This is a genomic window from Pseudomonas sp. TNT2022 ID1044 (genome assembly GCF_028656895.1).
GTDB classification, from domain to species: Bacteria; Pseudomonadota; Gammaproteobacteria; order Pseudomonadales; family Pseudomonadaceae; genus Aquipseudomonas; species Aquipseudomonas reinekei.
Genome location: NZ_JAMDHB010000004.1, coordinates 1 through 55950 on the forward strand (window position 1 = coordinate 1; position 55950 = coordinate 55950).

53 protein-coding genes, 1 tRNA gene, 2 rRNA genes and 1 pseudogene (1 of these 57 only partly in view) are annotated in these 55950 nt (G+C 59.4%); 41 read left to right on the top strand and 16 right to left on the bottom strand.

Annotated features, from left to right (window positions below; translation table 11 throughout):
- Positions 1-55: 55 nt before the first annotated feature.
- Together rrf (M5G20_RS06240) and rrf (M5G20_RS06245) are read left to right on the top strand one after the other, a co-directional pair.
- Positions 56-171, top strand: a 5S ribosomal RNA gene (rrf, locus tag M5G20_RS06240).
- 108 nt (positions 172-279) lie between these two features.
- A 5S ribosomal RNA gene (rrf, locus tag M5G20_RS06245) occupies positions 280-395 on the top strand.
- 129 nt (positions 396-524) lie between these two features.
- Here the strand turns inward: rrf (M5G20_RS06245) and M5G20_RS06250 are convergent.
- From M5G20_RS06250 to M5G20_RS06285, 8 genes are all read right to left on the bottom strand, one after another.
- Positions 525-3026 carry a TonB-dependent siderophore receptor gene (locus M5G20_RS06250; RefSeq protein WP_273918404.1) on the bottom strand — a complete coding sequence of 834 codons (2502 nt, stop codon included), beginning with the start codon at positions 3024-3026 and terminating at the stop codon, positions 525-527.
- 89 nt (positions 3027-3115) lie between these two features.
- Complete coding sequence (locus M5G20_RS06255) at positions 3116-4132, bottom strand: FecR domain-containing protein (RefSeq protein WP_273918405.1); 1017 nt, start codon at positions 4130-4132, stop codon at positions 3116-3118.
- The gene (locus M5G20_RS06260; protein WP_273918406.1) at positions 4129-4629 is read right to left on the bottom strand and encodes a sigma-70 family RNA polymerase sigma factor; all 501 of its coding nucleotides are present in this window, start codon (positions 4627-4629) and stop codon (positions 4129-4131) included. The genes M5G20_RS06255 and M5G20_RS06260 overlap by 4 nt, the downstream gene beginning before the upstream one ends.
- Positions 4630-4810: 181 nt before the next feature.
- A complete protein-coding gene (locus M5G20_RS06265; RefSeq protein WP_273918407.1) occupies positions 4811-5272 on the bottom strand; it encodes an SRPBCC family protein in 462 nt (153 codons plus the stop codon).
- A gap of 29 nt (positions 5273-5301) precedes the next feature.
- Positions 5302-8718: a non-ribosomal peptide synthetase gene (locus tag M5G20_RS06270; protein ID WP_273918408.1), complete on the bottom strand. Its 3417-nt coding sequence runs from the start codon at positions 8716-8718 to the stop codon at positions 5302-5304.
- A 13-nt stretch (positions 8719-8731) separates the two neighbouring features.
- Complete coding sequence (locus M5G20_RS06275; protein ID WP_273918409.1) at positions 8732-9661, bottom strand: diiron oxygenase; 930 nt, start codon at positions 9659-9661, stop codon at positions 8732-8734.
- Positions 9658-10434, bottom strand: a complete 777-nt coding sequence (locus tag M5G20_RS06280) for a DUF3050 domain-containing protein (RefSeq protein ID WP_273918410.1) — start codon at positions 10432-10434, stop codon at positions 9658-9660. The genes M5G20_RS06275 and M5G20_RS06280 overlap by 4 nt, the downstream gene beginning before the upstream one ends.
- A 655-nt stretch (positions 10435-11089) precedes the next feature.
- Positions 11090-11800, bottom strand: coding sequence for a GntR family transcriptional regulator (locus M5G20_RS06285; RefSeq protein WP_273918411.1), 711 nt, complete (start codon positions 11798-11800; stop codon positions 11090-11092).
- Between the two features lie 197 nt (positions 11801-11997).
- On the opposite strand from M5G20_RS06285, the gene lapG reads away from it, so the two are divergent.
- Together lapG and lapD are read left to right on the top strand one after the other, a co-directional pair.
- On the top strand, positions 11998-12690 hold the full coding sequence (gene lapG, locus M5G20_RS06290) for a cysteine protease LapG (protein WP_273918412.1): 693 nt from the start codon (positions 11998-12000) through the stop codon (positions 12688-12690).
- A 13-nt stretch (positions 12691-12703) separates the two neighbouring features.
- On the top strand, positions 12704-14650 hold the full coding sequence (gene lapD / locus M5G20_RS06295; RefSeq protein ID WP_273918413.1) for a cyclic di-GMP receptor LapD: 1947 nt from the start codon (positions 12704-12706) through the stop codon (positions 14648-14650).
- A gap of 153 nt (positions 14651-14803) precedes the next feature.
- Here the strand turns inward: lapD and M5G20_RS06300 are convergent, their stop codons facing one another.
- Complete coding sequence (locus M5G20_RS06300; protein WP_273918668.1) at positions 14804-15169, bottom strand: tryptophan synthase subunit beta; 366 nt, start codon at positions 15167-15169, stop codon at positions 14804-14806.
- 227 nt (positions 15170-15396) lie between these two features.
- On the opposite strand from M5G20_RS06300, the gene M5G20_RS06305 reads away from it, so the two are divergent.
- From M5G20_RS06305 to M5G20_RS06320, 4 genes are read left to right on the top strand one after another with little or no spacing between them, the layout of a single operon-like run.
- Positions 15397-16284, top strand: coding sequence for a TauD/TfdA dioxygenase family protein (locus tag M5G20_RS06305; RefSeq protein ID WP_273918414.1), 888 nt, complete (start codon positions 15397-15399; stop codon positions 16282-16284).
- Between the two features lie 17 nt (positions 16285-16301).
- The gene (locus M5G20_RS06310; RefSeq protein WP_273918415.1) at positions 16302-17327 is read left to right on the top strand and encodes an ABC transporter substrate-binding protein; all 1026 of its coding nucleotides are present in this window, start codon (positions 16302-16304) and stop codon (positions 17325-17327) included.
- A gap of 5 nt (positions 17328-17332) precedes the next feature.
- On the top strand, positions 17333-18193 hold the full coding sequence (locus M5G20_RS06315; protein ID WP_273918416.1) for an ABC transporter ATP-binding protein: 861 nt from the start codon (positions 17333-17335) through the stop codon (positions 18191-18193).
- A 22-nt stretch (positions 18194-18215) separates the two neighbouring features.
- Positions 18216-19082 carry an ABC transporter permease gene (locus M5G20_RS06320; RefSeq protein WP_273918417.1) on the top strand — a complete coding sequence of 289 codons (867 nt, stop codon included), beginning with the start codon at positions 18216-18218 and terminating at the stop codon, positions 19080-19082.
- Between the two features lie 33 nt (positions 19083-19115).
- Here M5G20_RS06320 and M5G20_RS06325 read toward each other — a convergent pair whose 3' ends face one another.
- Complete coding sequence (locus M5G20_RS06325) at positions 19116-20111, bottom strand: RHS repeat-associated core domain-containing protein (protein ID WP_273918418.1); 996 nt, start codon at positions 20109-20111, stop codon at positions 19116-19118.
- Between the two features lie 172 nt (positions 20112-20283).
- Between M5G20_RS06325 and M5G20_RS06330 the strand changes: the two genes are divergently transcribed.
- The 4 genes from M5G20_RS06330 to M5G20_RS06345 all read left to right on the top strand — a co-directional run bounded on the left by M5G20_RS06330 (position 20284) and on the right by M5G20_RS06345 (position 25591).
- Positions 20284-21201, top strand: a complete 918-nt coding sequence (locus tag M5G20_RS06330; protein ID WP_273918419.1) for a LysR family transcriptional regulator — start codon at positions 20284-20286, stop codon at positions 21199-21201.
- Positions 21202-21420: 219 nt separating this feature from the next.
- Complete coding sequence (locus M5G20_RS06335) at positions 21421-22953, top strand: MFS transporter (RefSeq protein WP_273918420.1); 1533 nt, start codon at positions 21421-21423, stop codon at positions 22951-22953.
- A 26-nt stretch (positions 22954-22979) separates the two neighbouring features.
- Complete coding sequence (locus M5G20_RS06340) at positions 22980-24044, top strand: HlyD family secretion protein (RefSeq protein ID WP_273918421.1); 1065 nt, start codon at positions 22980-22982, stop codon at positions 24042-24044.
- Positions 24041-25591: an efflux transporter outer membrane subunit gene (locus M5G20_RS06345; RefSeq protein WP_273918422.1), complete on the top strand. Its 1551-nt coding sequence runs from the start codon at positions 24041-24043 to the stop codon at positions 25589-25591. The genes M5G20_RS06340 and M5G20_RS06345 overlap by 4 nt, the downstream gene beginning before the upstream one ends.
- 7 nt (positions 25592-25598) lie before the next feature.
- Here M5G20_RS06345 and M5G20_RS06350 read toward each other — a convergent pair whose 3' ends face one another.
- Both M5G20_RS06350 and M5G20_RS06355 read right to left on the bottom strand, forming a co-directional pair.
- Entirely contained in the window at positions 25599-26357 is a 759-nt protein-coding gene (locus M5G20_RS06350; RefSeq protein ID WP_273918423.1) for a slipin family protein, read from the bottom strand.
- A gap of 2 nt (positions 26358-26359) precedes the next feature.
- On the bottom strand, positions 26360-26890 hold the full coding sequence (locus tag M5G20_RS06355; protein WP_273918424.1) for an NfeD family protein: 531 nt from the start codon (positions 26888-26890) through the stop codon (positions 26360-26362).
- Positions 26891-27084: 194 nt separating this feature from the next.
- On the opposite strand from M5G20_RS06355, the gene M5G20_RS06360 reads away from it, so the two are divergent.
- The 19 genes and pseudogenes from M5G20_RS06360 to M5G20_RS06445 all read left to right on the top strand — a co-directional run bounded on the left by M5G20_RS06360 (position 27085) and on the right by M5G20_RS06445 (position 41520).
- A complete protein-coding gene (locus M5G20_RS06360; protein WP_273918425.1) occupies positions 27085-27546 on the top strand; it encodes an aminoacyl-tRNA deacylase in 462 nt (153 codons plus the stop codon).
- 113 nt (positions 27547-27659) lie between these two features.
- Entirely contained in the window at positions 27660-27905 is a 246-nt protein-coding gene (locus tag M5G20_RS06365; RefSeq protein ID WP_273918426.1) for a DUF2789 domain-containing protein, read from the top strand.
- Positions 27906-27986: 81 nt separating this feature from the next.
- Positions 27987-28232, top strand: a complete 246-nt coding sequence (locus tag M5G20_RS06370; RefSeq protein ID WP_273918427.1) for a type II toxin-antitoxin system Phd/YefM family antitoxin — start codon at positions 27987-27989, stop codon at positions 28230-28232.
- Positions 28222-28296, top strand: a pseudogene (locus tag M5G20_RS30215) (type II toxin-antitoxin system RelE family toxin); the annotation flags it as partial. The gene M5G20_RS06370 and the pseudogene M5G20_RS30215, both read left to right, overlap by 11 nt.
- A 148-nt stretch (positions 28297-28444) precedes the next feature.
- Positions 28445-28873: a MarR family winged helix-turn-helix transcriptional regulator gene (locus M5G20_RS06375; RefSeq protein WP_273918428.1), complete on the top strand. Its 429-nt coding sequence runs from the start codon at positions 28445-28447 to the stop codon at positions 28871-28873.
- Positions 28870-30942: an FUSC family protein gene (locus tag M5G20_RS06380; protein WP_273918429.1), complete on the top strand. Its 2073-nt coding sequence runs from the start codon at positions 28870-28872 to the stop codon at positions 30940-30942. The genes M5G20_RS06375 and M5G20_RS06380 overlap by 4 nt, the downstream gene beginning before the upstream one ends.
- Complete coding sequence (locus M5G20_RS06385; RefSeq protein WP_008059581.1) at positions 30939-31148, top strand: DUF1656 domain-containing protein; 210 nt, start codon at positions 30939-30941, stop codon at positions 31146-31148. The genes M5G20_RS06380 and M5G20_RS06385 overlap by 4 nt, the downstream gene beginning before the upstream one ends.
- Positions 31145-32032, top strand: coding sequence for an efflux RND transporter periplasmic adaptor subunit (locus M5G20_RS06390; RefSeq protein ID WP_273918430.1), 888 nt, complete (start codon positions 31145-31147; stop codon positions 32030-32032). The genes M5G20_RS06385 and M5G20_RS06390 overlap by 4 nt, the downstream gene beginning before the upstream one ends.
- Complete coding sequence (locus tag M5G20_RS06395; RefSeq protein ID WP_273918431.1) at positions 32029-33477, top strand: efflux transporter outer membrane subunit; 1449 nt, start codon at positions 32029-32031, stop codon at positions 33475-33477. The genes M5G20_RS06390 and M5G20_RS06395 overlap by 4 nt, the downstream gene beginning before the upstream one ends.
- 93 nt (positions 33478-33570) lie before the next feature.
- Complete coding sequence (locus M5G20_RS06400) at positions 33571-34206, top strand: NADH:ubiquinone oxidoreductase subunit N (RefSeq protein WP_075948552.1); 636 nt, start codon at positions 33571-33573, stop codon at positions 34204-34206.
- A gap of 282 nt (positions 34207-34488) precedes the next feature.
- A complete protein-coding gene (locus tag M5G20_RS06405; RefSeq protein WP_273918432.1) occupies positions 34489-35994 on the top strand; it encodes a YdgA family protein in 1506 nt (501 codons plus the stop codon).
- A 195-nt stretch (positions 35995-36189) separates the two neighbouring features.
- A complete protein-coding gene (locus M5G20_RS06410; protein ID WP_273918433.1) occupies positions 36190-36753 on the top strand; it encodes a YbhB/YbcL family Raf kinase inhibitor-like protein in 564 nt (187 codons plus the stop codon).
- A gap of 87 nt (positions 36754-36840) precedes the next feature.
- A complete protein-coding gene (locus tag M5G20_RS06415) occupies positions 36841-38553 on the top strand; it encodes a vWA domain-containing protein (protein ID WP_273918434.1) in 1713 nt (570 codons plus the stop codon).
- 1 nt (position 38554) lies between these two features.
- Complete coding sequence (locus M5G20_RS06420; RefSeq protein ID WP_150735981.1) at positions 38555-39121, top strand: RNA polymerase sigma factor; 567 nt, start codon at positions 38555-38557, stop codon at positions 39119-39121.
- Entirely contained in the window at positions 39118-39717 is a 600-nt protein-coding gene (locus M5G20_RS06425; RefSeq protein ID WP_273918435.1) for a hypothetical protein, read from the top strand. Before M5G20_RS06420 ends, M5G20_RS06425 begins: the two co-directional genes overlap by 4 nt.
- 20 nt (positions 39718-39737) lie before the next feature.
- Positions 39738-40004: a hypothetical protein gene (locus tag M5G20_RS06430; protein WP_273918436.1), complete on the top strand. Its 267-nt coding sequence runs from the start codon at positions 39738-39740 to the stop codon at positions 40002-40004.
- Between the two features lie 406 nt (positions 40005-40410).
- Positions 40411-40725: a DUF6124 family protein gene (locus M5G20_RS06435; protein WP_337994291.1), complete on the top strand. Its 315-nt coding sequence runs from the start codon at positions 40411-40413 to the stop codon at positions 40723-40725.
- Positions 40726-40915: 190 nt separating this feature from the next.
- Positions 40916-41215, top strand: a complete 300-nt coding sequence (locus M5G20_RS06440; RefSeq protein WP_212626066.1) for a type II toxin-antitoxin system prevent-host-death family antitoxin — start codon at positions 40916-40918, stop codon at positions 41213-41215.
- Entirely contained in the window at positions 41212-41520 is a 309-nt protein-coding gene (locus M5G20_RS06445) for a type II toxin-antitoxin system RelE/ParE family toxin (protein ID WP_273918437.1), read from the top strand. Before M5G20_RS06440 ends, M5G20_RS06445 begins: the two co-directional genes overlap by 4 nt.
- A gap of 67 nt (positions 41521-41587) precedes the next feature.
- Here M5G20_RS06445 and M5G20_RS06450 read toward each other — a convergent pair.
- A tRNA-Arg gene (locus tag M5G20_RS06450) sits at positions 41588-41664 on the bottom strand.
- Between the two features lie 351 nt (positions 41665-42015).
- Between M5G20_RS06450 and gabD the strand changes: the two genes are divergently transcribed.
- The 3 genes from gabD to M5G20_RS06465 all read left to right on the top strand — a co-directional run bounded on the left by gabD (position 42016) and on the right by M5G20_RS06465 (position 46307).
- Positions 42016-43458 carry an NADP-dependent succinate-semialdehyde dehydrogenase gene (gene gabD, locus M5G20_RS06455; RefSeq protein ID WP_273918438.1) on the top strand — a complete coding sequence of 481 codons (1443 nt, stop codon included), beginning with the start codon at positions 42016-42018 and terminating at the stop codon, positions 43456-43458.
- 199 nt (positions 43459-43657) lie between these two features.
- Positions 43658-44935 carry a 4-aminobutyrate--2-oxoglutarate transaminase gene (gene gabT, locus M5G20_RS06460; protein WP_273918439.1) on the top strand — a complete coding sequence of 426 codons (1278 nt, stop codon included), beginning with the start codon at positions 43658-43660 and terminating at the stop codon, positions 44933-44935.
- 136 nt (positions 44936-45071) lie between these two features.
- Positions 45072-46307, top strand: a complete 1236-nt coding sequence (locus tag M5G20_RS06465; RefSeq protein ID WP_273918440.1) for a response regulator — start codon at positions 45072-45074, stop codon at positions 46305-46307.
- A gap of 40 nt (positions 46308-46347) precedes the next feature.
- Here the strand turns inward: M5G20_RS06465 and M5G20_RS06470 are convergent, their stop codons facing one another.
- On the bottom strand, positions 46348-47337 hold the full coding sequence (locus M5G20_RS06470) for a GGDEF domain-containing protein (RefSeq protein WP_273918441.1): 990 nt from the start codon (positions 47335-47337) through the stop codon (positions 46348-46350).
- A 191-nt stretch (positions 47338-47528) separates the two neighbouring features.
- On the bottom strand, positions 47529-48710 hold the full coding sequence (desA, locus tag M5G20_RS06475) for a delta-9 fatty acid desaturase DesA (RefSeq protein WP_273918442.1): 1182 nt from the start codon (positions 48708-48710) through the stop codon (positions 47529-47531).
- Between the two features lie 147 nt (positions 48711-48857).
- Between desA and dibA the strand changes: the two genes are divergently transcribed.
- From dibA to M5G20_RS06505, 6 genes are all read left to right on the top strand, one after another.
- Complete coding sequence (gene dibA / locus M5G20_RS06480; protein ID WP_273918443.1) at positions 48858-50777, top strand: phosphodiesterase DibA; 1920 nt, start codon at positions 48858-48860, stop codon at positions 50775-50777.
- Between the two features lie 225 nt (positions 50778-51002).
- Positions 51003-51185, top strand: coding sequence for a sulfur starvation response protein OscA (gene oscA, locus M5G20_RS06485; protein ID WP_273918444.1), 183 nt, complete (start codon positions 51003-51005; stop codon positions 51183-51185).
- An 82-nt stretch (positions 51186-51267) separates the two neighbouring features.
- Positions 51268-52281 carry a sulfate ABC transporter substrate-binding protein gene (locus M5G20_RS06490; protein WP_273918445.1) on the top strand — a complete coding sequence of 338 codons (1014 nt, stop codon included), beginning with the start codon at positions 51268-51270 and terminating at the stop codon, positions 52279-52281.
- A 70-nt stretch (positions 52282-52351) separates the two neighbouring features.
- Positions 52352-53170 carry a sulfate ABC transporter permease subunit CysT gene (gene cysT / locus M5G20_RS06495; RefSeq protein ID WP_075948581.1) on the top strand — a complete coding sequence of 273 codons (819 nt, stop codon included), beginning with the start codon at positions 52352-52354 and terminating at the stop codon, positions 53168-53170.
- 12 nt (positions 53171-53182) lie between these two features.
- Positions 53183-54055 carry a sulfate ABC transporter permease subunit CysW gene (gene cysW / locus M5G20_RS06500; RefSeq protein WP_027922271.1) on the top strand — a complete coding sequence of 291 codons (873 nt, stop codon included), beginning with the start codon at positions 53183-53185 and terminating at the stop codon, positions 54053-54055.
- A gap of 3 nt (positions 54056-54058) precedes the next feature.
- Positions 54059-55048 carry a sulfate/molybdate ABC transporter ATP-binding protein gene (locus tag M5G20_RS06505; RefSeq protein WP_150735971.1) on the top strand — a complete coding sequence of 330 codons (990 nt, stop codon included), beginning with the start codon at positions 54059-54061 and terminating at the stop codon, positions 55046-55048.
- Positions 55049-55149: 101 nt separating this feature from the next.
- Here the strand turns inward: M5G20_RS06505 and M5G20_RS06510 are convergent, their stop codons facing one another.
- On the bottom strand, positions 55150-55668 hold the full coding sequence (locus M5G20_RS06510; RefSeq protein ID WP_273918446.1) for an Mpo1 family 2-hydroxy fatty acid dioxygenase: 519 nt from the start codon (positions 55666-55668) through the stop codon (positions 55150-55152).
- Between the two features lie 83 nt (positions 55669-55751).
- On the opposite strand from M5G20_RS06510, the gene M5G20_RS06515 reads away from it, so the two are divergent.
- Positions 55752-55950: the 5' end (the start) of a Crp/Fnr family transcriptional regulator gene (locus M5G20_RS06515; protein WP_273918447.1), read on the top strand. Its footprint extends 488 nt past the window's final position; only the first 199 of its 687 coding nucleotides appear in the window; its start codon is at positions 55752-55754; its stop codon lies off the right edge, out of view.

Below are 55950 nucleotides of genomic sequence, written 5' to 3' on the forward strand. Positions count from 1 at the left end.
CTGTCACATACCCAATTTGCTGAAGCGTCGAAAGACGAGTCGGCACACCGAATTTCTTGACGACCATAGAGCATTGGAACCACCTGATCCCATCCCGAACTCAGCAGTGAAACGATGCATCGCCGATGGTAGTGTGGGGTTTCCCCATGTGAGAGTAGGTCATCGTCAAGATTAAATTCCGAAACCCCAATTGCGAAAGCAGTTGGGGTTTTGTCTTTATAGTAGAAGCATCAAGAATTCGCTGATACGTCCCTGGAGACGGGCCAGCACACCGAATTTCTTGACGACCATAGAGCATTGGAACCACCTGATCCCATCCCGAACTCAGCAGTGAAACGATGCATCGCCGATGGTAGTGTGGGGTTTCCCCATGTGAGAGTAGGTCATCGTCAAGATTAAATCCCAAGACCCCTGTCTGCTAACGCAGACAGGGGTTTTGTCGTTCTGGGCCTGTTAAAAGTCGCAGACGTTAAAAAGCCAGCCCCTGGATTCAGGGGCTGGCTTTTTCATGCTCGCTAGGATGATTAGAACTGGTAGCTCACCGTCGCAGAGACATTGCGTTCTTCGCCCAGGTAGCAGAAGTTCAGGCTGGCACAGGACGCTACATAAGATTCATTGGTCAAGTTGTTCGCATTCAAACGCACATCCACACCCTTCAAGCCCACCTTGCCCAGGTCATAACCGACAGAGGCATCAAACAACGTATACGACGGCACCTTCATGGTGTTTTCTGCATCGGCCCAGCTGTACCCCACATACCGCACCCCGCCACCCAGCCGCAGGCCATCAAGAGTGCCATGGTCGAATGCATAATCAGCCCATATCGAAGCCATATGCCGTGGTGCCTGGGTAGGTGAGTTTCCTTTGTTTTCAATGAGGTCGGTATCCGTACTCAAGGTGCTGACCATGGACTTCGAGTATTCAATGTCGGTGAAGGTGTAGCTGCCGAGTACTTTGAGGTTATTGGTCAGTTGCATGTGCGCTTCCAGTTCCAGACCTTGAGAGCGGACAGCACCCACCGCTCGATAGAAGTTCTCCTGCGGCAGTTTGGTGGCCAGGTTTTCCTGATCGATGCGGAACAGCGATGCAGTGAACAGATTGTCTGTACCCGGTGGCTGATACTTCAAACCGACTTCCCACTGCGTACCATCGGTGGGCGCCAATGGATTGCCCGCGCTGTCCGAGTAGGAGTTCGGGTTGAATGACTCGGAATAGCTGATGTACGGAGCGATGCCGTTATCGAACAGGTACAGGGCCCCGGCGCGTCCCGTCAGTTTGGTACGTTTGTCGTTGATCTCGGTGCCTTCAGGACGACCGCTTTCCGCCATTTGGTTCTCGTCCGATGTCTCAACCCAATCCTGGCGAAGACCGAGGGAAAAGCGCCATTTGTCCATCTCGATCAAGTCTTGCAGATACACGCCGGTTTGCTCCAGGCGTCGCAAGTAACGGGTGTCACCGTACATCTCGATCGCCGGGTTTCCGTACACCGGATCGAATGCGTTGATCGGCGCCAGACCGCCACTGGTCCAGTCCACGACAGTCTTGCGTCGCTGGTAGTCCGCCCCCATCAGCACAGTGTGTTTGGATGCGCCGGTGAAAAATTCCGCCTGCAACATGTTGTCCACGATGAATGCATGCAGCTTCTCGTCGCCACCGCTGTAGTAGCGATTCAGTTCGTTGCTGGTGGGAGTTGTCCAGCCATAGGCGTAGACCTGATCCATGTTCACTTTGGAGTCGAGATAACGGAAGTTCTGTCGGGCGGTGAAGGTGTCGTTGAAGCGATGCTCAAACTGATAACCGAAAGACTGCTGATCACGCGAGTAGCCATCGATACTCGGCTCACCTTCGAAGAAATGCGCAGTGATCCGGTTGCCGTTGCGCAGGCGAAGAGTCCCATCGGCAGGAACGCCACCGTGATAGCCGCCATCGGGGTCATGCTGAAGGTACGCTTGCAAGGTCAGCGAGGTGTCTTCGGTGAAATCGATGCTCACCGTCGGTGCAAGGGCAAAGCGTTTTTCCTCGTTGTGATCGAATTGCGTGTCGGACTGATCCGCCAGACCTGTCAGGCGATAGGCAACACGCTTGTCGTCATCCACAGGGCCGCTGAAGTCAAAACCCATGCCGCGTTGGCCTTGGTTGCCTATCGTGGCCTGGATCTGATGATAGGGCTCATACAGCGGTTTCTTGCTGGTCAACGCCACCAGGCCGCCGGGTGAACTGCGACCGTAAAGCACCGATGACGGACCTTTGAGAATGTCGATGCGCTCAAGGAAGTACGGGTCGACCTGCATGGTGCTGTAGGTGCCGCTGTCGCCCATGGACTTGAGTCCATCGAGATAGATGTTATCCACCGAGCCGTCGTTGAAGCCGCGCATGGCCACGTAGTCGTAGCGATGGGTCGCGCCATAAGGATTGGTCAGCACGCCGGGGGTATAGCGCATGGCTTGCGATACCGTTTGCGACCCCTGGTCGTCCATTTGCTCGCGGGTGACGACTGATACGCTTTGCGAGGTTTCCAGCAACGCGGTACTGGTCTTGGTGGCGATCTGGCTGTGGGTCGCGTTGTAGCCTTCCATGCTGCCCAAGGCATTGCCGAGTGCGAAGCCTCGGATATCGGTGGCCGGCAGCGCCAGCGCTTCGTTGTCGGCGGCGGGGCGCAATACATAGCTGCTGCCATCGGGGCTGACGGCCATGAGACGCGAGCCACTAAGTAGACGGCTCAGGCCCTGATCCGTTGAGTATTCGCCCTGCAAACCCGGTGACTCATGCCCGCGGGTTTGCTCCGGCGTCATCGACAATGTGATACCGGCCTGACGCGCAAACTGGTTGAGTACATCGCTCAAAGAGCCGGCGGCGATGTTGAAGCGCTGGTGGCTGGCTTCACTGCCTTCCTGGGCATGACCCATGACGGGCACGAGGCCAACGCCTAATGCAGTCGAGAAAAGAGCAGCACGAATGGCGTGACGCAATACGCCGGATTTCGCCGTGAAACGAAGAGCATTCTTACTGATGGAGCGGCCAGTCATTGTAGGTTTCCGTAGGAAGTCGCTAAGGCTGAGTTGAAGTGCTTACTGACTAAGCCGGACCTGATCGGAAAACCCGCCAAAAAAATTGTTCAGACTCGCCGTTCCAGCGTCACCCACCAACGCGTGCGGTAGCGCAATTGCACCGGCAGGGTTTGCGGCAGGATGGCCAGCAACTTGTCGGTGTCCTCCAGGCGGAACACCCCGGACAGTCGAATGTCGGCAATGTCGGCCGCACACTTCAGGTAACCGTGGCGATAGCGTCCGACCTCCTGGAGGAAATCCCCCAGCCGCATGTTGCGGGTCACGATCACCCCGTCCGCCCAGGCGCCAAGATCCATGTCCAGCGGTGGGGCCAACCGCGCCTGCTGATGATCGATCAGGTAACTGAGCCCCGCCTTGACTTGAGTTGGCTGGCCATCGGCAGCCAGTGGCGAATGAATCAGCACATGGCCGTTGGTGACACTGAGCCGCGTGCACTCGGCCTCATGGCGCAGGATGAAGCGCGCGCCCACGCCTTCGTACAGGCCGTGCCGGCTTTGAACGCGCAAGGGCCGATCGAATGCAGCGCCTTCATCGGCCCCGCCGCAGGTGACGATGATTTCGCCTCGGGTCAGTTTGATCAGGCGTTGTTGCGGTGTGTAATCCAGGTCCACAGCGCTATCGGTGTTGAGCTCAAGCCGCGTGCCATCCGGCAATTGGAAGGCGCGGCGCTCACCGGTGGCGGTGGCGAAATCGGCGCGCCATTGCTGCCAGCCGATAACGTCCTTGCCCAGCCACGCGGCCGAACCCATCAGCAAGACACCCGACAGCAACTTCATCGCCTGGCGCCGTCCCAATTGCTGGGCACTGTTCTCCAGCGTGTTGAAGGCCACTTGTGCGCCGGGCACGGCCCGCAGATTGTTGCTCAACTCCGAGTGCAGTGACTGCACGCGCTGCCAGGCCAGTTCGTGCTCATGGTGTGCTGCGCGCCAGAGATCGCATTGCTGGCGAAGCTTCGAATTGGAGGCATTGTTGCGCAAACGCAGCAGCCAGTTGATGGCTTGTTTGACCGCTTGTTGATGCGGTTCGCCACGGCGGTTCAACGACCAATTATCCAAAGGCGTCATGCTTGATAACGCAGCGTGTAGCAGTGGAAAAGCGCATCGGCGACATAGCGCTCCACCGAACGCAGGGACAGCCCCATGTGTTCGGCGATCTGTTTGTGGGTGAGGCCCTCGCACTGCGCCAAGAGAAACGCCTGACGTACTTTCGGCTTCAATCCTTCAAGCATGCGGGCGATGCTTTCGAGCAATTCGAGCACCAACGCACGGGATTCGGCGCTTGGCGTTTCGGCCTCGGGAAGATGAGCGATGGTTTCCAGATACGCGCGTTCGATTTCCTCGCGGCGCCAGTGATCGATCACCAGGCCTCGGGCAATGGTTCGCAGAAAGGCGCGAGGGGCTTTGAGCTCCAGGCGTTCGGTTCGTTGCAGCAACCGCACAAAAGTATCCTGGGCCAGGTCTGCGGCATCGGCGGCATTGCCCAATCGGGCACGGAGCCACCCGTTGAGCCATCCGTGATGGCTGCTGTAAAGCGCCTGTACTGCAAACTCGGGAGAGGACATGAACGCGACTGCTCGGACGTCACAAATGATAATTAGTCGCATTGTCATCAAGGGGTGGGGATTTTGCAACTGCTGTGAAACTCAAGTCGCGCAGACCGCGTTTTTGTTCATCGCGAGCAAGACTCACTCCCACAGAACTGCAGGTGTGAGCCTGCGCATCAATCACCGCTAAACGAAAGCCTTATCCAAACAGCTTCAACACATTGTTCATCGCATCATCGGCAAAACCCTGGACGAACGCCTGGAATCCCGGCGCGTCACCACCCTGCGCCGGTTCGGCGATGATGGTCCAGGTGGCGATGGATGTGCCTGAGCCCAAAGACTCTACCTGCATCGCCGCCCACAGATTCGCCACCCCCAGGGTGTTGTAGATCGTGGTCCAGGTCATGTTCCGTGCCTGATCGTCGCGGGAGTTGAGTTGCTCGACGACGAGGTTGCCGTCCTTGAAGAATTTCTTGCGCAGCGAAGACACACCCTCACCGGTCATTTCGATGTGCGACAGCGCCGGAATGAATCGGTCGAAACCGGCAAAGTTACCGACAACGGCCCAGACCTGTGTAGCCTCGGCCGGGACTTCCACCGCGGACACGACGTGGCAGCCTTGTGGGTTTTTGATCAGGGTATCGGGTTGCAGAGTGCTCATGGTTTTGCTCCGTGCTGGTTTGGATGGAATTAGATGAAATTGATTTCTTTGAGGTAGTCGCACCCGCGTCGCAGCAACGCCGGGGATTTTTCCGGATAGCGCGCGCCCATCTGCCGCACACCGGCCTGGGCGTTGGCGTGACCAATCATTGAGATGTCGCCGATGTCTTCTTCGAAGCCGTTGAGGTAGAAGCCCAGCACGCCGAACAGCGCGTTATCGCTGTCGACCCGGCCCAGTTGCTGCTGCCAGTCGGCGACGCTGACCAATGAAAATTCCTGCCCGGCGTCACGAAACGACGCCACATAGCGGTCCCAGCTCAGGGGCTCGGGATTGTGCAGGTTGAACACCGCTTTTTCCGGCTGATAGCGGCTGGCATGGAAGGCGATGAAACGGGCGAGGAAGTCCACCGGCATCAGGTCGAAATTCAGCGCGAACTCCGGTACCTGGCCGAGCTGGATCGAGCCCTTGAGCATCAACATCAAACGATTCTTGTGTGGCTGACACACGCCGGTCAGGCTGTTGAAACTGATGTTTCCGGGGCGATAGAGATTGACCTGCACACCGCGTTCGCGCGCGCGTTCGAGGATCCGCTCGCCGACCCATTTGGACAGGTTGTAGCCGTTCTTGATGTAGATGGGCGGGGTTTGCGCTGCGGGTAGCTCGAGTACCTGGCCATCGGCGGAAACCGTGCTGGACGCCGAGAGTGTCGAGACGAAGTTGAAGATCTTTTTGCTCTGCCCTTCGCACAATCGCAGGCATTCGAAAATCGGCTCGACGTTGTCCCGCGCCAGTGACGCGTAGTCGAGTACGTGATTGACGTTGGCAGCGTTGTGCACCAATGCGCCGAACTCTCGATCAAGGCGCTGGTAGGCCTCATCGGCCAGCCCCAGCCAAGGCCGGGTGATGTCCGCCGCGTAGACCCGCACCCGACTCAGGTCCAGATGCTCCAGTCGATTCTCGCGCAATGCCTGAGCGAACCGCTCGACGGCCGATTGCCCGTTTCCATCGCGGACCAGGCAGGCGACTTCGCTGGCGCCCCACGCCAGCAAGGCTTCGACGATGTGCACGCCGACAAAACTGTTGGCACCGGTGACGATGACCTTGTGTACATCGCCCAGACGGCTGATGGGTAACGGTTGCACATGCAGTTCGCGTGAGGCGTCGGCCAAGGCTTGCTCGCTCAATACTTCGTCACTGCCTGAACCTCGCACCAGTGTCGCAAGCTTGGCGATGGTGGGCAGTTCGATGAAGCGGTTGATCGAAATGCTGCGACCGAATTCTTCGCGCAAACGCAGGAGCATGCGCGACAACAGGATCGAATGACCGCCCAGATTGAAGAAGCTTTCATCGGTGGAAATATCGCCGGTCGGCAACTCCAGCAACTCGGCCCAGATTTCCAGCAATAGCGCTTCATCGGTGTTGGCCGGCAGCCGTAGCGAGGTGTTTTCGCTGACACAGACCGGCAGCTCCAGCAACGCCTTGCGATCGACCTTGCCGTTGCTGGCGTACGGCATGCTCATCAGTTCGGTCCACGCTACGGGCTGCATGTAGTCCGGCAGAAACTCCAGGGCATGAACCTTCAGCGCATCGCGAGCTGCACCGGCCCGGTGTTCCTGAGGCTGTGCAAGGAAGGCCAGGATTCGCCGATGGCGGTCGATCACCACCGCCACCTGACGGTACAGCTGGCTGTCGCGCAGGCAGCGTTCGATCTCCTCCGGCTCGACTCGAAAGCCGCGAATCTTTACCTGGTTGTCGCGCCGCCCGCACAGCTCGATTCCCTCGCTCGTCCACTTCCCCATGTCGCCGGTGCGATAGACGCGCAAGGCCTGGCCATCAGGCCGCGTCAGGGTCAGATAGCGTTCGGCAGTCTGCTGCGGGTTGTTCACATACCCAAGACACACGCCGGGACCGGCGATGTACAACTCACCGACGGTCTGCTCAGTCACCGGCTGCAAGTCCTCATCGAGAATCAGCACCTGACTGTTGGCGATCGGGTCGCCGAGGGTTCGGTTGTTGTCGTCCGCCTGCAACTGCCGTGCGGTAATCAGCACCGTGGCTTCGGTCGGGCCGTAGAGGTTGTAGAGCTTGCCTTGGCGGGTCAGTTGCTGGATGACCCACGGCTCGCAGACATCACCGCCGGTCATCACGTGTTCGAGATTGCGCAGTTGCTCCAGCGGCAGAATGCTCAGCAGTGCCGGTGGCAAAAAGGCGTGGCTCAGTTGCTGATGACGGATCAGCTCCACCAGTTGCAGCGGATCGCGACGCTGGTCATCGCCGGGCACGACCAGTTCGGCGCCTTGCAGCAGGGTCGGGAAAATATCGATCAGCGACGAGTCGAAACTCAGTGAAGAAAACTGCAGCACCCGGCTCTTTTCGGTCAGTTGCACATAGTCGGCGTACCACGCGGTGAAGTGTGCGAGGTTGGCCTGGCTGAGCAAAACGCCTTTGGGGTGGCCGGTGGTGCCCGATGTGTAAAGCGCCATGCACGGTGCATCGGGAGTGAGGCGCCGACGCATCAGCGGTTGCGCGAGATTCACTGCAGTGGCGTCGATAGCCGTGATATCGAATCCCGGCATTTCAGTTGCAAGCGGATGCTGCCCGTCATGCAGGAATATCGCCGCGCCGGCGTTCGACAGAATGTACTGCTGGCGTTGCAGCGGATGGCTTGGCTCCAGTGGCAAGTACACCGCGCCGCTGCCCAGAATCGCCAGAATCCCGGCGTATAACGCGCTGCATTTCGGCAGGCAGATCCCCACGACCACCGGGCCTTCATGCACAGATAGCAAGGGCTGCAATCGTTGTTCGATCGCACGGCTCAGGTCATGCAGTTGGCGATAGTCCAGGGTGATGCCGGCAACGTTCAACGCAGGCCTTTCGGCGCTCTGAATGAAGCGCTGTTCAAGTCGCTCGATCAGCGGCTGTTCAGCCAGTTTCAGCAGTCGCGGATGAGCCGTGGCATTGCGGCGATGGAGGTACGCGAGGCTATCGAGAAACAGCAGGTTTTCGCGCTTCGCGACGTGAACGTCGGTGGCCGCTTCGGTGTGCAGGAAATACTCGGCATCCCGGGAGTAGCGACTGACCAGCAGCGCCACGTGGTCGAACAGTTCCGCCATCGCGCGCAAACGCAGCGCCTGGCCGTTGCCCGTGGTTTCATCGGCGATCGGCAGGCGAGTGAGCAACGTCGAGTCGACGGTGAATAACAGATCCAGCGCCGGTAGCCCCGAAGCGGCCGACAGGTCGATACCCAGTTGCAGCGTCAGGCGCGGCGCAACACCGGGAATCCGAATGTTCAGGCTGGCATCATCGATCACCAGATCAAGGTGCTCCGGCACCGGTGCGTCGAATGACGTTATCCGCGTCAGTGCATGACCGTGTTGTTCGAGCTCCAGCGCAAGCTCGGTCAGGGCCTGGCTGTGTCCAGCGAGCAGAATGTCGAGACGTCTCATGACGGGGTCCTCGTCAAAGCAAATAGTCGCTCAAGGCGCTTTGCACGCACGGCGAATCGAGCAGCGAACTGCTGCGGAAAAACCGCACGATGTTGGCGACCAGCGGATGGTGGCGATTGATCGGGAAGGCCAGGCCGGACATCTCGTTCTTGAGGGACTGGCGTGTGGCGTCTTTGATCTGCAAAGCGTCGATCAGGTGGACGTCGAAGGCTTTCTGAATGTCGTTGGTCAGGTAGTGGCCGATGAATACCGGCAGGATTTGCGCGATGCGCTGACGGTCGTCTTCGCTCGCGGTATGCCAGTAGATGCGCACCATCCGCGACCAGAATCCGGAGTGCCTGCCTTCGTCGAGCAAGTGGTCGGCCATCAGGCCCTTGATCGACTGCTTGACCGTACCGTCCTTGGCAAACGCCGCGACATCGCCGGTCACGGTGTTCTCGGCGATCGCCACGCATATCAGCTCCACAGCGCTGCGCAGGTGTTCCGGCGCGAGGGCGATGGCGGCCGGGATCGCGCGGCTCAGCTCGATTTCGTCGGGCAACTCGATGGGCGTGATGCCGGTCATGGCGACGGTCTGCTGCATGAAATCCATGGCCACCAGCGCGTGGTAATCCTCGTCGACGACCACGGTCATGGCGTCATAGCGACAGGCGAAAGGGAACGCCATGGCGAAGCGATTCTTGGCGATGCTGCGGGCGGTCTTGTCGACGATCTCGGTTTCGAAGATCACCACGTCGTTAATGAATTTGTAGAGCGTCTGCACCAGGGCGAAATCGCGCTGCTCCGGGCATTCGCGCAGGAACGTCTCGCTGAGTACCAGCGGTTGCCGACTCAGCGGATAGATCAGCTTGTCGTCGTTCTCCAGCAGGCGCCGCGGGCGGGTGCGGATGGTGGCGCGGCTCTCCCAGGCGTCGGCGAACGATAGATAGTCGGCGGCGTTCATGGATTCACCTTCGCCAAAGGTTCGCTCATGCTCAGGCGCAAGCCATCCCACAGGGCGATGCGGCTTTCCACGGCGGCGATGGCGCTGGCGTACGCGTCTGCCTGGCGTTGCGGATCGCTGTCGACCAGTCGGGCAAGGAGTCGTTCTGCGGCAGGGCCGTGGTCTTCAGAGTCGACTTCAATGTGCCGTTCGAGGTAGTAACGGAAGGTCGGGGCCTGTTCGATGCCGATCCCCCAGTCGTCAAGAATGCGCTGGAACATCTGCGCAATCACACTCTCGCGACCATGCAGAAATGCCGCCGCGACACTGTGGCCCGGGGCGTGCAACGCGGTGTGCAACGTATGGCGCACGAACCGCGCAGCCGCCGGGTCGACCTCGACACTTCGCAACGCTACGTCATAGCTCACGCCTTCCTGCTGCAGCGACACGAAGCGTTCGATGGCGGCTGTGCTCGCGCCGACTTCGCGCATGGCATCCAGGTACAACTCGAAATGGCTGTAGTGTCCCTGGGCCGGGCGGTCATCGGATTCCTCGCCGAGCACAATCTCGTTGATCAATCGTGCCGCCTGCGGGTCTCGTGGGGGGAGCCAGGGTAATTGCGTACACGTCAGTTCTTGCTGTAATCGCTTGGTCAGCGACATGAAGTCCCAAACTGCGAATACATGGCTTTCCATAAAACGCTGTAGAACCGAGAGTGAATGTATTTCGGAGAAAATCGGGTGCGCACTCAGTTCGGCTTTCTTTTGCTCAAGATGCTCTCTAGTGGATCTCATTGGCGAACCTTTAAGTTGTCAGATGGGAAGGCGTAATCAAGTGTTGGTTGCGGGTTTTAAGTTTCTCCAGGCGAGCAGTTGCCTCAATTGAATTGATCTTTTTCAGTTGCTTTGGGGGCCATAGGTTGCGGCTTCTCAGCCAGTGCCCAATGTCGGCGTAGAAAAACTAGTACACAAATAAAGTGCTGGGCAAGTTATTTTTTTCAGTGTTTTTAAGTTTAACTTTCTCTCGCGCGACAAGTTCCAATAAGACTATTTGTATAAGTTTTATTTGGGCGTGGTTGCTCCTTCCGTCTTATATAAGTCAGAATTTTTATAAAGAGTGAATGCCTCACTCGAAGCAACTTTCTTGATGAAACCGTTGAAGTGATCTGAGGGGTGGAAGTTCGCCGGGGATGACGTCGACGCTTCCGTTCCCGTGGCAAGGCTCCTTCCGTAGGTTCTTGGTGCGGGGGACTGCTCCATTACTGCAGTGCGTCGCCCCGTTCATAGGTGGTCGGCACCCCAAGAGTGAGCGTAATTCAATGCAGCCGCTATCACCGAGGCCTGGGGGCGGTGAGGGCTATGAAGGCGGGAGATTTGTAAGCGGATCGTTCGATTTCAAGCGGACTGTCGGCTGTACAGCCGAGAGGGAGCGGGCTCCCTCATCACTGCTTTACTTCGGGTTGTTTCTGCTCTGGGCTTCAGGGCTGTTGAGGTATTGGGTGATGACCTCAACCCCACGATTGAGGTGATGGGTGAGCAACTTCACTGAACCTTCGACATCCCGCTCTTCGGCGGCACGCAACATGGCCCGGTGGTCTTCCTGGGACAGTTTGCCCAGGCCCATGGCTTCCAGATTGAAGCGCAGGAAGCGTTCTTCCTCGTTCAAACCGTCTTCCACCAGTTTCAGCAGCCGTTTATTGGGCGCCTTGCCGTAAAGCGCCATGTGGAACAGGCGGTTGAGTCGGCCGATTTCGGTGTAATCGTGTTCGGTTTCCAACTTATCGATATACCGCGCGGCCTGTTCGAGGTCCGCAGGCTCAAGCAGTGGCACCGACAGGCGCAGTGCTTCGGACTCCAACAGTATCCGCAGGGCGTAGGTTTCCGCGGCGTCACCCTGGACCAGCGGGGCGACTACGGCACCTTTGTGAGCGACCACGTTAAGCAGCGACTGAGCTTCGAGCTGGCGCAGGGCTTCTCGCACCGGCATGCGGCTGACACCAAAGAGGTCGGCCAGGTCTTGCTGGCGCAGGGCGATACCGCAAGGCAGGCGACCATCAAGAATGGCCGAGCGCAGGGTTTCCTCGATGACTGAGCGTGCCAAGTGAGCGGGAATCGGCCCGTTGACCTTGATACTGCTAAGCGGGTTGGGCTTTTGTGTCACTACTACGCACCCTGAATGGCTGATTTATTTTTGGATCCAACTGACACTAGTAACTGCCTGACGGCTTGTCAAACGCGCAACAGAGCGCCTTTCCATGAGTTTAGCGCGCCCTCGGTGATCTCACCGTGCCATTGTTTTTTTGCAAGCTAACCTACACCATCAACCGAATTCCACCTGCCTGACCTGGATGCCTCGCATTGGCAGTACGTTTCCCGATCTCACGGACATTGTGCTCGCTGTGCGGCGCGTTACTGCTGGCCGGCGTGATGCTGGGCGATGCGCTGGGCGATTGGGACTTTTCCTCCATCAGCCGCCGGGCGCAGGCATTGTACGGACCTTTGGGCGAAGGTCAGCAGCGCATCGATGATTGGCAGCATCTGTTGGCCATCCAGAAGCAGGCCGGCGAGCTGGAGCAGCTCAAGCAGGTCAACCAGTTCTTCAACCAGCGCATACGCTACGTCGAGGATGTCGATCTGTGGCATCAGGCCGATTACTGGGAGACCCCGATCGAAGCCCTATGGAAAGGCGCCGGCGATTGCGAAGACTACGCTATCGCCAAGTATTTCAGCCTGCGTCACTTGGGCGTTGCCAGTGACAAGCTGCGCATTACCTACGTGAAGGCGTTGCGCCTCAATCGCGCGCACATGGTGTTGACCTATTACTCGAGCCCGCAGGCCGTGCCGCTGGTGCTCGACAGCCTGATCGATGAAATCCGGCCCGCCAGCCAACGAACGGATCTGCTGCCGGTCTACTCTTTCAATGCAGAAGGGGTGTGGTTGCCCGGTGCCAAGGGCAGTCAGAGGGTCGGTGATACCAAGCGCCTGTCTCGTTGGCAGGACGTGCTGAAAAAAATGCAGGCCGAAGGATTCCCGGTCGAGTCGATTAACTAGGAGCAAGCCACAGATGTCATTGTTCAAACAACTGTTGATCGCAATCTGTCTGTTCCTGGTCATCGCCTTCACCGGCAGTTTCATGGTCAGCCTGGAGAGTTCACGAACCCAGTACGTCAATCAGCTGCGCTCCCACGCCCAGGACGCGGCAACGGCGCTGGCGCTGTCCCTGACACCGAACATCGATGACCCGGCGATGACCGAGTTACTGGTCAGTTCGATTTTCGACAGCGGCTATTACGCCAGCATCCGTGTGGTTGATCTGTCCAGCGACAAGACACTGGTAGAACGCAGCGGTATCCCGGCGGATACCAACGTCCCGGCCTGGTTCGTCAAACTGATCGGCCTGGAGCCTGCCGGTGGTGATGCGATCGTCAGCCGTGGTTGGGAGCAGGCTGCGCGGGTCGAGGTGATCAGCCACCCGATGTTCGCCCTGGCCAAACTGTGGCAGAGCGCGTTGGGCAGTCTGGCGTGGTTGCTGATCTGTGGGGTGGTCAGCGCGATACTGGGGGCGCTGCTGCTGCGTCGACAATTGAAACCGCTTGATTACATGGTCCAGCAGTCCCATGCCATCGCCCGTCGCGAGTTTCTCAGCTTGCCCGACCTGCCTCGCACGCCTGAACTGCGGCGCGTGGTGCAAGCCATGAACCAGATGGTCGAAAAGCTCAAGGCGCTGTTTCAGGAACAGGCCGAGCGCAGTGAAAAACTGCGGGCCGAGTCTTATCAGGACAACCTGACCGGGTTGGCCAACCGGCGTTATTTCGAGATGCAATTGCACGCGCGGGTGAGCAATCCCGAGCAGGCCAGTTCTGGCTATTTGCTGTTGCTGCGGGTTCAGGATCTGGCGGGGCTCAACCAGCGTTTGGGCGGTCAGCGTACAGACGAATTTTTAAAGGCTGTCGGCGAGCAACTGTCCCGAGAGTGCGCGCGATACCCGGAAACCCTGAACCTGGTTACACGGATTCGGGGCGGCGAGTTTGCCGTGCTGGCGCCAGGGCTGGTGCGCGAAGAAGCGTTGCAGTTGGCGCAGCACCTCGACAGCGCCATGGCCAGCCTGCATGCGACCGGTGCGACGGACGTGGCTATGGTGGCCGCGATCGGGCTGGCGCCATTTGTCTATGGCGACGCGCCGCAAGCCGTGCTCGGTCTGGCGGATCAGGCGCTGGCGCAGGCGGAGGGCCAGAGTGATTCGAACTGGGTCTGCCTGGATCACAGCGCGTTGGCCAGTGTTGGCGATGATCATCATGCCTGGCACGGTTTGCTGGATCAGGCGCTGAATCAGCGGCGGTTCACTTTGTTTTTCCAGCCGGTAGTGGCCAGCCAGGACACGCAGCTGGTGCTGCATTACAAGGTCCTTTCACGGTTGATCGACGATCAGGGCCAGAGCATTCCGGCCGGGCGCTTCCTGCCGTGGCTGGAACGCTTCGACTGGACCGCGCGACTGGACCGGCTGATGCTGGAGTTGGTGCTGGAACAGATGGCCAATCACGAATCGTCCCTGGCGCTGAACCTGTCTCCGGCAACCCTCGAAGACCCGCAGGCACTGAATGGCCTCTTCGAACTGCTGCGTTCGCATTCCAATCTGGGATCGCGCCTGACCCTGGAAATCGGCGAAGAACAATTGCCGGACCAAGCCGTACTTGAAGACCTGACGCGGCGTTTGCGCGAGCTCGGGTTCTCGTTGAGCCTGCAGCATTTTGGCGGGCGATTCAGCATGATCGGCAACCTGGCGCGGCTCGGATTGGCGTACTTGAAGATCGATGGCAGCTACATCCGCGCGATCGATCAGGAGAGCGACAAGCGCCTGTTCATCGAAGCGGTTCAGCGAGCGGCCCACAGCATTGATCTGCCGCTGATTGCCGAACGGGTCGAGACTGAGGGCGAACTGGCGGTGATTCGTGAGCTGGGGGTTTATGGGGTTCAGGGGCGGTTGGTGGGTGAGCCGAAGCCTTGGGGGTAGGGCTCTGGATTTTCAGTTGTCTGTGAGGGCGCCATCGCGGGCAAGCCCGCTCCCACAGTGATTGTCGGTGGATGCAAAATTTGGGCACCACACAAAAAACTGTGGGAGCGGATTTGCCCGCGATGGCGTCAGTACAGGCGACGAAGAAAAAACTCAGATCAACCCGTCCTCATCATCACCCACCAAATGACTCAACCCGCCCAACGCCTCCCGCGCCTGGCTTCGGTCCATGAGTTTGGCCTGTGCCGGCGCTGGCAGGTCGGTGACGAGGATCACGCCTTTGCTGATCAACACTTCGATCAAATCGTCGAGTACCCGGATCATTTCCAGGTCACTCTTGCGCAGTTGCTTGAGCTGTTTGATCTGCTTGAGCTGGGTGAGGCTGGTGGCCATGAGTTCGTTGGCGAACCAGGCCTGGAGATCAGGGTGGTCGGCCGGCAGCGTTTCCGTGGATTCGGCGTAGGCTTCGGCTTCCACGCGCATCAGTTGTCCGTCTGTATTGCGTTGCACGTAGAACATGGAACATCCCTCGGAGAAGAACCGCGTCATGCTGTCAGCAGCATAGGCGAATTCGGCCATATGGTTATTCGCTAACGGTATTTAAAATCATGTTCTTATATCTATAAAGTTACACACCTGCGTACCTGCCGACCAATCGGCGCGCCGCACGACACGAACCATCACGACATCCGTGAGTTTCTGATCGACGTGCGCGCCCTTGAGCGTGCCGTGCGTGGGAGTGATTTATGTCAGCCGTATCCGCATCGCCAGCCATCGCATCACAACACTTTGAAATTCGCCCGTTCAGCGGCGCAGTGGGCGCCGAAATCATCGGCCTCGATGTGTCCCGTCCGATCAATGACCGGGACTTCGCCCGCATTCACCGCGCTCACCTGGACTATCACGTGGTGGTCTTTCGCGACCAGCGCATAACCCCTCAGCAACAGATCGATTTCAGCCGTCGTTTTGGCGTGTTGCAAATTCATGTGCTCAAGCAGTTTTTGCTGGCGAACCATCCGCAAATCCTCATCGTGTCCAACATTGTCGAGAACGGCCAAAACATCGGCCTCGGTGATGCCGGCAAGTTCTGGCATTCCGATCTCTCCTACAAAGAACTGCCGAGCCTTGGCTCGATGCTGCATGCCCAGGAGCTGCCATCCGAGGGCGGCGACACGCTCTTCGCCGATATGCACAAAGCCTGGGACAACCTGCCCGAGGCGCTGCGCAAAGCGGTGGACGGTCGCTCGGCGGCGCACTCCTACACGGCGCGTTACAGCGAGACCAAATTCGAAGGCAACTGGCGCCCGACGCTGACCCCGGAGCAACTCGCCCAGGTCGCCGAAGTGGTGCACCCGGTGGTGCGTACTCACCCGGAAAACGGTCGCAAGGCGCTGTTCGTCAGCGAGGGATTCACCACCCGCATCGTTGGCCTGCCGGAGGACGAGAGCCAACAACTGCTGACCGAGCTCTACGCCCACAGCGTGTTGCCACAAAACATCTATCGCCATCAGTGGCAGCCCCATGACCTGGTGTTCTGGGACAACCGTTCGCTGATCCACCTTGCCGCCGGATGCCCAAGCCATCTGCGCCGCAAGCTGTATCGCACCACCATCCAGGGCGACGCGCCTTTCTGATTTGTCGGAGATTGATCATGTCCAAACGTCTTCCATTCGCGCCGCTGGCCGCCGCCATCGGCCTGGGTTTCAGCCTGATCGCCGGCAGCCTGGTGGCGCCGACTGTGGCTCACGCCGAAGGTGAAATCCGTATCGCCGAACAGTTCGGCATCGTTTACCTGTTGCTCAACGTGGTGCGCGATCAGAACTTGATCGAGAAGTACGGCAAGCAGGAAGGCATCGACATCAAGGTCGACTGGACCCAGCTCTCGGGCGGTGCGGCGGTCAACGATGCGTTGCTCTCCGGTTCGATCGACATTGCCGGTGCCGGCGTCGGCCCGCTACTGACCATCTGGGACCGCACCCACGGCAAGCAGAACGTTAAGGCAGTGGCTTCACTGGGTAACTTCCCGTACTACTTGGTGAGCAACAATCCGCAGGTCAAAACCATCGCCGATTTCACCGAGAAAGATCGCATTGCGGTGCCGGCCGTGGGGGTTTCGGTGCAGTCGCGCTTTCTGCAATACGCCGCCGCCAAGCAGTGGGGCGACAAGGAATTCAATCGCCTCGACAAGTACACCATCGCCGTTCCGCACCCGGATGCCACGGCAGCGCTGGTGGCTGGCGGCACCGAACTGACCGGGCATTTCTCCAACCCGCCGTTCCAGGATCAGGCACTGGCCAATCCGAACGTGCACGTGGTGCTCAACACCTACGAGCTGTTGGGCCCGAACTCGCCGACAGTGCTGTTCGCCACCGAGAAATTCCGCAACGAGAACCCGAAAACCTACAAAGCTTTTATCGAGGCTTTGACCGAAGCGGCCACGTTTGCCCAAAACGATAAAGGCGCGGCAGCCGACACCTACATCCGCGTCACCAAGGCAAAAATCGACCGCGCCGAGTTGCTGAAAATCATCGACAACCCGCAGTTCGAATTCAGCGTCACGCCGAAAAATACCTATCCGCTGGCTGAGTTTCTCTACCGCGTCGGCGCGATCAAAAACAAACCGCAGTCGTGGAAGGATTACTTCTTCCAGGACGCCAAACCGCTGCAAGGGAGCTGATTGAAATGAATGCTTCCTTGCAAGGCCACACGGTCAGCAAACCGGACGCAACAGCCCAGGCGCTGTTGTCGGTCGATAATGTCAGCCTCGAATACCGCACGCCGCAGCGTGTGGTTCGAGCCACCCACCAAGTCAGTTTTGAAATCGACCTGGCAGACCGTTTTGTGTTGCTGGGTCCGTCCGGTTGCGGCAAGTCGACACTGCTCAAAGCGGCTGCCGGATTCATCCAGCCCGTGGAAGGCGAGATCCGTCTGCAGGGTCAGCGGGTCGATGCACCGGGGCCGGACCGGATTGTGGTGTTCCAGGAGTTCGATCAACTGCCACCCTGGAAAACCGTCAAGCAAAACGTGATGTTCGCGCTGCTGGCCTCGAAAACCCTCAAGCGCAAAGAGGCAGAAGAGCGGGCGCTGCACTACCTGGAGAAGGTCGGTCTGGCGGCGTTTGCCGAGGCTTATCCGCATACCCTGTCGGGCGGCATGAAAGCGCGGGTGGCCATCGCCCGGGCGTTGGCGATGCAGCCGAAAATCCTCTTGATGGACGAACCCTTCGCGGCCCTCGATGCACTGACCCGACGCAAGATGCAGGAGGAGTTGCTGCTGCTTTGGGAGGAAGTACGCTTCACGTTGCTGTTCGTGACGCACTCCATCGAAGAAGCGCTGGTGGTGGGCAACCGCATCCTGTTGCTGTCACCACATCCGGGGCGGGTGAGGGCAGAAGTCCACAGCCATCAATACGACTTGCACAGCCTCGGCGGGGTGGCGTTCCAGGCGTCGGCGCGGCGCATCCACCGGTTGTTGTTCGATGAAGGCCAGTCGCCAGAAACCGAGCGTGAACTCGACTTCGCCGATATCCGCATCGCTTATTGAGCCAGTTTGAGAGGAGGGCCCGATGAGCCATTTATCATCCCCGCGTGAAGCGTTTGAAACCGTTCTGCAGCCACTGACCAGCGTGCCGCTGGAGCGTGAACTGCCCATCGGCCAACGTCTGTGGCAACAGGGCTGGCTTCGTAAAAGCCTGATCCTGATGATGCTCGCCGTGCTGTGGGAAGCCGCTTCGCGCTATACAAACAACGACCTGCTGCTGCCGAGCTTCATGCAAACCGCAAACGCCTTGTGCGACGGCCTGCTCAGTGGTGAATTGCTCGGCAAGGTGTGGATTTCTTTGGTGGTGTTGCTCAAGGGTTACCTGATCGGCATCGTCCTGGCATTTGCCCTGACGACACTGGCGGTGTCGACGCAATTCGGTCGCGATTTGCTCAGCACGCTGACCTCGATGTTCAACCCGTTGCCGGCCATCGCGTTATTGCCGCTGGCGCTGCTGTGGTTCGGCCTGGGGCAGAACAGCCTGATTTTCGTGCTGGTGCATTCAGTGCTGTGGGCACTGGCGCTGAACACCTACGCCGGGTTCCTCGGTGTCTCGGAAACCCTGCGCATGGCTGGGCGCAACTACGGCCTCAAGGGTATGCGCTTCGTACTGTTCATCCTGATCCCGGCCGCGTTGCCATCAATCCTCGCCGGCCTGAAAATCGGCTGGGCATTTGCCTGGCGCACGTTGATCGCAGCGGAGTTGGTGTTCGGCGCCACCAGCGGCAAAGGCGGGTTGGGCTGGTACATCTTTCAGAATCGCAATGAGCTGTACACGGACAAGGTGTTTGCCGGGTTGGTGGTGGTGATTCTGATCGGGTTGCTGGTGGAGAACCTGGTGTTTGATTCGTTGGAGCGGGTGACGGTCAGGCGGTGGGGGATGGTGCGGTGAGGGGGCACCGCTGTACTTCATGAGCCTAAACCCTCATGTATTGCGTATTGAAGAAACAGTCGAGTGAAAAGACTCGTTGGAAGACCAGTCACGATCGCGCTCTAATTGATTGAGTCGGGCCCACGACTCCTCCAAGTCTCTAAGATCCGCAGCATGGGAAAACTGATCACTATGAATGCTGTGTCCCGCCGTTGTATTGGAGGCATTCGTCCAACTGGAGGCGTTGCTGGAAATCGTTTCGTTGCTCGGCCAGAGTTCTTTACGTGGGAGGACCTCTCCACCTTGTAAATAGTTTTCTTCCTTCATAGGCCTTCCACTGGAGCTGATGACTTGGCGGCTTGTATTTGATGACGAACTGGCCTGGGTGGTATGACTCACTCGCCAAGGTGTTTTTACATTTTGTGATCTCCAGCCGCCCACATTTTGGGGCGCAATTTCACCGCCTGGCGACGAAGTGGGATTTATAGCGCCAGGGGCTCCCATGATATAGCCGCCAATCTTAGACAGAGCGTTAAACTGACGACTCGGATTCGAGGGTTCAACTGAACGGGAGCTTCGGCTAAGGGCCGACATGGCTTTTTGTCTTGCGATTGCCTTGGTGTTGGCAATGGCGAGTTTTTCGGGTGTTCGGTATCTCATGTCCCGAGCAAAAAGCTTGATGACATCCCAAAAATGCCCCGTCGGATCCACCCGATTCACCGGATCCCCCACGCAATACATATACGCATTCAACCCACCCCGCCCAAACGGACTCCAACTGTCCGGACTATGAAACCGCATCAACCGCGGGTTGTAGGCGCGGTAGCCGTTGCCCAGCAAATACCAACCAATGCTTGCTTCACGCAACTGGCCATTGAACCCCAGTCGTGTCTCGACTTTTTGCGGCGCGGATTGCTCGCCGTAAGCGGAGTAACTGAGGGTGTTGGTTTGCCCATCGACGATTTCGCCAAGGATGGATTGGCTGCGGTCGGTGGCCAGCAGTACGACTCGTGACGCGCCGCCGTTGTCTTGATCAATGGATTGACTCATACCGGGATCTTCTCGGCCGAGGGGCAGGTCTTGAGTTTTACTCGCTTGAGCCAGACTTGAGAACTATCAGAAGTGATAGTGGTGTGGGTCTCTTATCGGGCCGGCCCATCATTCTGAGGTAGTTTGCTAGCATTGCGTCTGAATCAACCCGGATCAGTCACGAGTGCTCGCCATGCAATTGCCAGACATGAACCTCTTGGTCGCCCTCGACGCCTTGCTCGACGAGGGCAGTGTGGTGGGCGCGGCGCGGCGGATGAACTTGAGTCCGGCGGCGATGAGCCGCACGTTGACGCGTATTCGTGAGGCCATCGGTGATCCGATCCTGGTGCGCGCCGGTCGTGGTTTGGTGCCGACGCCCAAGGCGCTGGAATTGCGCGAACAGGTGCGCGATGTGGTGGAGCAGGCCGCGCAGTTGTTCCACTCCGCGGGCGTGGTGGATCTGGGCAGTTTGCGGCGGCGCTTCAGTATTCGGGCCAACGATTTCTTCATTGGCATCTATGGCGGCAAGCTGTTCGACACCCTGGAGCGTCAGGCCCCGCATTGCGAATTGCGTTTCGCGCCGGAGGGCGACGGCGATGACGAGGCCTTGCGCGAGGGCCGCATCGATCTGAGCGTCAGCAACAATCGGCCGGTGATGCCGGAAGTGAAAGTGCAGAACCTGTTTTCCACCCAGTTTGTCGGGCTGGTGCGCGAGGATCATCCCTTGCTCGACCAGGAAATCACCGCCGAACGTTTCGCCGGTTATTCGCACATCAGCATGTCCCGTCGCGGCATCGCCCGTGGGCCGATCGATGCGGCCCTCAACGCCTTGGGGCTGGAGCGGCGGGTGGCGGTGATTGCGCCGAGTTTCCATGCGGCGATGTTCGCTTTGCCCGATTCCGATCTGATTCTGCCGGTGCCCCGGGAGACGCTGCTGAGCGTGCGCAGACTGGGGCTCAAGTTGCGTTCGTTCACATTGCCAATTCCATTGCCGACCATCGTGCTCAGCCAGGCCTGGCACCCGCGCTTTGACAACGATCCCGCCCACCGCTGGCTGCGTGAAACGCTCAAAGCCTGTTGCGACGAGACGTGGCTGGCCGCTCAGCCCTGAAGTTCGCAAGGGGCCACTAACACCTATGGATGGTGGTTGAGCTGAAGCGGCGGTGATAGTTTTTTCCGTCATTTCTACGCGTGACAAGGGTTCGTCGTCGCGGTGATTAGCGGTGTCCGAATGCTGCGTCAGACGCACTTATAAATTGCCGATAAGTCAGTTTTCGTCAGTGATTGGCGTTCGTAGACTGCCACCTTATTTTTTCGGAGTTGTACACCGATGACCTCCCTGACGGCCACGGCGCCTTTGGCTGCCCCCACGGCGGCCCCTGCGCCGATGGTGTTTGGCCCACGGCTCATCATTGGCCTGGTGGGCGTGTTGTTGGCGGTGCTGGTTGCTGGCCTCAACGAGATGGTGACCAAGGTTGCCCTGGCGGATATCCGGGGTGCGTTGGCCATCGGCTATGACGAGGGCACCTGGCTGGTCGCCAGCTACGCTGCGACTTCGGTGGCCGCCGCGGCGTTTGCACCCTGGTGCGCTGTGACCCTTTCATTGCGGCGCTTCACGCTCTGGGCGATCAGTGCCTTCACCCTGTTGGGGGTGTTGTGCCCTTTTGCGCCGAACTACGAAAGCCTGCTGGTGCTGCGTACCTTGCAAGGCCTGGCCGGCGGTGCATTGCCGCCGATGTTGATGACCGTTGCCCTGCGTTTTCTGCCGGCCAACGTGAAGCTTTACGGTCTGGCCGGCTACACCCTGACGGCCACCTTCGGTCCGGGGCTGGGCACGCCACTGGCGGGGCTCTGGACCGAGTACGTCGGCTGGCAATGGACGTTCTGGCAAATCGTCGTGCCGTGCCTGATTGCCATGGTCGCGGTGGGCTATGGCATTCCTCAGGATCCGCTGCGCCTTGAGCGCTTCAAACAGTTCAACTGGCGCGGCCTGCTGCTCGGGTTTCCGGCGATCTGCATGCTGGTGATCGGCATTCTGCAGGGCAATCGGCTGAACTGGTTCGAGTCGAGCCTGATCTGCGGTTTGCTGATCGGCGGGGTGCTATTGCTGGTGCTGTTCCTGATCAACGAATGGTCGCAGCCCGTCCCGTTTTTCAAAATACAGATGCTCGGCATCCGCAACTTGTCGTTCGCCTTGATCACCCTTGCCGGGGTTCTGGTGGTGCTGTCGGCGGTGGTGATTCTTCCATCGAGCTATCTGGCGCAGGTCCAGGGCTATCGCCCGGTGCAGACCGCGCCGATCACGCTGCTGGCAGCATTGCCGCAGTTGATTGCGCTGCCGTTGGTGGCCGCGCTGTGCAACCTGCGCTGGGTCGATTGCCGTTGGGTATTGGGGCTTGGCCTGAGCATGCTGGTGCTGTCCTGCATGGGCGGTTCGCAGCTGACGTCGGTGTGGATTCGTGACGACTTCTATGTGCTGCAACTGCTGCAGATCTTCGGTCAGCCGATGGCGGTGTTGCCGTTGCTGATGCTGTCGACCGGCAGCATCAACCCGATGGACGGCCCTTTCGCTTCATCATGGTTCAACACCGTGAAAGGCCTGGCGGCGGTCATCGCCACCGGGGTGCTGGACACCTTGACCACCCAGCGCCTGCACTTCCACTCGACGATGCTGGTGGACCGTCTGGGCAATTCGCCCCTGGTCGACAGTGACACGCCGGGCCTCGCCCGTCGGTTGCATGAACAAGCCGTGGTGCTCGCCGCCTCGGATCTTTACCTGTGCATGGCCGGTGTCGCCGTGGCGCTGATCCTGCTGATTTTCTGGATGCCGACGCGGATCTTTCCACCGCGCGCACCGACCTGAATGCTCCACTGAAACTGAAGGTTTTTATGACGACTCAATCAAAGCAAAAAGTGGCTGTGGGCGTTGCCGTCGTGATCACGCTGGGCGTGCTGGTTTATCTGCTGACGCCCAACCTGTTCGGCCAGCGCACGCAGCAGAGCACCAACGACGCTTATGTCGCGGCGGACTACACGCTGGTGGTGCCGCGTGTTGCCGGGTTCATCAAGCAAGTGCTGGTGGAAGACAACCAGCAGGTCAAGGCCGGGCAGTTGCTGGCATTGATCGATGATCGCGACTTGCGCGCCGCCGCTGAGGCCGCCTCTGCCGAATCGCTGATGGCGCAGGCACAGCTGCAAAACGCCCGGGCGACCCTCGAACGTCAAGCATCGGTGATCGCTCAGGCACAGGCAAAAGTGATATCGGCCAAGGCGGAAATGGCGTTCGCCGAACACGAATTGAATCGCTACAACCACCTTGCCGGCGTCGGTGCGGGGACGGTGCAAAATGCGCAGCAGGCGCGCACGCGCATCGACCAGGCCCGCGCGCAATTGACCAATGCCACGGCGTTGCTCGCGGCGGAGCGCAAGCAGGTCGACATTCTGACCGCTCAGCGTGACGCGGCTGACGGCGGCTTGCAACGCGCGCAGGCGAAACTGGAAATTGCCAGTTATGAGTTGTCTTACACACGCATCGTTGCGCCGCAGGACGGCATGGTCGGCGAGCGCGCCGTGCGGGTCGGCGCCTATGTCACGCCAGGCAGCAAACTGCTTGCCGTGGTCCCGCTGGCGCAGGCTTATGTGGTTGCCAACTTTCAGGAAACCCAATTGACCAATGTGCAGCCAGGCCAAGACGTGCAGGTGCGTGTCGATACCTTTGGTGGCGAGCTGCTCACCGGTCGCGTCGAGAGTATCGCACCGGCCACGGGCGTGACGTTTGCTTCGGTGAAACCGGACAACGCGACCGGTAACTTCACCAAGGTTGTGCAGCGGATACCGGTGAAGATTGTGCTGGAACCGGGGCAGCCGATGGCCGAGCGCTTGCGCGTGGGGATGTCGGTGGAGGCGCGGATTGATACGGCCAGTGGCAAGGTGAACGAGGTTGTTCAGCGATGAGTTTTTCTGACAAACATCGATCCCTGTGGCGAGGGAGCTTGCTCCCGTTTGAGTGCGCAGCGCTCACGGATTTTTCGGCCGCTTCGCAGCCCGGCGGGAGCAAGGCGTTGGCCCAGTCAGCAGTGTTTGTTTTTAGTCTGTTTGCGTTGGGCGCCTGCACCGTCGGCCCGGACTTTCGCAAACCCGAGGCACAACAAATCGCCGAGTGGTCGAAACCCTCAAAAGCCGCCGCCAGCCAGGCCATCAACGAGACCCTGAATGAGCGCTGGTGGGACGTGTTCAACGATCCGAAACTCTCGGCGTTGAGTCAGCGCGCCTTGACTGACAACCTCGACCTGAAGCTCGCCAGCAGCCGCTTGCAACAGAGCCGCGCCGTGCGCCAGGTGGTGACCGCCGACCGATATCCAGGCACCGCCGCTGGCGGCGGCTATGCACGTAAACGCAACAGCGGCGAAGGTTTGATGGACCCGTCGGGGAACAATGGCAACTCCGCGTTCAACTTGTGGGATGGCGGTTTCTCCGCGTCCTGGGAACTGGATTTCTGGGGCCGGGTACGCCGCGAAACCGAAGCCGCCGACGCTACCCTTGAGGTCGCGGAAAATGACCGCCGTGGTGTGTTGTTGTCGGTGCTCGCTGAAACCGCACACAACTACATTCAGTTGCGTGGCGTGCAAAACACCCGCGCTGTCACCGAGCAGAACCTCGATGTCGCGCGTCACAGTTTGAAACTGTCGCAACTGCGTCTGGCCGATGGTGTGGCGACCGATCTGGACGTCGCCGAAGCCGCCGCGCAAGTCGCCGCTATCGAGTCGCGCCTGCCGGGGCTGGAGCAACGTCAGGCGCAATTGATCAACGCCCTGAGCCTGTTGATGGGCGAACCGCCAAACGCGTTGGCCGCCGAGTTATCCACCGACGCGCCAGTGCCGCAGACCCCGCGTCAGGTCGCCATCGGCCTGCCGTCGCAACTGGCCGAGCGTCGTCCGGACATCCGTGAGGCCGAAGCCCGATTGCATACCGCGACCGCGAGCATTGGCGTGGCCAAGGGTGATTTTTATCCGCGCATCACGCTGTCGGGCAATGTCGGTTCACAAGCCATGCAGCTGAGCGATTTCGGCTCATGGGGCTCGCGTGCGTTCAGCATCGGCCCGCAGTTCAGCTTGCCTTTGTTCGACGGCGGACGCTTGCGCGGTGTCCTGAACCTGCGCGAAGCCCAGCAACAGGAAGCTGCCATTGGCTACCAGCAAACCGTGTTGCGTGCCTGGCATGAAATCGACGATCAACTGAGCGCCTACTACGCCAGCCAACTGCGCCGTGACAGCCTGGCCGAAGCGGTGCGGCAGAACCAAATCGCCTTGCAAACCGCGCAACGGCAATACGTTGAGGGTGTGGTGGATTTCGTCAACGTGCTCACCGTGCAAAGCGCCTTGCTGGCGACTCAGGAGCAATGGGTCGAGAGCTCTGCCGGTGTGTCGCTCGCCGCGGTCGGTTTGTACAAGGCACTGGGTGGCGGATGGCAGTCGGTGTATCCGCTGGCGGCGCAGCGCTGAGGGGCGTTCAAGGCTTCGGTGACAAATCCGCCATGCCCTTGAGCAACTCGATCGGCAACGGAAAGACGATGGTTGAGCTCTTGTCGCCAGCAATCGAACTCAGCGTCTGCATGTAGCGCAACTGCATCGCACCGGGCTGGCGGCCGAGCATTTCAGCGGCTTGCATGAGTTTTTCCGAGGCTTGCAATTCGCCTTCGGCGTGGATCACTTTGGCCCGACGTTCGCGTTCCGCTTCGGCCTGTTTGGCGATGGCGCGGATCATCGATTCGTTGAGGTCCACGTGCTTGATCTCGACGTTGGCGACCTTGATCCCCCACGCATCGGTCTGGGCGTCGAGCACTTGCTGGATGTCGACGTTCAGCCGTTCGCGTTCGGCCAGCAATTCATCGAGTTCGTGTTTACCGAGCACGGCACGCAACGTGGTTTGCGCCAATTGGCTGGTGGCCATGAGAAAGTCTTCGACCTGGATGATTGCCTTCTGCGGATCGAGCACGCGGAAGTACAGCACGGCGTTGACCTTGACCGATACGTTGTCGCGGGTGATCACATCCTGCGTCGGTACGTCGAGGACCACGGTGCGCAAGTCGACGCGGACCATTTGCTGAATCACTGGAATCAACAGGATCAGCCCCGGGCCTTTGACCTGCCAGAAGCGTCCGAGCTGGAACACCACCCCGCGTTCGTATTCGCGCAGGATGCGGAAGGTCGCTCCCGCCAATACGATCAACAGCAGTAGCAGCGCGACAAAACCCAGTTGCAATCCCATGGTTACTCTCCTACTGCCACCGCGTCAGTCGCGGCAACTTCCAGTGTTAATCCCTTGCGTGCCACTACGCGGACCCGTTGCCCGATTTGCAGCGGTTTGGCACTCGACACTTGCCAGTGTTCACCCTGCAAATGCACCCAACCGTGAAACGCATCGCCGGCCTGCAGTGACAACACCGGCGTCACGCTGCCCAGCAGTCCGGCATCGCCGCTGACGTTTTGCCGTGGTCGGGTTTTCAGGGCGCGGATCAGCAGGAATATCAGCAGTAGCGCACTGATCAGGCCCAGTCCGATCATTAACGGGATGGGCAGATCGGCATTGGTCAGGATCACCGCGCCGATCACGAACATCACAATCCCGCCCAGGCCGATCACGCCGTAATTGGGCATTGCTGCTTCGGCGATCAGAAATGCGATGCCAAAGATGATCAGCCAGATCCCGACGGGATTGGTTGCCGACAGGTCAGCCTCTGCGGCGAGCGCAGAGCCGCTCAACGCCAACAACAATGCAAGGGCACAACAACGGGTATTCACGTGAACTCCGGGAGAGTCGCCAGTGGTTCTGTATTGAGTCTAGTTGACCTGGCGGTTGTACGTTTTTTGCTCAGCTGTCGACGTGTCCGATGGGCGGATTTCCCGTCGAAACGGTCCGGCAGGCCTAGACTTTTACTACGCAGAACAACGTTAACCACGTCCGCCCGGCAATGTTGCGGACATCGAGGTGCATCATGCGTATGGCAAGAACCGTGCAGCGAAGCCTGGAGAAGGCTCAATGCGACTATGACATCGTCACCCACCCCCACTCGGCCAGCAGTCTTGAAACGGCGCGGGTCGCGGGCATTCCTGCCGAGCGGGTGGCCAAATCGGTGATCCTGGATGATAACCATGGGCATTACCTGATGGCCGTGCTGCCCGCCAGCCGTCACTTGGACCTGAGCAAAGTCCGCAGCAGCGGGGAATGGCAGGTGTCCCGGGAAAGCAACCTGCCGCACCTGTTCGATGACTGCGAACGGGGTGCGGTGCCTGCCCTGGGCGAAGCCTATGGGCTAGACGTGGTCATCGATCCGTTGCTGACCCGGCAGAAAGACATCTACCTGGAGGCTGGCAACCACATCAACCTGCTGCACATCAACATGCCTGACTTCCTGAAAATGGTGCCGCATGCGGAGGTGCGGGAATTGAGTGATTAATGTGCGGTGTATTTGCTGCCGTCATCGCGGGCAGGGTTTCGCAATCCCTGTGGGAGCGAGCCTGCTCGCGATGACCGCGCAGCGGTCCCTTTACTGATTCACAGGAGCCCGACATGGAAAACCCAACCCACACCCTTCCATCCCTGTTCAAGCAACTCGGCCTGGCCGACGACGCCGAAAGCATCGACAAATTCATCGCCACCCATTCACCGCTCAAACCCGAACTGCATCTGGCGGACGCGTTTTTCTGGAACCCGAGCCAGGCGGATCTGTTGCGCAAGGAAATTCTGGATGATGCCGATTGGGCGGAGGTGGTGGATCAGCTGGATGTGATGTTGAGGAAAGGGCGGGGGGTATGACAATCGGATGAAGAGCAGTTTTCTTGATTGCTCACATCAGACAAATAGACCAGAATTACGACCTTATTTGAGGTCTTAATTATGCAAAGCGTCTTGGCCGATATGGCTGTCAGTGTGTCTGAGTTAAAGAAAAATCCAACTGCGGTATTGAACGGCGCCCATGGCGGACCGGTCGCAGTTCTCAATCACAATAAAGTGATGGGGTACATGGTCCCGGCGGATGTTTTCGAGGCCATGATGGAGCGTCTTGATGACCTTGCGTTGGCGGATATTGTTCGCGCTCGCCGTCATGAAACGCCGATCCCGGTAACCCTGGATGACCTATAAACTCGAATTCCTGCCGTCCGCACGCAAGGAGTGGGAAAAATTGGGGCATACGCTGCGCGAACGCAGTCAAGTCTATGAGCGAGCCAAGAAGCGTTGATGTCCACCAATTTGTTTCAAAACTTGACGAAAAATCCCTTCAAATGCCATATTGATAGTTAGCAAACTAACAGTGTGTGTTTTCCCTCGTGCCGAATTCCCTCGACGCTCTCCAGATGAACATCAGCAGCTCCATGGTGGTGGCCGCCCGGCATTGGCGCAAGATCTGCCAGACCACGCTGGTCAACTATGGAATCTCCGAAGCCTGTGCTGTTCCGTTGTTGATGATCGGCCGCTTGGGCGAGGGGGTGCGGCAGGTGACGGTGGCGCAGGCGGCGGGGATGGAAAGTCCGTCTCTTGTGCGTTTGCTGGATCAACTGTGCCACGCCGGTTACGTCTGTCGTACCGCCGATGCCCAGGACCGCCGGGCAAAATGCCTGAGCCTGACTGATACGGGTCGGACCCTGGTACAAGCCGTTGAGGTCGAACTGGTGCGATTGCGCAATGAGGTACTCGAAGGCATCGCCCCGCGAGACCTGGAAGCTGCCCTGCGTGTATTGAAGGCCTTCGAGGCGGCTGGGCAACCTTCGGACACTCACCCTTGAGCGGCTTCTTTTCCGGCATGCCTCCCGCGCGGGACTGGTTTTACGGAGTACGCACCTTCGCGGCTTCGATGATCGCGCTTTACATCGCCCTGCTCATGCAAATGCCGCGTCCTTACTGGGCGATGGCCACGGTGTATATCGTTTCCAGCCCGTTTGTCGGGCCGACCAGTTCCAAGGCGCTGTACCGCGCGGTCGGCACTTTTCTGGGCGCCGCTGCCGCCGTTCTGTTCGTGCCGATGTTTGTCCAGAGTCCTTACGTGCTGGTGGTGGTCATCGCGCTGTGGACCGGGATCCTGTTGTTTCTGTCCATGCATTTGCGTACCGCCAACAACTACGCCTTGATGCTGGCCGGTTACACCTTGCCGTTGATTGCGCTGCCGGTGGTGGATAACCCGTTGGGTGTATGGGACGTGGCCGAAGCGCGCACTGAAGAAATCTTCCTGGGCATCGCCGTGGCGGCGGTGGTGGGCGCCATGTTCTGGCCTCGGCGCCTGGCCCCGGTGTTCAACGATTCGGTGGGCAAGTGGTTCGCTGACGCGTCGACTTACAGCCAGCGCTTCCTTGGCCGCAACGTGCAGCCCGAGGCGGTCAGCGCCCTGCGTGCGTCGATGGTGACGACGTTCAATACCCTCGAATTGATGATCGGCCAGTTGCCCCACGAAGGCGCGCGCCCACAAACCGTGCGTAACACCAAAGAGTTGCGTGGCCGAATGATTCATCTATTACCGGTGATCGATGCCCTCGACGATGCGCTCTACGCGTTGGAGCGACGCACCCCGGAGCTGGTGGACAAGTTCACACCGCTGCTGGTCGCCGCCACCCAATGGCTCGACCACAAGGACGCTGACCTCAACCGCTGGCAAGCGTTGAAAGACCAGCTCCAAGCCCTGCAACCCGACGCCCAAGCGCTGGAGGATCGCAAGCAACTGCTGTTCTCCAATGCCATTTATCGGCTCGGCGAATGGATCGACTTGTGGCAGGACTGCCGCAGCCTGCAACACGCCATCCAATGCGAAAGCCAGGACAGCTGGCGTGCGGTGTATCGGCACTGGCGTCTGGGCCGGCTGACTGCATTTTTGGACCGTGGCCTGATGCTTTATTCCGCCGCATCTACCGTCATGGCGATCATCGTCGCTTCGGTGCTGTGGATTCTGCTGGGCTGGACCGACGGCGGCGCGGCGGTGATTCTGGCGGCGGTGGCGTGCAGCTTCTTTGCCTCGATGGATGACCCGGCGCCGCAGATTTACCGGTTCTTTTTCTGGACGGCGATGTCGGTGTTGTTCGCCAGCCTCTACCTGTTTCTTGTGCTGCCCAACCTGCATGATTTCCCGATGCTGGTGCTGGCGTTTGCCGTGCCGTTCATCATCGTCGGCACCTTGACGGTCAAGCCGCAGTTTTACCTCGGCATGCTGCTGACGCTGGTCAACACCTCGTCGTTCATCAGCATTCAAGGCGCCTACGACGCGGACTTTCTCAGCTTCGTCAATTCCAACCTGGCCGGTCCTGTGGGGCTGTTGTTCGCCTTCGTCTGGACCCTGATCGCCCGCCCGTTCGGCGCCGAACTGGCGGCCAAGCGCCTGACCCGTTTCGCCTGGCGCGACATTGTCAGCCTCACCGAACCGGCCACCCTGGCCGATCACCGGAAGCTGGGCGTGCAGGTGCTGGATCGACTGATGCAGCATTTGCCGCGGTTGGCCATGACCGGCCAGGACACCGGCATCGCCCTGCGCGAAGTCCGTGTGGCGCTGAATATGCTGGACTTGCTCGCTTATACGCCACGGGTTCACGGCGCGCCGCAGACATTGCTGCATCAGGTAGTGGCCGAGGTCGGCGAGTATTTCAAGGCTTGCCTCAAGGCTGGTGAACGCCTGCCGGCACCGAGTCCGTTGCTGATGACCCTCGACCGCACCCGTCGTGCCCTTGCCGGCGCGGGTGACGATGAAACCCGTCGGCATCTGCTGCACGCCTTGAGCGGCTTGCGCCTGGCGTTGTTGCCCGGCGTCGAGTTTGTCGGTCCCGCCGACGCTGAAGAACCGCTTCCCCATGGCATCGATGGAGCGCCTTTATGATCGGTGATCTGGATATCAGCGGGGTGTTCCTGCCTACGCTGCTGGTGCTGATGGGCATTACGTATGTGTTGTACCTGTTGGTGCACGGGGTGCTGACGCGCCTGCACTTTTACCGTCTGGTCTGGCACCGGGCATTGTTCAACGTGGCCCTCTACGCCTTGCTGCTTGGCGCCGTGGATTCACTCAGTCGATACCTGATGACATGAAAAAACCGTTTCTAACCCTCGGTCGCGTGGTGCTGACCCTGTTGATCGTGAGCTTCGCCGTGGTCGTGGTCTGGCGCATGGTGATGTATTACATGTTCGCGCCCTGGACCCGCGACGGGCACATCCGTGCCGACATCGTGCAGATCGCGCCGGACGTGTCCGGGCTGATCCAGCACGTGGAAGTGCGCGACAACCAGTTGGTCAAGCGCGGCCAGGTGTTGTTCAGCATCGATCAGGACCGTTTCAAACTGGCCCTGCGTCAGGCAAAAGCGGCAGTCGCCGACCGCGAGGAAACCCTGGCCCAGGCTCAACGCGAAGCCAAGCGCAACAAGGGCCTCGGTAATCTGGTGCCGGGCGAGCAGCTGGAAGAAAGCCAGTCGCGTGTGGCCCGCGCCCAGGTCGCCTTGATGGAAGCCCAAGTGGCGGTGGACAGCGCGCAGCTCAACCTCGACCGCTCGGTGATCCGCAGCCCGGTCGACGGTTACGTCAACGACCGCGCACCGCGCAGCCAGGAATTCGTCAGTGCCGGGCGCCCGGTGTTGTCGGTGGTCGACAGCAACTCCTTCCACATCGATGGCTATTTCGAAGAAACCAAGCTCAACGGCATTCACATCGGCCAGCGTGTCGATATCCGCGTGATCGGCGACAACGCACGCTTGCGCGGGCACGTGGAAAGCATCGTCGCCGGCATCGAAGACCGCGACCGCACCAGCGGCAACAACCTGCTGCCCAACGTCAACCCGGCGTTCAGCTGGGTGCGCCTGGCCCAGCGGATTCCGGTGCGGATTGCCTTCGACGAGGTGCCGGCGGATTTCCGCATGATCGCCGGGCGCACCGCTACGGTATCGATCATTGAGGACAGCCAGCGGGAGCCCGCGCAATGAGCAAGGCCTCGGGTTTGGCGGTTGCCGGATTAGGCTTGTTGCTGTCGGCGTGTCAGGTGGTCGGCCCGGACTATCAGGTGCCAGATGCCGCCGCCATCCATCGCAAAGACTTGCAGGGCGAGTTGGCGGTGGAGGGCAAGCCGGTGGTCTCGGTACCCGTGCCCGCCGATTGGTGGCGCCTGTATCAGGACCCGCGACTCGACCAATTGGTCCAGCAAGCCATGGCTTCCAACACCGATTTGCGCGTGGCGGCAGCCAACCTGTCCAGGGCCCGCGCTCAGGTCGACGAGGCTGAGGCCGCTGGTGGCTGGAGTGGCGGGGTGAAGATGGGTGCCCAGCGCTTGCAGGAGTCGGGTGAAGCATTCTTGCTGCCGGAAAAAGTGCCGGTGGCCAACATCGGCGATATCGGCATCAGCGCCTCGTACCAGTTCGACCTGTTCGGCACACTGCAGCGCGGCATCGAGGCGGCCAAGGCCAATGCCGATGCGACCCAGGCTGCTGCTGACACGGCACGCATCACTTTGGTGGCCGATGTGGTCCGCGCCTACACCCAGGTGTGCGCGGCCAACGAAGAGCGCGAGATTGCCCAGCACTCCCTCGACCTGCAATCGCAAAGCACCACGCTCATCCAGCGTCTGCGCGATGCCGGGCGTGGCGACGAAACCCAGGTCACTCGCTCGCAAACCCAATTCAAATCCTTGCGCGCCGAAATGCCCCGTTATGAGGCGGCGCGTCAGGCAGGGCTGTTCCAGTTGTCGATGCTGTTGGCCAAGCCTGTCGATCAACTGCCCTCAGGCACGGCGACCTGCGCCGAACTGCCGAAAATCGCGCAACTGATGCCGGTGGGCGATGGCGCATCGTTGCTCAAGCGTCGTCCCGACATACGGCAGGCCGAGCGTCGACTGGCGGCGGCAACCGCCACGATTGGCGTCGCCACGGGGCAGTTGTACCCGGACATCAGCATCGGCGCGACCATCGGCACCGTGGGTATTGTCGACAACCTCGGCGAGCCGTCGACCAATCGCTGGGGCTTCGGGCCGTCGTTGACCTGGACCGTGCCGACCAACGGCGCCCGAGCGCGCATCCGCGAAGCCGAGGCGGCCACCCAGGGCGCGCTCGCGCATTTCGACGGCGTGGTGCTCAATGCCATCCGCGAAGCCCAGACTGGCCTGGCCCAGTATTCGGCATTTCTGCAACGCCGTGATGCCCTGGCAGACGCCGAGCAGTCGGCAAAACTGGCGGCGGATCAGACTCACCGCTTCTTCGAGGCGGGTCGTGCCTCCTTCCTGGCCGACCTGCAAGCGACACGCACCTACATCGACGTTACCGCGCAACTGGCGGCGGCGAACACCCAGGTTGCCGCGAGCCAGATCAATTTGTTCCTGGCGTTGGGCGGTGGTTGGGAAAGCGGACGAACGCAAGCGTCGAACTCCGGCAAACCCTGAGGCCGTTGCTATGCTTTGAAGTGTTGGAAGGGCGCCCCGTGTAAAGCGCCCTTGCTGCACTTAAGGCTCGCGCAGGTCATGGGGAAACCAATAATGAAAAACCCTTATGCTCTCGGCTTCTGGTGCGCCGTCGTAGCGTTGTTGCTGCTTTCGGCCACCTATTTCTACGGCATCATGCTCGCCCACCAGATCGACAAGGCGATGGTGTTCCTCGACAGTGCGGTGGCGCTCATCGCCGTGATGTCCGTCGCGGTGGTGGCCTGGGTGTCCGTCCAGACGCAACGCATCAAAAAAAGACAACTCCAGCAAGGCAAGACGCTGCTGCTGATCTGGGACACCAAGGTCGCGTTGCGCCGGGTCGAAACGGTGTTCGATCGCTATTTCTGGGGCAGTTACTGGCAGCCGGGGCGCACGTTCCAGGAAGTCATGGGGGAACTCACCGGCACGCCGCTGGAAAAAAGTCTCGAAACCCTGAAGAAGCAATGCCTGGAACTGGACAAGCAAGTCGAGGACGACGGTCGACACTGGCTCAACAACGCCCGGGAACTGGCCGATGTCGCTACCGCCATGGCCCGCGAGCGCTATCAACTGGATTTCTGCGACCCGCGTGGCGAAGTGACGGGTGGGGCGGTGATCAACCGGGATTTTGAAGTGCTGGTGTACACCTGGACTGCGCGGCTTAAAACGTTTGATCATCAGCTGGATGAGATCGAGGTTCAATATTCTTGAATCTGTGTTGATGACACCGACGCCATCGCTGGCAAGCCAGCTCCTACAGGTACACCAATCCCTGTGGGAGCTGGCTTGCCAGCGATAGCCATCGAATCAACACCGCAATGCTCACGTCTTACGGCAACGTCCCATAAACACTCTTTCACCGTTAATCATTGGGCCGCCCCGCGCGCCTGATGCTAATCTGCACCTCACTTTCAGCGCAGTCGTGACCGTAACCCGCCATGGGTTCAGGGAAGACGACCACACCTTCAACAACGGACATTCAACGGGTCATACATGAATAAATCAGCAGGCGTGCTTCTGGGAATTGTTGTCGCCATTGGTGCAATCAGCGCTGGCGGTGCCTGGTTTACCGGCACCAGGATCGAGGGGGTGTTGAACACTTCCCTGGTGGATGCCAACAAGCAATTGCAGGCCGCGCTGGTCGGCTACAAGGGCACTGCATCGCTGGAGCTGGTCTCGCTGGAACGTCATATGTTCAGCAGCACCGCGCACTATCGCCTCAAGGGTGAAGGCGAAATGTTCGGCGAAGCCCCGGTGGAATTGCTGTTCGTCGATCACATTGAACACGGTCCGTTGCCGTTCTCGCGCCTGATGTCGCTGAAGTGGTTGCCGGTCATGGCCACCAGTCACTACGAACTGGAAAAGACGCCGTTCACCGAAAAATGGTTCGCCGCCGCCCAGGACGCCTCGCCGCTCAAGGGTGTCGTGAATATAGGCTACGACAACTCCACCAACGGCACCCTGGAATTGCTGCCACTGGAAATGGCCCTGGACGACAAATCCAGCATGAAGTTTTCCGGTCTGAAGATGGATGTCGCGGCCAGCGCCCAGGCGCAGAAGGTCAAGGCCGATGGCTACATGGACAGCCTGAAGCTGACCACTGTTTCCGAAGATCAGGCGCCGGTATTGGTCGAACTGAACGGTCTCACCCTGGCCAGCAACCTGACCAAAAGCACCTATGGCTACTACACCGGCGACAACACCATCGAGCTGAGCAACAGCAAAACCACCTATGGCGCCAAACAGTCGGTGCTTGGGTTCAAGAGTTTTGAAATGAAGAACCACACCGAGGAGTCGGGCACCAGCGCTTCCGGGCGCGCCGATTATAAAATCGGTGAAGTGTCGTTGAACGGCCAGGTGGTGGGTTCGGCGCAGATGGCCATGAGCCTGAAGAATCTCGACATCCCCTCCACCCTGGTGCTGATGCAGATTTACCAGACCAAACTGCAACCCTACGAACAGGCCGCCGCCGAGGCTGCCGAAGCAGGGCAACCGGTGCCGGAACTGAACCTGACCGAAGCCGAGGAAGCGCAACTCAAGACCAACCTGGAGCAGTTGCTTGCCGCCGGCCCGCAAGTGGCATTGGAGAACCTGTCATTCAAAACCACCAACGGCGAGAGCCGGGCGAACCTGGTGCTTGACCTGACCAAACCGCAATCGATCGATTTGCCGGCCGATCAGTTGGTGAAACAGTTGGTTGCATTGCTGGACTTCAATCTGAAAGTGTCCAAGCCAATGCTCGTTGACGTACTCACCGTGCAGTCGCAACTCGACGGTCAGACCGACGCCAAACTCATTGCCGATCAGGCCACGGCCACGGCTGACATGTTCAGCAGCATGGCCGTTGGCTCGCAGTTGGCGAAACTGGACGGCAACAACATCGTCACCAAACTGCATTACGCCAACAATCAGGTGGACTTCAACGGCCAGAAAATGACCCTCGAAGAATTCGTCGGTTTCGTGATGAGCAAGTTCGGCGGCACTGTCGAAATCCAGTAAAACCACCGCGCCCCCTTTAGGAGCTGCCGCAGGTTGCGATCTTTTGCTTTTCAATCATCAAAAGATCGCAACCTGAGGCAGCTCCTGCGTGTTTGTGTCACCGCAATGTTCATCCAGAACCCACTGACACCGCGTGAACGGTCCGGCTATAGTTTGCACGCCGACGACGGCCCAACACGCACAAGGTGCTCCGGAATGACCCGAATGACCTCTCTGAAACCTTGGCTGGCGGCCGTTGCCTTCGCCTTTTGCGTGCAACTTCCGGCACACGCAGCCCAAGAGCGTTTCACCCTGAACATCCCGGGTGTATCGGATAACCGCTTGTTCACTTCGGCCGCCGCCAGCGATGCAGCGGGCTGCGGCGGGCACAACGTTTCGCCGGCATTGGCCTGGAACGCCGGCCCGCCAGGCACCCTCAGCTACGCCATCGTCATGCACGACCCCGATGGCCAGAAAGGGCAGGGCGTCGATCACTGGCTGCATTACGGCATCAAGGCCAGCACACATCAGATTGCGTCCGGCGTCGGCGCCAAATCCGCGCTTGAAGGCGTGGGCGGCACCAACAGCAAGGGCACCACCGGCTACGTCGGCCCATGCCCGCCCGTGGGTGACAGCGCGCACCATTACCTCATTCAGATCTACGCCCTGGACCTGGCCCCGGATGCCTTGCCTGCCGGCCTGACCCGAGCGCAGTTTCTGGAAAAAATCAAAGGCCATGTGCTGAAAAACAGCAGCGTGGTGCGGCGTTACCATCGCTGAAGATTTTTTAGCGCGGCTTAACCCGAATCGAAAAGGCTGACCGTCTCAGAGGATGAATGGATCATTTTCCTCCTGAGGTCAGCCCCCATGTCCGTCCCTCTGCATTTCCTCCGCCCGGCCGCCCAGGGTTTCGCCGTCGGGTTTTTGCTGGCCGTTGCCGGCTGCGGTGTTTCGTCCAAACCCGAGTCTGCCGCTGCGTCGCCAGCGGCCCAACCTGAACTTAAGACCGAAGCGCTGGCGCAGCACGAAATGGTTGCGGCCGATACTTCGCTGACCAAGCGCAATGTGCGGGCAGCGCCGATCGCCAGCTTCACGCCGACGATTGCGGGTGAGGCTTATCCACAGGGCTATCGCGACGAGCCGCGCGAGAAATATCAAACGCTGGCGGACAACCCCATCCACAGCGTCGCCGAAGCGCCGGTCTCGACCTTCAGCGCCGACGTCGACACCGGCGCGTACGCCAATGTCCGCCGTTTGCTCAATCAAGGGCGCCTGCCACCGGAAGGGGCGGTGCGGCTGGAGGAGATGGTCAATTACTTTCCCTACGATTACGCGTTGCCCACTGATGGTTCGCCCTTCGGCGTGACCACCGAACTGGCGGCATCGCCGTGGAACCCGCATACCCGCTTGCTGCGCATCGGCATCAAAGCTTCCGACCGTGCCGTTGCGGAACTGGCCCCGGCGAACCTGGTGTTTCTGGTGGACGTGTCCGGCTCGATGGATCGCCGCGAGGGTTTGCCGTTGGTGAAAAGCACACTGAAACTGCTGGTCGATCAATTGCGTGAACAGGATCGGGTGTCGTTAGTGGTCTACGCCGGGGAGTCGCGAGTGGTACTGGAACCCACCTCCGGACGGGAAAAAGCCAGGATTCGTACCGCCATCGATCAATTGACCGCTGGTGGCTCCACCGCCGGGGCCTCGGGTATCGAACTGGCTTATCAACAGGCGCAACAGGCCTTTATCCCCAAAGGCATCAACCGCGTACTGCTTGCCACGGACGGCGACTTCAACGTCGGCATCAGCGACTTCGACAGCCTCAAGCAAATGGCTGTGGATAAACGCAAGACCGGCGTATCCCTGACCACCCTGGGTTTCGGTGTGGATAACTACAATGAACAGCTGATGGAACAACTGGCCGATGCCGGCGATGGCAACTACGCCTACATCGACAACCTGCGCGAGGCGCGCAAGGTGCTGGTGGATCAGCTCGGCTCGACCCTCGCCGTGGTGGCGAAGAATGTGAAGTTGCAAGTGGAGTTCAACCCGGCGCAGATCAGTGAATATCGGCTACTCGGCTACGAAAACCGCGCGTTGAAGCGTGAGGATTTCAGCAACGACAAGGTCGATGCTGGCGAGATCGGTGCAGGACACACGGTAACGGCGTTGTACGAAATTGTCCCGGCAGGCGAGAAGGGCTGGTTGGAGCCGCTGCGTTACGCTCAATCGGGAGCCGCGGTTTCGCAGAAGAGCGGAGAATTGGCCATGCTGCGAGTGCGTTATCAGCTACCGGAAGGTGGGAACAGTCGCTTGATCGAACGCCCGATCGTCAACGCCCCGATGGGCAAACCCAGCGATGATCTGCGCTTTGCCGCGGCGGTGGCAGCATTCTCCCAGCAGCTCAAGGATGGGCGCTACACCGGCGAATTCAGCCTCAAAGACACCGAAGTGCTGGCGCGTGGTGCGCGGGGCGATGATCGATTCGGCTTGCGCAGTGAGTTCGTGCAGTTAGTGGAACTGGCGCAGAGCCTGCGCACCACCACGGCTGCAAACAATCAGCCGCTCAAGGGAGGCTACAACTGATATGTCTGGCGCTGAATCAAGCGATGAATCGCTGCTGGCGCGCTATCGTTCGGGTGACGGGCCTGCGTTCGAGATTTTGTACGCCCGTCACCGCCAGGGGCTCTACCGCTTCCTGTTCGGCCTGAGCGGCAAGGCCGAGCTGGCCGAAGAGGTTTATCAGGACACCTGGCTGAGCCTGATCCGCAGCACCAGCCAGCCACAGGGACGGGCGAATTTTCGTACCTGGCTTTACCAGATTGCCCGCAATCGACTGATCGATCACTGGCGCAAACACGGCATCCATAACCCCTTGCACGACAGCTATGACGAACAGGCTCACGCGGTGATCGACAGTACCGCCGATCCCGAGCAATTGCTGAGCCTGAGTCGCGACAGCCAACGTCTCGAACACGCGTTGCAAAACCTGCCCGCCGACCAGCGTGAAGTGTTTCTGCTGCGCGCTCACGGCGAACTCGACTTTGCGCAGATCGCCACCCTCACCGAAACCCCGCTGGAAACCGTGAAAAGCCGCTTGCGCTACGCCCAACAAAAACTGCGTCGGCTGCTGGCCGAGGAGGTACTGACATGACTGACGCCCGTCCTACGCCAGAAGAACAAATGGTGAAGCACTTTCGTGAACATGCCGCGGGTGAACCGCCGGCTCATCTGGACGCGTTTATCCTGTCTGCCGCACAGAGTGAAGTCCCTGCGCCGAAACAGAACCTGTGGCAACGCTGGGTTCAGGCTTGCCAGCAACCTCGTTGGCAGGTCGCATTCGCCAGCCTGGTCGGCGTCGCGCTGATGCTGGCGCTGGTACAACGCACGCCTGAACAGGCACCCGGCTACGACTTCGCCCCCAAAGCATCTGCGCCACAAGCCAAAAAAGAGTTCGCCGAAGCCCCGGCGGCTGCGCGCTCATTGGCTGCCCCGGCGCCTGCGGTACCCATGGCCGACTTCGCTGCCCCCGCGCAGAGCGAGTCCTTGAATGCACAAATGGCCGAAGAAGCCAACGTCAGCAAGCGCGCCGCTGCACCGGTGAAATCCCTGGACGAGCAGCTTCGCGAAGTGCTTCGCCTGCAAAAAGACGGGCACAAGCAAGCGGCCGATAAATTGCTCGCCGACCTGCACAAGCGTTTCCCCGACGAAAACCTCACGGCCCGACTCAAGGATTTGCAGAAAAACTGATCGGCACAACGCTCGACAATTTGGCATCAAGGCCCGAAAGCGCGCACTATCGGGCCATAGTCGATGCGTTGGAGGATGCCGTGACAAAAAAAATCGACCGCATCGCCCAAATGCTCAACTGCCCACAAAAGGGCGAGGAACTGCGGCGAGCGATTACCGAGAGTCGTAAGGACTTTCTGCTGAATCAGCCGGAAGAAGCCGGTGCTGAAGAAGACGACCTTGAAGAGGAATTCTTTGAGGACGACGAGGATGATGAGTACGACGAGTTTGACTGGACCACTGAGTAACATTCCCTGAAAAATGATCTCCTGTAGGAGGCTCGCTCCTACAGGTAAAGCCCCGCAGCCGAGTGATTTTGGGCTTGTTTAAAAGGGCTTCGGTTTACTTCCTGCAAGCTACAAATTCTTGCGCCATTACCTACGGCTACGCCAGAATCCGCCGGCTTGTGCGCTTGAGAGCGGGTCGGTAGTTTGATTCGCGTCACTGGTTGTCAGTGACCGGGTTTAGCAGCCCGCCGTGGTTAGTGAAGTGCATAGCATCAGTCAGGTTACTTACCTGCACGTTATGGTGGCTGTGCGTGGGGCGCCCTCGGGCGCGCCGGTTTGCTAACTCCCCGGTCTGCTAACCCGCGCACAGCCGCCACCCATCGTTTAGCAGCGACGTGTGTACGGCTCCACTTCTGGAGTTAGTCAAATGTCCAAAAAAGTCCCCGACCCACCAGCATCCGAATCAGAGCAACCTGAACGCAAAGGCTCGCTCTTCACCGTCAGCCCCAACATCAACACTGAAACCCTGCTCGCCAACGCCTCGGAAGACCTGCTGTCGATCAGCGCCATAGCCGCCGACCTCGCCGACAATGTAGACGGTTCACGCCGCTCCAAAGCCCTGGCGCTCAGCCGCATGGCCGATGGCGTGCATTTGTTGGTGGAGCGGGCGCTGGATCACCTGGATGAACCTGAGATGGCGGCGATTTTCGCCATGCAGCAAAAACAAACCGCCGACGCTTAGGTGTCGGCCAAAAAATAGGCGCGTGTCCCGTCCTGAATAAGCTTTACCTATTATTAATAGGCCGTTTGATTCGACGATAAAATGAAAAAACCGCTTCGGCGGTTTTTTTGGCTTCGGCCAAATGCTCGTTGACCGTAGCTCCGACAATCAAGCACTATAAAGTACTATTTTTAGTACCTTTGGAGCCGTCATGGAGCAATTACTCGCTAGCCGGTCGGTTAGCATCACCGAACTCAAGCGCAGTCCCAGCACTGTGATCGAGCAGGCAGGCTCAGAGGCTATTGCTGTTCTTAACCATAATCGTCCCGCCGCTTATCTCTTGCCGCACGCGGCTTATCAGGAATTGCTGGATCGATTGCAGGCAGCGGAAATTCGTGAGGCCATTGCTGCCAGCCGCAATGATCCACGTCCAGCCATCGCCGCCGATACCGTGTTTGCTGAGCTCGACGCGCTCATTGATGAGGTCGCAGCTGAGCAGGGGCATCCGTGAGGCAACTGCTTTTCTCCGCTCAAGCACGAGATGATTTGCAGCAGATCGCGAGATACATCGCCCGTGACAATCCTGGCCGCGCCAAGTCGTTTATTGGTGAGCTGCGAGTGCAGTGTTCACGGCTGATTGCGCAGCCGCTTCTTGGGATTTCTCGGGAGGACTACGCCAAAGGCGTACGAATGATTACTCATGGTCGATATTTGATTTTTTACTGCGTGGTCGCCAACGATGTTCACATCGAGCGGGTACTGCATAGCGCGCGCGATATTGGCCGGCTGTTTGAATCAAGCAGCGTGGATCACTAGATCAAAACCCATCACCCACAAAAAAGCCCCAGTCACTAAGGCCTGAGGCTTTCTCGTTTCTTCTATATGGTGCACCAGGCGGGATTCGAACCCACGACCCCTGCCTTCGGAGGGCAGTACTCTATCCAGCTGAGCTACTGGTGCGATGCGGGCGCCATGATACTCATATGCATTGCGGGCGTCCATGCTGCTGAAACGCCTGCGTTTTTCCAAAGCGTAACCTGCGGTTGCTACGCTGATCAGAAAATTGCAGCAAAAAACGGCTTTTCGTTCTTTTTTTCGAACGCCCTATTGTCCTTTACCCCCTTTGATCCTAGGATTCGTTTGAGATTTCAAACGCTCTTGTCTGGGTGCTGAACCGCACGAGTTTCGAACAGTGCGCTATTTATGTGCTTCAGCCCGGTGAATGATTTCCCTGACGGCAGCCTACTGAGGCGCCTTTCTACAATCATAATTTGCTCCGCGTATCGCGCGGTGCTGTTAAGGAAAGCCGACATGCAGCTTAAAGACACCCAGTTGTTCCGCCAGCAAGCCTTCATCGATGGCGCTTGGGTCGATGCGGACAATGGTCAGACGATCAAGGTCAACAACCCGGCAACGGGCGAAATTCTGGGCACTGTGCCGAAAATGGGCGCTGCCGAAACCCGCCGTGCAATCGAAGCTGCTGACAAAGCACTGCCGGCCTGGCGTGCACTGACCGCCAAAGAACGTGCGGGCAAACTGCGTCGCTGGTTCGAACTGATGATCGAGAACCAGGACGACCTGGCTCGCCTGATGACCCTGGAACAAGGCAAGCCATTGGCCGAAGCCAAGGGCGAAATCGTTTACGCCGCTTCGTTCATCGAGTGGTTCGCCGAAGAAGCCAAGCGCATCTACGGTGACGTGATTCCGGGTCACCAGCCAGACAAGCGCCTGATCGTGATCAAGCAGCCTATCGGCGTGACCGCTGCCATCACCCCGTGGAACTTCCCGGCCGCGATGATCACCCGTAAAGCCGGCCCGGCCCTGGCCGCCGGTTGCACCATGGTGCTCAAGCCTGCTTCGCAAACGCCGTTTTCCGCCTTCGCCCTGGCCGAACTGGCCCAGCGTGCCGGCATCCCGGCTGGCGTGTTCAGCGTTGTATCCGGCAGCGCCGGCGACATCGGCAGCGAGCTGACCAGCAACCCGATCGTGCGCAAACTGTCGTTCACCGGTTCGACCGAAATTGGTCGTCAACTGATGTCGGAATGCGCCAAGGACATCAAGAAAGTCTCCCTGGAACTGGGCGGCAACGCACCGTTCATCGTGTTCGACGACGCGGACCTGGATAAGGCCGTCGAAGGCGCGATCATTTCCAAATACCGCAACAACGGCCAGACCTGCGTCTGCGCCAACCGCCTGTACATTCAGGATTCGGTCTACGACGCATTCGCCGAGAAGCTGAAAGTGGCAGTCGCCAAGCTGAAGATCGGCAACGGTCTGGAAGACGGCACCACCACCGGTCCGCTGATCGACGAAAAAGCGGTCGCCAAAGTTCAAGAGCACATCGCTGACGCCGTTGCCAAAGGCGCCACCGTGCTGTCCGGCGGCAAGCCGATGGAAGGTAACTTCTTCGAGCCGACCATCCTGACCAACGTGCCGAACAACGCTGCCGTGGCCAAGGAAGAAACCTTCGGCCCGTTGGCGCCGCTGTTCCGCTTCAAAGATGAAGCCGATGTGATCGCGATGTCGAACGACACCGAGTTCGGTCTGGCCTCGTACTTCTATGCTCGCGACCTGGGCCGTGTGTTCCGTGTGGCTGAAGCCCTGGAATACGGTATGGTCGGCGTCAACACCGGGCTGATCTCCAACGAAGTCGCGCCGTTCGGCGGCATCAAGGCCTCGGGCCTGGGCCGTGAAGGCTCCAAGTACGGCATCGAAGATTACCTGGAAATCAAATACCTCTGCCTGGGCATCTAAGCTCGAGGGCATAAGCCCGGCAAGGCATTGCTTCAAGCGCAAAGGGCACGAGAGCGCTGTCCCTTTGCGCCGCTTCAAACCGGAATATTCTCTGTGGCCGGGAACGCCGTGGCAGTCGATCATCGCATGCTGTCACCGTTGAATCCCCGTCGCATTTTCCTTGAACCACGCCGCCCGATGAGCGGCGAATGAGGACTTTATGAGCAAGACGAACGCTTCTTTGATGGCCCGCCGTACCGCTGCTGTTCCACGTGGTGTTGGCCAGATTCACCCGATTTTCGCCGACTCCGCGAAGAACGCTACCGTGACCGACGTTGAAGGTCGTGAGTTCATCGACTTCGCCGGCGGTATCGCTGTGCTGAACACTGGCCACGTGCACCCGAAAATCATTGCCGCCGTGACCGAGCAGCTGAACAAGCTGACCCACACTTGCTTCCAGGTCCTGGCTTACGAACCGTACGTAGAAGTGTGCGAAAAAATCAACGCCAAGGTGCCAGGTGATTTCGACAAGAAAACCCTGCTGGTCACCACTGGTTCCGAAGCCGTAGAAAACGCCGTGAAAATCGCCCGTGCCGCCACTGGCCGTGCCGGCGTGATCGCCTTCACCGGCGCTTACCACGGTCGCACCATGATGACTCTGGGCCTGACCGGTAAAGTCGTGCCTTACTCGGCCGGCATGGGCCTGATGCCAGGCGGCGTGTTCCGCGCGCTGTACCCGAACGAACTGCATGGTGTGAGCATCGACGATTCGATCGCTTCCATCGAACGCATCTTCAAGAACGACGCCGAGCCGCGTGACATCGCAGCGATCATCATCGAGCCGGTTCAGGGCGAAGGTGGTTTTTACGTCGCTCCGAAAGAATTCATGAAGCGTCTGCGTGCCCTGTGCGACCAGCACGGAATCCTGCTGATCGCTGACGAAGTACAGACTGGCGCTGGCCGTACCGGCACCTTCTTCGCCATGGAGCAGATGGGCGTTGCTGCCGACCTGACCACCTTCGCCAAATCCATCGCTGGCGGCTTCCCGCTGGCCGGTGTGTGCGGCAAAGCCGAATACATGGACGCCATCGCTCCAGGCGGCCTGGGCGGCACCTACGCCGGTAGCCCGATCGCTTGCGCCGCGGCCCTGGCCGTGATGGAAGTGTTCGAGGAAGAGCACCTGCTGGATCGCTGCAAGGCGGTCGGCGAGCGTCTGGTCACTGGCCTCAAAGCCATCCAGGCCAAGTACCCGGTAATCGGTGAAGTCCGTGCCCTGGGCGCGATGATCGCGGTCGAGCTGTTCGAAGACGGCGACAGCCACAAGCCGAATGCTGCCGCAGTGGCATCGGTTGTGGCCAAGGCTCGCGACAAGGGTCTGATCCTGCTGTCCTGCGGCACCTACGGCAACGTTCTGCGCGTCCTGGTACCGCTGACTTCGCCGGACGAGCAACTGGACAAAGGTCTGGCGATCATCGAAGAGTGCTTCTCCGAGCTGTGATCACTTAGTGTGACCTGATCGACAAAAAACCCGCTTCGGCGGGTTTTTTCATGCCAGGCGAAATATAACCTGCGCATTAGCGCTGTATCGAAAGGCCAGCATTCGCTAAGGTTCAGGCATTGCAAGGGAGAGCCGTATGACAGTCGTCAATTTACCCGCCGTGCCAAGAGTGCTGATCGCCGAGGCCGACCCTTGGTCCCGGGACTTGCTCAAGGAAGTGTTGTTGAACGTTCGCTGCGACGCGCGACTGGACTTGTGCGCCGATGGTCAGGCGGCGTTGGAATTGTTGGCGCTCAACCCGTATGACCTGGTGATCGTCGATTGGGAGTTGCCTGGCGTCGATGGCCTGAATGTGCTGCGCAATATTCGTCAGCGCAAACGCAATCCGCCATTGCCCTTCATCCTGATGAGCAGCCGCAACGACAGTGCGAGCGTGCGCGAGGCCTTGCCGCTGGCGCCAACCGCTTATCTGACCAAGCCGCTGAACATGGAAAGCCTGACCCAACGCCTGCAGGATTTACTGCTCAGCGCCGGTCAGGAGGTGTCGTGCGAAGTACCGGCGTTGGCGCCGGGCATGACATTGTCGGTGTTCCTGGAGCGTCGTCGTGAGCTGGCCGAGGGCGCGCCTCTAATGACCGACGTGCAGTTGGCAGTCAAACGCAGCCTCAACCCCAACGGCCTTGATCTGACGCTGCTGGAAGATGAAATTCGCACCGACCCGCAGATCACCGCCGTACTCATTGCCGCCGCCAACAGCGCGGCGCAGCACCATGGCGCCGCCGTGCAGACCCTGTCTCAGGCGTTGCATCGACTGGGCACCGGACAAAGCATGAACCTGATTCTGGGGCTGGCGCTCAAACGCAGTGCCCGGCTCAGCGACCCCTGTCTGGCGGACTACGCCGAGCGTTATTGGGACCTGTCGCTGCACACGGCTGAATACGCCCGGACCCTGGCGCGTTTGCTCGACCTGGATCAGGCGCGCTGTTATTGCGCCGGCATGTTGCATTGCTTGGGTGACTTGGCGTTGTTGCGTTGTTTGCAGGAGTGGAAGCAGGCCGGTGGCGAGTTGGACGAACAGGAGGAGGTCGGCGAAGCGCTGGCCGAATTCGGCGCGGCCTATGGTTCGGCACTGCGTACGCGCTGGCGGCTGCCGCTGGAGCTGCGAGAGCTGATTGCCGCGGTGTACCAGCTCGGTGGCGGGGTTTACTCGCGCGAAGCCTTGGTGATGAACATGGCGGCGCAACTGGCGCGGCTGACCGAGCATGAGGGCGTTGAGGAACTGGCCAGAAGTCGCACGGCACGGTTGCTCAAGATCGGGCTGCCGGAGTTGATGCGGATGCGCAAGAAGTCATCTTCACACCAACCTCTGTAGGAGCTGGCAAGCCAGCTCCTACAGGTTTTTTGTTAGATCGTCAGGCGGTGACAATCCGGTTCTTGCCATCGCGTTTGGCCTGATACATCGCCGCATCGGCGCGGGTAAACAGGCTGTCGATGTTTTCGTCTTCGGCAATGAGGCTGGTCAGCCCTTGGCTGACGGTGATGCCGAATGTCTGGCCGTCGTGGTTGAAGCTCAAGCGCTGGATCTCCCGTTGCAGGCGCTCGGCCACTTGCAGGGCCATCTCCGGGGTGCAGCCGGGGAATACCGCTGCGAACTCCTCACCCCCGATTCGCCCGAACAGATCGCCACGACGCAGCGCGGCGCGGCCGCTGTCGGCGATGTGTTGCAGCACGTTGTCGCCTTCCTGATGGCCGTAAGTGTCGTTGATCACTTTGAAGTCATCGATGTCCAGCATCAGGAACGACAGCGGCGTGCCTTGTTGCCGTGCCAGTTCGAACTCCTGATTCGCGCCGTCGAAGAAATGTCGGCGATTGCTGCTCTGGGTCAGGGCGTCGGTGGTGGCCAGGCGTTGCAGCTCGGTTTCCATCTGTTTTTTTTCGGTGATGTCTTCCGCGATGCCAACAATGATCAGCGGCTGGCCAGGTTCCGCCTGACGGTTGATGAAGCACTTGTCGCTGAGCCAGCGCACCTGGCCGTCGCCGTCGATGATCCGGTATTCGCGGTCTTCCACGGCGCCTTTGTCGAGCACTTGTGCCAGGCTGCGTTCGGCGTATTCCAGGTCGTCGGGGTAAATGCTGTCGCGCCACTGGTTGTAGTCGGACAGCAAAAGGTCGGCGCAGCGGCCGAAAATCCGTTCGTAGGCGGGGCTGACATACAGCACCTGACGGGTTTCCCAGTTGAACGCCCAAAGCACGGCGTTGACGCTGACCAGCAGCGTGCTGAACAACTGTTCGCGTTCACTCAGGCGCGCCACTTCGCCTTGGGCGTGCATGAGCGCCAGCAAGGTTTGTGCGGCCTCTGGCCACTGCGGTGAAGAGGAGTCTTTCAGGTTTTTATTGACCATCGGCTCAAATCTCAAAGGGCGTGCGCCGCTCGGGATTCGAAAGCGGCCATAACGAAGCCCGCCAGGATGGCGAAGTGTCTTTGAGAGGGGGGATTTTTGGCGAAGTTCCCGCTTTTGGTGACCAGGGAGCTTGCTCCCGCCGGGCGGTACTGACAACGCGCTCTAAAAACGCGTTGTCAGGTTAGCCACAGTCAGGCGGTAGGGCGCAGGGAGTAGGTTTTCAGCTGATCAGCGAAATCACGCAGGGATTGAATCCCGCTGGCTTCGGCTTCGTGTACCCAGTCCTTGATGGCGGCCAGCATGTCATGACCATTTGAGCTGGTCTTGACCCAGATCTGCTGCAAGGCCAGGCGTTTCTCGTAAATTACCTTCAGCGCCTGGCTGTGCTCGAGCATGTTCTGGATGCGTACGTGGTGTTTTTCGTCCAGCAGGCTGGTCTCCCGGGAGAGCAGGCGCTTGGCGCGGTGGAATTGGTGGCGAACCGAATGATCGACCTTCTCCAGCTCTTGCTTGACCAGCGGGCCGATCACCAATTTGCGGTACTGGGCCATGATCTGGAAGCGGTTGTTGAGGATCGCCATCGCGGTGTCCATGTCCAGGCTGCCCTTGCCCTCGACGCGGTGGGCAATCGGCGCGATCCGCTGGACCTTGGCCAGGCGCAGGAAGCTGAACACTTGAATCCATGCCCAGCCCATATCGAATTCCCACTTCTTCACCGACAGTTTGGCCGAGTTAGGGTAGGTGTGATGGTTGTTATGCAGTTCTTCACCACCAATGAGAATGCCCCAGGGCACCAGATTGGTCGCCGCATCGCGGCACTCGAAGTTGCGGTAGCCGACGGCGTGACCCAGGCCGTTGACCACGCCGGCAGCCCACACCGGGATCCACATCATCTGGATGGCCCAGATGGTGATGCCGATGGTGCCGAACAGCAGCAAGTCGATGACGCCCATGATCGCCACGCCCAGCAGCGGAAAGCGGGAATAGAGATTGCGCTCGATCCAGTCTTCGGGGCAGTTCTTGCCGTAGATGCGCAGGGTCTCGGGGTTTTCCGCTTCGGCGCGGTACAGCTCGGCGCCTTTGCGCAAAACGGTGGACAAGCCTTTGACGACCGGGCTGTGGGGATCATCTTCGGTTTCGCACTTGGCGTGGTGCTTGCGGTGGATAGCCGTCCACTCGCGGGTGTTCTGCGCCGTGGTCAGCCACAGCCAGAAACGGAAGAAATGTTTCAGGCCCGCATTCAGCTCCAGGGAGCGGTGGGCTGAATAACGGTGCAGATAGACCGTGACGGCGACGATTGTCACGTGGGTCATCAGCAGGGTGACTGCCACCAGTGACCAGGGCGACAAGCCGAGAAAACCTTCGTACCACATAGGCTATAGGGCCCTCGATAAAGAAAAAAACAGCCGTTGCATTATCACTAAGCCCACAGAGAAAACCAGTCGCCCTTTCAGATAAGAGTGGCTGAATGTTTCTTTAACCTATAATCCCGGCAATTTTGTATGGACATGGACCGTCGTATGTCTGCCAGCTATCGCGATGCCTTGCGTGCAGCGCTGCTTTATCTGTTGCTCTCTGTGATCTGGTTGCAGACGAGTGACTATTTATTGAACAGTTTCTTAGATCACTCAGTCGAGCGGATGCGCTGGCAACTGATCAACGGTTACGTGTGGATGGCGTTGAGCGCCGGGTTGATCTTTATTGCCCGCGTTCGACTGCTTCGAAGCCTGGGAATCGGTGCCAGACTGCGTGAACGCCGCGAAGATCGTGAGCGTTTGCGTCAGGCTGCCGCCGTGTTCGATTGCACCCGCGAAGGGGTGTTGGTCACTGATTGCGACGGGCTGATTGTCCATGTGAACCGTGCGTTCATGGAAATCACCGGCTATCAAGGTGAAGAGGTTCTGGGGCAGCGGCCCAACCTGTTTAAATCCGGCCGTCATTCGGCGGATTTCTATCAGGCGATGTTCGCCACCCTGGACCGCTCGGGCGAGTGGAGCGGGGAAATCTGGAATCGGCGCAAAAGCGGCGAGATTTACCCGCAGTGGCAGACCATCCGCATCATTTTCGACGACCAGGGGCGGCGTAGCCATTACGTGGCGGTGTTTTCCGATATCAGTGCGATCAAACATTCCGAACACGAACTGATGCACCTGGCGCACCACGACCCGCTGACTGATTTGCCCAATCGATTGCTGTTCACCGACCGTGTCGAGCAGGCATTGGCGTCGGCGCAAATGCACAAGCGTGGTTGTGCCTTGCTGATGATCGATCTGGATCACTTCAAGATGATCAACGACAGCCTTGGGCACACCATCGGTGACCAACTGCTCAAAGCCGTCGCCCAGCGTTTGCAGGCGATATTCGGTCCGGCGATCACCCTGGCGCGACTTGGGGGCGATGAGTTCGCCGTGCTGGACGAAAGTTGTCCGCAGTTGGTGCAGGCTGCGGCATTGGCCCAGCGCATCATCGATGGCCTCAAAGAGCCTTTCCCGATCGACGGGCAGTCGTTGTTTATCAATACCAGCATCGGTATCAGCCTGTTCCCCGGTGATGCCCTGAACTCGGAGCAACTATTGCGCAACGCCGATTCGGCCTTGTTCAAGGCCAAGAGCGCGGGCCGCAATGGTTACGCGCTCTACACCGAAGAGTTGACCGCCCATGCCCAGCAGCGGGTTGAGTTGGCATTCGAGTTGCGACTCGCCCTGGAGCAGCAACAGTTGCGGGTGCATTACCAGCCGGTTCACGACCTTAAGACCAGTCGCCTGGTCGGCGTCGAGGCGTTGGTGCGTTGGGAGCATCCGCAGCGTGGTCTGGTTTCGCCGGCGGAATTCATTCCCGTCGCTGAGCGAACGGGGTTGATCGCCGACATCGACGCTTGGGTGATGCGCCAGGCATGTCAGCAGATGTGCCAGTGGCGGCAGGCCGGTGTCGAATTGTCGTTTGTCGCCGTAAATGTTTCCTCGCGGCTGTTCGCTCGTCGCGAGCTTTACCAGCAAGTGGCGCAGGTGCTGCGTGAAACCGGGCTCGCCCCGGCCTGTCTGGAACTCGAGGTCACCGAGAGCGCGGTGATGGACGATCCGGAAGTCGCGCTGGAACAAATGCACCGCCTGCGTGAGCTCGGCGTATGCCTGGCCATCGACGATTTCGGCACGGGCTACTCGTCCTTGCTGCGACTCAAGCGCTTGCCGGTGCAGAAGCTCAAGATTGATCAGGGCTTCGTTGCCGGGCTGCCGTGTGATGAGGATGATTCAGCCATCGTGCGGGTCATCATCGCCCTGGCGCAGAGCATGGGGATGCAGGTGCAGGCAGAAGGAATCGAGCAAGTGGAACAGGCGGCGTTTCTGCTCGGGCACGATTGTCATTTGGGGCAGGGTTATTGGTTCGGCCGACCGGTGCCGGTCGGGGAACTGGATTGGGCTCATACGCCGTTGATTCGGTAAAAGTAAAAGATCGCGGCCCTTCGTCAGCGCCTGTTGCGGGACCCGCGGCTGCGATCTTTTGATCTTCCCCGGCGCAAACCCTTGTCCCGTCAAGTAATGCCATATGGTTATATAAAAATTCTTAAATAGTCTTTTTAAGAATATCAGCGCCTCTCTACTATTGGTTTCACGCCGCAAGCAGTGCCGCCCACTGCCAGGCGACCACACAGTTGAAGGAGCAGCACCATGAGCGCATCTCTGCGTAGCGTTGAAGGCCAGGACGAAGCAACCATTGTGCGTGAAATCCAGAGCGCCCTGCGCGATCTGCGTTTTGGCTCCGTGGAAATCACCGTGCATAACGCCCAGGTGGTTCAGATCGAACGCAAGGAAAAATTCCGTTTGCAGCAGCCGGGCAGCAAGCCGGGCTGACGCGAAGATTCAAAAGATCGCAGCCCGATTCCAGCACTCCATAAGAAAAGCCAACACACCAAGCATTCCAGGAGCTTTCACCATGTCGTCGATTCGCCATTTCGCTTTGGCCGCCCTGGCCAGTGCCCTTTTTGCCGGTTCCGCGGTTGCCAAGGATTACGAGCTGTTGAACGTGTCGTATGACCCGACCCGTGAGCTGTATCAGGAGTACAACGCCGAGTTCATCAAGTATTGGCAGAACGATCACGCGGGCGACACCGTGAAGATCCAGCAATCCCACGGTGGTTCGGGCAAGCAAGGCCGGGCGGTGATCGATGGCCTGCGTGCCGACGTGGTGACCCTGGCCCTGGCCGGTGACATCGACGAAATCGCCAGGCTCGGCAAGACCCTGCCGGCGGACTGGCAGAAGCGTCTGCCGGAAGCGAGCACGCCGTACACCTCGACCATCGTGTTCCTGGTACGCAAAGGCAACCCTAAAGGCATCAAGGACTGGGGCGATCTGGTCAAGAACGACGTATCGGTGATCACCCCGAACCCGAAAACCTCCGGCGGCGCACGCTGGAACTTTCTCGCGGCCTGGGCCTACGGCCTGAAAGCCAATGGCGGTGATGAGGCCAAGGCCAAGGAATATGTGCAAACCCTGTTCAAACACGTGCCCGTGCTGGACACCGGCGCCCGCGGCTCGACCATCACTTTCGTCAACAACGGTCAGGGTGACGTGTTGCTGGCCTGGGAAAACGAAGCCTTCCTGGCTCTGAAAGAAGATGGCGGCGCCGACAAGTTCGACATTGTCGTGCCTTCGCTGTCGATTCTCGCCGAGCCACCGGTGGCGCTGGTCGACAAGAACGCCGAGAAAAAGGGCAACACCGAGATCGCCGAGGCGTACCTCAAGCACCTGTACAGCCCGGCCGGCCAGGAAATTGCGGCGAAAAACTTCTATCGTCCACGTGACAAGGACGTGGCTGCCAAGTACGCCAAGCAGTTCCCGCAACTGGAGCTGGTGACCATCGACAAAGACTTCGGCGGCTGGAAAACCGCGCAGCCGAAGTTCTTCAACGACGGCGGTGTGTTCGACCAGATCTACCAGGCGCAGTAATCTTAAATAGCTATCAAGGAGCCCCGGATTTAATCTTCGGGGCTTTGCGTGTTATCAACCAAGGACTTTTATGTCGCGTCGTATCTCCCCCGTCATACCCGGCTTCGGGCTGACGCTGGGTTACACCTTGGTGTACCTCAGCCTGATTGTGCTCATACCACTGGCGGCGATGTTCGTGCATGCCGCTCAACTCACCTGGGATCAGTTCTGGGCAATCATCTCGGCGCCACGGGTGCTGGCAGCACTGAAGCTGAGCTTCGGCACCGCCCTGTATGCCGCGATCATCAACGGCATCATCGGCACGCTGCTGGCCTGGGTGCTGGTGCGCTATACCTTTCCCGGACGCAAAATCATCGATGCGATGATCGATTTGCCGTTCGCTCTGCCCACCGCCGTGGCCGGTATTGCGCTGACCGCGTTGTACGCGCCTAACGGTCTGGTCGGTCAGTTTGCAGCCGACCTGGGTTTCAAGATCGCCTACACCCCCCTGGGCATCACCCTTGCCCTGACGTTTGTGACCCTTCCATTCGTGGTACGTACCGTACAGCCAGTATTGGCCGATATTCCTCGTGAAGTGGAAGAAGCGGCAGCGTGCCTGGGTGCGAAGCCGTTTCAGGTGTTCCGTCATATCCTGGTGCCGGCACTGTTGCCTGCATGGTTGACCGGTTTCGCCCTGGCCTTTGCCCGTGGGGTCGGCGAGTACGGTTCGGTGATTTTCATCGCCGGCAACATGCCGATGAAAACCGAAATCCTGCCGCTGCTGATCATGGTCAAACTCGACCAGTACGATTACACGGGTGCTACCTCCATTGGTGTACTGATGCTGGTGGTTTCTTTCATCTTGTTGCTGCTGATCAACTTGCTGCAGCGGCGCATCGAAACCCCATAAGGAGGCGCGAACATGTCCCAATCGTCTATTGCTGCCGCCTCTTCGGCCAACGCTGCCCGTCGTGGCAGTGCGACTTCGCGGCGCATCCTGATCGGTCTCGGCTGGCTGATTTTTGCGCTGTTCCTGCTGCTGCCGCTGTTCATCGTGGTGTCCCAGGGTTTGAAGCTCGGCCTCGGTGCGTTTTTCACCGCCATCTTCGAGCCTGATGCGTTGTCCGCCCTGAAGCTCACGGTGATTGCCGTGCTGATTTCGGTGCCGCTGAACCTGGTGTTCGGCGTCAGCGCTGCGTGGTGCGTGAGTAAGTACTCGTTCCGCGGCAAGAGCATGCTGGTCACGTTGATCGACCTGCCGTTCTCGGTCTCGCCGGTGATCGCCGGTCTGGTCTATGTCTTGATGTTCGGCGCCCAGGGCCTGTTCGGGCCGTGGTTGCAGGACCACGACATCCAGATCGTCTTCGCCTTGCCAGGCATCGTGCTGGCGACGATTTTCGTCACCGTGCCGTTCGTGGCGCGAGAGCTGATCCCGCTGATGCAGGAGCAGGGCACCCAGGAAGAAGAGGCCGCACGCTTGCTCGGGGCCAATGGCTGGCAGATGTTCTGGCACGTCACCGTACCCAACATCAAATGGGGCCTGATCTACGGCGTGGTGCTGTGTACCGCGCGGGCCATGGGGGAGTTCGGTGCGGTGTCGGTGGTTTCCGGGCACATTCGCGGGGTGACCAACACCCTGCCGCTGCACGTCGAGATCCTCTACAACGAATACAACCACGTGGCCGCGTTCGCCGTGGCGAGCCTGTTGCTGATCATGGCGCTCTTCATCCTGCTGCTGAAGCAGTGGAGCGAAAACCGTATTAACCGCCTGCGCGCCAGCGCCGCGGAGGAATAATTCATGTCGATCGAAGTGCGTAACGTCAGCAAGAATTTCAATGCGTTCAAGGCGCTGGACAACATCAGCCTGGACATCCAGAGCGGTGAGCTCGTCGCGCTGCTCGGTCCTTCGGGCTGCGGCAAGACCACGCTGCTGCGGATCATCGCCGGCCTGGAAACGCCGGATCAGGGCAACATCGTGTTCCACGGTGAAGACGTATCCGGGCACGATGTGCGTGATCGCAACGTCGGTTTCGTGTTCCAGCACTACGCGCTGTTCCGCCACATGACGGTATTCGATAACGTCGCGTTCGGCCTGCGCATGAAGCCGAAGAACCAGCGCCCGAGCGAAAGCCAGATCGCGGCGAAAGTTCACGAGCTGCTGAACATGGTGCAGCTCGATTGGTTGTCGGATCGCTACCCGGAACAACTTTCCGGCGGTCAGCGTCAGCGTATTGCGCTGGCCCGTGCCTTGGCGGTGGAGCCGAAGGTGCTGCTGCTCGACGAACCGTTCGGTGCGCTCGATGCCAAGGTCCGTAAAGAGCTGCGCCGTTGGCTGGCGCGCCTGCACGAAGACATCAACCTGACGTCGGTGTTCGTGACCCATGACCAGGAAGAAGCGATGGAAGTCGCCGACCGTATCGTGGTGATGAACAAGGGCGTGATCGAGCAGATCGGTTCACCGGGCGACGTCTACGAAAATCCGGCCAGTGATTTTGTTTATCACTTCCTGGGTGATTCGAACCGTCTGCACTTGGGTGAAGACAACCACGTGCTGTTCCGCCCACACGAAGTCTCGCTGTCACGGCATGAACTGGACGATCACCATGCGGCCGAAGTGCGGGATATCCGTCCGCTGGGTGCAACGACGCGGGTAACGCTGAAGGTGGAAGGGCAAAGCGATCTGATCGAGGCCGAAGTGGTGAAGGATCACGACAGCCTGATCGGGTTGGCGAAAGGTGAGACATTGTTCTTCAAACCGAAGGTCTGGCAGAAAGTCGCCAACCTCTAAAAGCATCGCGGGCAAGCCTGCCCCACAGGGATATCGGTCTGTCACAGATTTTGTGCTCAACACCGACCCATTGTGGGAGCGAGCTTGCTTGCGATTGCGATCTAAACAGCCGCACGTTTCGGATTGACCCGCACCCCGCCCGCACGCGCTTCGATCTGCTCTTTGAGCTCATGCCGCATCCCCAGCAAAAACGCCAGCTCAGCCACCACAAACAACGGCCCGACAATCAACCCCGTCACATCATCGACGAACGCCGGTTTGCGGCCTTCATAGTGGTGGCCGACAAACTGAATCGCCCAGCCGATCACAAACATTCCGACACCGCTGGCAAGCCAGACCATTGTGCTTTGCTGCGCCAGGACGTGTCCCGCCCACACGCAAAGCCCGAGCAACACTGTCATCAGCACCCCGAGGCGCAGTTCAAGACGCAGGTAAAACCACGCCGATGCCAACGACACCAACACCGCCGGCGAGAGCCAGCCCCCACCCCATTGCGGACGTGACAGCAGCACGGCGACGGCCACTACGATCAGCGGAATGCCGATGAAGTGCGTGGCGATGTTGCGCGGGTCACGGTGATAGGCGGCGTATTGACTGAGGTGGTCGACAAGGCTTTTCATTGTTGTTCTCCTGTAGGGTGATTGATCATGCCCCGGGGCCGGTTTCCGCTCTGTCAGCCAGGCGACAATCTCTAGGAGTTTTCATGGATATGCAGGTCTGGCGTCCACGCCTGGCAGGCGGTCAGTGGTTCAGCCATTTGCCTGTTTCCCTACAGGATAGTCTGCTGTCGGCGGCCAGGGTGCGGCGCCTGTCGCCGGGCCAGCGGCTGTTCAAGCGTGGCGATGCGCCCTGTGGCCTGTACGCGGTGCTTGAAGGCGCGATGCGTATCGGTGCCGTGAACG

Coding starts and splice junctions, on each gene's coding strand:
- M5G20_RS06250 (WP_273918404.1), bottom strand. CDS start 3,026: ATGACTGGCCGCTCCATCAGTAAGAATGCTCTTCGTTTCACGGCGAAA.
- M5G20_RS06255 (WP_273918405.1), bottom strand. CDS start 4,132: ATGACGCCTTTGGATAATTGGTCGTTGAACCGCCGTGGCGAACCGCAT.
- M5G20_RS06260 (WP_273918406.1), bottom strand. CDS start 4,629: ATGTCCTCTCCCGAGTTTGCAGTACAGGCGCTTTACAGCAGCCATCAC.
- M5G20_RS06265 (WP_273918407.1), bottom strand. CDS start 5,272: ATGAGCACTCTGCAACCCGATACCCTGATCAAAAACCCACAAGGCTGC.
- M5G20_RS06270 (WP_273918408.1), bottom strand. CDS start 8,718: ATGAGACGTCTCGACATTCTGCTCGCTGGACACAGCCAGGCCCTGACC.
- M5G20_RS06275 (WP_273918409.1), bottom strand. CDS start 9,661: ATGAACGCCGCCGACTATCTATCGTTCGCCGACGCCTGGGAGAGCCGC.
- M5G20_RS06280 (WP_273918410.1), bottom strand. CDS start 10,434: ATGAGATCCACTAGAGAGCATCTTGAGCAAAAGAAAGCCGAACTGAGT.
- lapD (WP_273918413.1), top strand. CDS start 12,704: ATGTCATTGTTCAAACAACTGTTGATCGCAATCTGTCTGTTCCTGGTC.
- M5G20_RS06300 (WP_273918668.1), bottom strand. CDS start 15,169: ATGTTCTACGTGCAACGCAATACAGACGGACAACTGATGCGCGTGGAA.
- M5G20_RS06305 (WP_273918414.1), top strand. CDS start 15,397: ATGTCAGCCGTATCCGCATCGCCAGCCATCGCATCACAACACTTTGAA.
- M5G20_RS06310 (WP_273918415.1), top strand. CDS start 16,302: ATGTCCAAACGTCTTCCATTCGCGCCGCTGGCCGCCGCCATCGGCCTG.
- M5G20_RS06315 (WP_273918416.1), top strand. CDS start 17,333: ATGAATGCTTCCTTGCAAGGCCACACGGTCAGCAAACCGGACGCAACA.
- M5G20_RS06320 (WP_273918417.1), top strand. CDS start 18,216: ATGAGCCATTTATCATCCCCGCGTGAAGCGTTTGAAACCGTTCTGCAG.
- M5G20_RS06325 (WP_273918418.1), bottom strand. CDS start 20,111: ATGAGTCAATCCATTGATCAAGACAACGGCGGCGCGTCACGAGTCGTA.
- M5G20_RS06330 (WP_273918419.1), top strand. CDS start 20,284: ATGCAATTGCCAGACATGAACCTCTTGGTCGCCCTCGACGCCTTGCTC.
- M5G20_RS06335 (WP_273918420.1), top strand. CDS start 21,421: ATGACCTCCCTGACGGCCACGGCGCCTTTGGCTGCCCCCACGGCGGCC.
- M5G20_RS06340 (WP_273918421.1), top strand. CDS start 22,980: ATGACGACTCAATCAAAGCAAAAAGTGGCTGTGGGCGTTGCCGTCGTG.
- M5G20_RS06345 (WP_273918422.1), top strand. CDS start 24,041: ATGAGTTTTTCTGACAAACATCGATCCCTGTGGCGAGGGAGCTTGCTC.
- M5G20_RS06350 (WP_273918423.1), bottom strand. CDS start 26,357: ATGGGATTGCAACTGGGTTTTGTCGCGCTGCTACTGCTGTTGATCGTA.
- M5G20_RS06360 (WP_273918425.1), top strand. CDS start 27,085: ATGCGTATGGCAAGAACCGTGCAGCGAAGCCTGGAGAAGGCTCAATGC.
- M5G20_RS06365 (WP_273918426.1), top strand. CDS start 27,660: ATGGAAAACCCAACCCACACCCTTCCATCCCTGTTCAAGCAACTCGGC.
- M5G20_RS06370 (WP_273918427.1), top strand. CDS start 27,987: ATGCAAAGCGTCTTGGCCGATATGGCTGTCAGTGTGTCTGAGTTAAAG.
- M5G20_RS06375 (WP_273918428.1), top strand. CDS start 28,445: ATGAACATCAGCAGCTCCATGGTGGTGGCCGCCCGGCATTGGCGCAAG.
- M5G20_RS06385 (WP_008059581.1), top strand. CDS start 30,939: ATGATCGGTGATCTGGATATCAGCGGGGTGTTCCTGCCTACGCTGCTG.
- M5G20_RS06390 (WP_273918430.1), top strand. CDS start 31,145: ATGAAAAAACCGTTTCTAACCCTCGGTCGCGTGGTGCTGACCCTGTTG.
- M5G20_RS06395 (WP_273918431.1), top strand. CDS start 32,029: ATGAGCAAGGCCTCGGGTTTGGCGGTTGCCGGATTAGGCTTGTTGCTG.
- M5G20_RS06400 (WP_075948552.1), top strand. CDS start 33,571: ATGAAAAACCCTTATGCTCTCGGCTTCTGGTGCGCCGTCGTAGCGTTG.
- M5G20_RS06405 (WP_273918432.1), top strand. CDS start 34,489: ATGAATAAATCAGCAGGCGTGCTTCTGGGAATTGTTGTCGCCATTGGT.
- M5G20_RS06410 (WP_273918433.1), top strand. CDS start 36,190: ATGACCCGAATGACCTCTCTGAAACCTTGGCTGGCGGCCGTTGCCTTC.
- M5G20_RS06415 (WP_273918434.1), top strand. CDS start 36,841: ATGTCCGTCCCTCTGCATTTCCTCCGCCCGGCCGCCCAGGGTTTCGCC.
- M5G20_RS06420 (WP_150735981.1), top strand. CDS start 38,555: ATGTCTGGCGCTGAATCAAGCGATGAATCGCTGCTGGCGCGCTATCGT.
- M5G20_RS06425 (WP_273918435.1), top strand. CDS start 39,118: ATGACTGACGCCCGTCCTACGCCAGAAGAACAAATGGTGAAGCACTTT.
- M5G20_RS06435 (WP_337994291.1), top strand. CDS start 40,411: ATGTCCAAAAAAGTCCCCGACCCACCAGCATCCGAATCAGAGCAACCT.
- M5G20_RS06440 (WP_212626066.1), top strand. CDS start 40,916: ATGGAGCAATTACTCGCTAGCCGGTCGGTTAGCATCACCGAACTCAAG.
- gabD (WP_273918438.1), top strand. CDS start 42,016: ATGCAGCTTAAAGACACCCAGTTGTTCCGCCAGCAAGCCTTCATCGAT.
- gabT (WP_273918439.1), top strand. CDS start 43,658: ATGAGCAAGACGAACGCTTCTTTGATGGCCCGCCGTACCGCTGCTGTT.
- M5G20_RS06465 (WP_273918440.1), top strand. CDS start 45,072: ATGACAGTCGTCAATTTACCCGCCGTGCCAAGAGTGCTGATCGCCGAG.
- M5G20_RS06470 (WP_273918441.1), bottom strand. CDS start 47,337: ATGGTCAATAAAAACCTGAAAGACTCCTCTTCACCGCAGTGGCCAGAG.
- desA (WP_273918442.1), bottom strand. CDS start 48,710: ATGTGGTACGAAGGTTTTCTCGGCTTGTCGCCCTGGTCACTGGTGGCA.
- dibA (WP_273918443.1), top strand. CDS start 48,858: ATGTCTGCCAGCTATCGCGATGCCTTGCGTGCAGCGCTGCTTTATCTG.
- oscA (WP_273918444.1), top strand. CDS start 51,003: ATGAGCGCATCTCTGCGTAGCGTTGAAGGCCAGGACGAAGCAACCATT.
- M5G20_RS06490 (WP_273918445.1), top strand. CDS start 51,268: ATGTCGTCGATTCGCCATTTCGCTTTGGCCGCCCTGGCCAGTGCCCTT.
- cysT (WP_075948581.1), top strand. CDS start 52,352: ATGTCGCGTCGTATCTCCCCCGTCATACCCGGCTTCGGGCTGACGCTG.
- cysW (WP_027922271.1), top strand. CDS start 53,183: ATGTCCCAATCGTCTATTGCTGCCGCCTCTTCGGCCAACGCTGCCCGT.
- M5G20_RS06505 (WP_150735971.1), top strand. CDS start 54,059: ATGTCGATCGAAGTGCGTAACGTCAGCAAGAATTTCAATGCGTTCAAG.
- M5G20_RS06510 (WP_273918446.1), bottom strand. CDS start 55,668: ATGAAAAGCCTTGTCGACCACCTCAGTCAATACGCCGCCTATCACCGT.